This window comes from Paenibacillus sp. FSL M8-0228, from assembly GCF_038007385.1.
Classification (GTDB): Bacteria; Bacillota; Bacilli; order Paenibacillales; family Paenibacillaceae; genus Paenibacillus; species Paenibacillus polymyxa_D.
Window position 1 is genome coordinate 1,106,402 of record NZ_JBBOXA010000001.1, and the last position, 43,599, is coordinate 1,150,000.

Here is a 43,599-nt window from a genome sequence, read left to right on the forward strand (position 1 = left end):
TCATCGTTAGGAATATTGGCCTTCATGTCCATATGATCCATATATACAAGGGCATGATTATGTGTGAGGGCCAGATCGGTCATCGTTTGCAAGGCTTCTCTGTTCAACGGATTGGTAGCGACCACTTCCCCGCGGAGCACGACATATTGCCCATTAAAGCTGACGTAGGAGTCAATTTCCAACTGCTCGCGGATATCTTTGAACATAAAAGGTGCACGGCCTGTTGCAATGGCCACCTCATGTCCCAGCTCTTTCAAAGCAAAGACGGCCTTTTCTGCCGTTAACGGCATTTTCTTGTCATCGTCCAGCAATGTACCGTCGATATCGAAAAAGATAATTTTTTTGTCTGACATGTCCTTACACCTGACTTTCAATAATGTATTTGTCGAAATGAACTCATATGGATTCATTATATCAAAGGAACTGCTTCTGAATACACAAATACGTATAAATCCTCATGAATGTCCGACCTCTATAGCTTACAATATGAAATAAGGCTTACTGTAAAATATAATTTCTATCTCCTATTTTCATAGATGGGATGTGATCACCATGACAAAAATCCAAGTCACACCGGAGCAGCTGGACAGCGTGGCCTCCCAATTTGCCAATGCCCACGGCACACTGTATAACCAGTTAAATGGCCTGGATAGCACAATGAACCACCTTCACAGCCAGTGGGATGGTATGGAGAGGAATTGTTTTTATAATGACTATCGAACGGCTAAATATACACTATCTTCTATATTAAATAAGGTTCAATCCATTGAAATTGAGCTGAAAAGCATCGCTTCGAAATTTAGAAATGCGGATGGTGAAAGCACACGTGGCTTCTGGACAGCCCTAGCAGCGGCAATGAGCGCTAGCGCAGCGCTGGCAGGCAGTGGAGAGGCTGGAGATCATGGTGGTGAAATTGCGAAGCACCCCAAAAACATAGACGAATGGGAGCAGGCAGACGCGGTTAAATATCATCAATATGAGGAACTACTGAAAAACGCCGAGGCCATCGGCGACAAGCAGGTTATGCAGAAAATTCACGACCAGATGAATGTCCTGCAGCTGCAATATGAGGACTCCGTTACCCGTACAGATTACAATACAGGAGAGACCTCCAAGATCACATCCGATTCCCTTGTCGCCGTCACTGAACTGACAGGTAAAGACGGAAGCAAAACGGATATATCTATAGATAAAAAAGGGAATGTTGTGAGTTATGAGCAAAATACGGATAAATACGATTACTGGGTCCAAAAGCATACCCAATCAGCCGGAGAGCATGCTCTAGGTAAAACGGCCCAGACCGTCACCGGATATGGAATAGGTCTTATTTTGTCGCGCGGGGCTGGTGTTAGTGGGGGAAGTTCGGGCATCGGTACTGGCGCAGCCTCCGGCTGGGGGGAACACGTCGTCGGCATTGGTGGCGGCATGCTCAGTGACAAAGTACTTTTCTCTGTACCCGATGAGGGCGAAACCCGTACCATGATCTACCGAACGAATAAAGAAACTGGACATATTGAGAACATGATCATCGTCACCAAAGGTGAGAATGAAATGGAGTATCGCTATTGGGAAGATTATAACTAGATCTTGAGCAGTGAACGATAATAACGTGTTTAGGAGTACCCATAAAATCTACAGTCTTTTTTTCTAGAACAGGTGAGCGGCAGGTGGAAACTGTAAACTCACTAGCTGGAGAGGTCTGTGGATTTTTTTTGTTTACCATTTTTTTCTGAATTCCGATATATTAAATAGATAGAATACATATCCAAGGTAATTTAATTGAATATTCGAAAAAGATTAAAGTACTAGTTTTAGAGGGAGAAATAGTAAATGAAAAAACCATCCATTAGTAGTCGTGTTGTTTTGAGAGGGTAGGGAGAGGAGTTACGATATGCAACAATCAGAGACATTACTGTACACGTACAGGCTAACATTGAAAGATATCATGTTATTTAATTTTTGTTTGAAGTATCAGAAGTCTACTGGGCTTAAGTTGATGGCATCAATCCAGTTTCTGTTGGTCATTATGGCTACATACAAGCTTATAGTAGATAATGAAGTAGATCCTAATACGATAGCGATGTTCTTCTTTCCATTCTTAGTTTTTGTAATTATTCCTTTCTTTACTATTAAAGAAGTGAAAGCTAACTACCTAAATCACCCACAATGGCCTATTGAAAAAGATTATGAGTTTTCAAAGGAGGGTCTTCATTTTACGTACTCTGCGGGTTACAACTGGGATGAAGTAAAGGGGGTCATTAATACGCTGACTGCCTTTTATATATTGCTGCCTAATCATAAATTTATATTGGTCCCCAAGCGGATTTTTTCTAGTAGGCTGGAGCGCCGACAATTCAAAGAACTGTTGATAACCCAGATCGGATCAGAGAGATGGGATTATAAATTTATAGACAAAATGAGCAAATTAAATAGAAAATAATTATATTTATGGTAAATAAAATTAAAGGCTAATACATTTGTTAAAAGGAGGAACTCATATGTATCTTCTATTTTGTAGTGATCCTCTAAATTCTAAAATTGTAGATATGGATTACCGTGAAGAGTGCGAGGTTGCACAGAGTCTTGGTTTTGATATAGGGTTGGTCAATTTTGATAATCTGATCGAGGATGAACGGGAAGGATCAGAGTCTAACCCATATATTGTTTCTAAGAATATGCGAGAGTATGTTGCTAAACAGGGAAGCGAGTACGTGAACGCGCTATACCGTGGATGGATGTTAAGGCCCAAAGTATATGGTGCTTGGACTGCAGCCTTGGAGGCCGATCGAATCAGGATGCTGACAAGTGCTAAGAGTTATAGGAACTGTCACTATTTTCCCGATTCATACTCGTTAATTCAAAATTTTACGCCTCGGAGTGTATGGCTGGAGCGGGACCAATTGGATGCGGAGCATATTCTAGAGGCGGTCATACCTTTTGGAACGACAGCAATAATGGTCAAGGACTTCGTTAAATCACGGAAACATGATTGGCTGGACGCCTGTTATATCCCGGATGCGTCAGATCAGGTGCATGTGGAACGGGTGATTCGTCGTTTTGTTGAACTTCAGGGGACAGAATTGAATGGAGGAGTTGTGTTAAGGGAGTTCGTACCTTTAGAATTTCTTACCCTTCACCCCAAAAGTGGCATGCCCTTGTCTAAAGAATATCGTCTATTCTTCATGTTCGGAGAGCCTGTTTTTACAGTTAATTACTGGGATGAGGCTGCATATGAGACCGTTCCTACAGATCTGGATGAATTTATTCAGATTGCACGTCAAATCCAAAGTCCATTTTTCACAATGGATATTGCTCGTACACAAGCAGGACAATGGATTATTATAGAATTGGGAGATGGGCAAGTTTCGGGACTGCCTGAGAACACGGATCTTGAAGCGTTCTATACAAATTTAAAAAAAGTGGTGGTGAACCGTGGATTATGGTAAAAGGCACAGTGCTTCTGTTGAATTGGAAGGCTGTGCCTTTCTATCAATTTTGACATTTCACAGACTTGCAATTGGGGTAGCAAATGATGGATGATAGAAGAGGGCCTTTTATGTAGAAAATAGGGCTAAAGATAGAGAGGATACTAATAATAAATAGATCGGATTTACCGTATTTTTGTATATTATTGTAGAAAAAGATCGTAATTCAGGTTATAGTAAAGGAAGAAATTAACTAGGATACCTTTACCCAAATACGTAATTGTGGAGGGAAACATGAGTACATTTAAAAATTGGTTGAATACAACTAAAAAAGGACTTGGAGACCAAGTTAAGAAGTTTAAGAATAAAGATTTTATGGAAGCTGTTGTTGCAGGCTGTGCATTAGTAGCATTTGCTGACGGTACGATTAGTCCGGAAGAGAAAACAAAAATGGCCGGATACATAAATATCAGTGAAGAATTGAAAGTGTTTGATATGGGTGAGGTCATCAACCGTTTCAATCACTATGTAGCGAACTTTGAGTTTTCACCTGAAATCGGTAAACAGGAAGCACTGAAGGCGATTGGTAAATTGAAAGGTAAGCCAGAAGTAGGCCGACTCGTCGTTGGCGTATGTAGCGCTATTGGCGCAGCTGATGGTGACTTTGATGCCAATGAGCAGCGAATTGTGGCTGAGATTTGCGGCGCGCTTGGTTTGAATCCGTCTGAATTTAGTCTGTAAATTTTACGGAAGGGAGGTGTGTTAATCAGTGGCTGTAATTAATCTGGTCAAGGGCCAGAAAATTGATTTGACCAAGGGAAACACAGGACTGACCAAGGTTATAGCAGGATTGGGATGGGACCCTGTACAGTCCAAAGGATTTTTTGGCTTCAAGAAGCAACCCAATATTGATTGTGACGCTTCTGCCATTTTGCTGGATGCCAACGGAAAACTGACTCAGTCAGATAACGTAGTGTGTTTCCACAATAAAAAAAGTCCATGTGGCTCTGTCGTGCATTCCGGTGATAACCTGACCGGACAAGGTGACGGCGATGATGAACAAATTGAAATTGACCTGGCACGTATTCCTGCCAATGTCGACAAAGTGCTTGTTGTTGTGAATATATATGATTGCGTTAACCGGAAACAGGACTTCGGCATGATCGAGAAAGCGTATATCCGCATTCTGGACGGTGCTAATTCCAAGGAACTGGTGACGTTTAATTTATCTGATAATTATGAAGGGCTGACCGCACTGGTCTGTGGAGAACTCTATCGTCATAACAACGAATGGAAGTTTGCTGCAATCGGTGAAGGAACCCATGCCGTACATATTGATGTGCTGGCTCAGCGTTATATGTAATTTTAGGTTGCTCATACAAAACTTAATGTGAAAAGGGGTTCTTACTCATGGCAATTAACTTATCCAAAGGTCAAAAAATCGATTTGACGAAAACAAATCCAGGTTTGTCCAAAATCACAGTGGGTCTCGGTTGGGACACAAATAAATACGATGGCGGTAAAGATTTTGATCTGGACGTATCCGTATTTTTGGCTAATGCGGAAGGTAAAGTAGAATCCGATAAGAACTTTGTCTTTTTTAATAACCCACAAAATGAGAACGGCTCTGTCGTTCATACAGGGGATAACCGCACAGGTGATGGCGACGGAGATGACGAGCAAATTAAAATTGATCTGGGTAGCGTGCCAGCTAACGTTGAAAAGATCGCTTTTACGATTACAATCTATGAAGCACAAGAACGCAGCCAAAACTTTGGACAAGTGTCCCGTGCTTACGCTCGTATCGTAAACGAAGCAAACAATGAAGAATTGGTCCGCTTTGATCTGGGAGAAGATTTCTCAATCGAAACAGGCGTTGTTGTAGGCGAACTGTATCGTCATAGCGGTGAATGGAAGTTCAATGCCATTGGTAGCGGCTATCAAGATGGTCTTGCAGGATTGACGCGCGATTACGGTTTGGCATAAAAAATCTATACAAAGAAAGCAGGTATGCGGAATGACCATTAGCCTTTCCAAAGGACAACGTATTGATCTGACCAAAACGAATCCTGGCTTGACTCGTGTCGTTGTAGGTCTTGGATGGGATACGAATAAATACAGTGGTGGCGCGGACTTTGACCTGGATGCTTCAGCTTTCCTACTTTATGAAGACGGCAAAGCCAAAGCTGCGGATGATTTTGTATTTTACAACAACCCGACAGGTGGAGCAGGATCGATTACCCATACAGGCGATAACCGTACAGGTGAGGGCGATGGGGATGACGAGCAAATCATCGTTGATTTCTCGAAGATTCCTGCGAACATCCACCGTATCGGGATCACGGTTACCATTTATGATTACGAGGCACGCGCGCAAAACTTTGGTCAAGTGTCCAATGCTTTTGTGCGTGTGGTAGATGCAGCAACGGATCGTGAAGTGCTGCGCTACGATTTGGGAGAAGATTTTTCCACCGAAACGGCCGTCGTATTCTGTGAATTTTACCGTCAGAATGCAGACTGGAAATTCCAGGCTATCGGTAGTGGCTTTGCTGGTGGATTGGGTGCGCTTGCTAAAAACTATGGCTTGGACGCTCAATAATATCCACTTGGGGTGGTGTCCATAGGGCGCTACCCTTTCTTTTTAAGCTATTACATTGAGCATTTTGCATAAATCCCAAGAGCATTTTCAAATCAGCAATATATAGATCGAAACGCTTTAGTTTGTCTATATATTGTTCTTATGTGCGTTGGGAATCGAATGATCCAAAATGCTACATTAGCGTACGCTGACACATGACAAACCGACAGAAAGGTGACACAATCATGGCTGTTATCGTAGTAAAGGGACAGAAGGCGGATTTGACGAAAACAAATCCGGGCCTGACCCATGTCAACGTAGGGATTGGCTGGGAGTCCCCAGCGTCTCTGGAGCTGGATACTTCGGCATTTTTGCTAGGTCCTGGAGGAAAAGTATCGGGTGATGAGGATTTAATTTTTTATAACAATCCGACCACGCCCTTTATCACCTATTCAGACGGACAACAGTCCGGTGACAAAAAGCAATTTGCCCTTGATCTGACGCGAATTCCTGCAAACATCGAGAAGATTGCGTTTACGCTGACGATTTATGATGCGGATCAGAAACGGCAAAATTTTGGACAGGTTCAAGGTGGGTTCATTCGTTTTGCTCATCCGGTTAGCGGAGAGGTTTTGCGGTTTAATTTGGACAGTGGATTTACAGTGGAAACGGCGATTGTCATTGGTGAACTGTATCGTCATAACGGGGAATGGAAATTCAACGCGATTGGCGCAGGTTTTTCCGGTGGATTGGATGCGTTGTGCGTTAATTTTGGGATTGAAGTGGAAAATAATCCGGCTCCTCCCACGCCAGTGCCTACACCTCCGTCTCCAGCGCCTCGACCAGCACCAGCGCCTCGACCAGCACCAACGCCGCCACCAGTACCACCTGCTCCGAAGCCAGAGCCATCTGCAACACCGGTGAATCTGAATCTGCGGAAAATTGAGCTGAAGAAGAAGGGCGACACCATTAATCTGAAAAAGGGCTCAGGCGGATTGGGTGAAATCCTGATCAATCTGAACTGGAATCAGGTGCAGCAAAGCAAGGGATTTTTTAATCGCGGCTCCAAGGGTGTCGATCTGGATCTGGGCTGCTTATATGAGATGAAGAATGGAGATAAAGGCGTTGTACAGGCGCTCGGGGAAGTTTTCGGTTCTCTAAATCGCTTTCCGTACATTGCTCTGGATGGCGACGACCGAACAGGCTCTGTGAAAACAGGGGAAAATCTTCGCATCAACGGTGCTAAAATTTCTGAAATTAAGCGAATTTTGGTGTTTACCTTCATCTATGAAGGAGTCACGAACTGGTCACAAGCGGACGGGGTAGTCACGCTGTACCAGAAGGATGGGCCGGACATTATCGTTCACATGAATGAACATGACAATCGCAAAGGGATGTGTGCAATTGCCATGATCCAAAATGTAAACGATGAAACGTTTAGCATTGAAAGACTCGTGCAGTTCTATGGCGGTCATCGTGAGTTGGATCGGGCCTATAACTGGGGCATGCGCTGGTCGCAGGGTAGCAAATAAATTGAATTATCGGAGGCACTCTTTTCATGTTGAATGATTTGTTTAAAAATATCAGCGAAAACTACGGCCATTTCTTTTCATGGAGTGATGTTGTAGGTACGCTTACTGATCCAGTGAGTTGGGGGATTATAGGAACTCTCATTTTGCTGGAAGGACTTTTATCGGCGGATAACGCCTTGGTTCTCGCAGTTATGGTTAAACACTTACCTAAGGAACAACAGAAGAGAGCCTTATTTTACGGGATTTTGGGTGCGTATATATTCAGGTTCCTGGCTATCGGCTTGGGTACATTCCTGATTAAGTTCACCCTGATTAAGGTACTGGGTGCAGCTTATCTGCTCTATATCGCTTATAAGGGCTTATTCAAGTCCGAAGGTGATGGAGAAGTGAAAAACAAACCTACTTCTTTTTGGAAAACGGTATTAATGGTCGAACTGATGGATATTGCCTTCAGTATTGATAGCGTCATTGCGGCTTTCGGTGTGAGCGAGAAAGTATGGGTTCTGTTCCTGGGTGGTATTCTCGGCGTTCTGATGATGCGTGGTGTTGCTCAAGTGTTCCTCAAGCTCATTGATAAATTTCCGGAACTGGAACAGACAGCCTTTATTATGATCGCCATTATCGGGGGTAAAATGCTGGCTGCTGCTTTTGGCTTTCATATGTCGCAGATTTTATTCTTCGGCATTTTGATTGCTGTCTTTGTAGGCACAATGGTTATCAGCTCGGCGAAAAGAAAGAAAAAGGCCGACAAAGAGGCTTAATGTACAAAGTATAGCGAAATCCCTCCTGAAACTAAGGGGGGATTTCTTTTATACCCGGAGCACAGGGCTTCAGTCAGGCAAGAAAGAGCAAGAGGAGGGGAAGAGCCCTGAAATATTTTAATGATTTAACCTCTGAGGAAGTAGAAGCGATCTTTTATACTCCACCGTTGGAGTTTCATAACCGTTCTCCCAAAAGTATATTGGCTTATGCGATAGGAGCGGCTTTGTACATGCCAGCGACCCGCTCGGAAGTAGCGGAAGAGATCAAAAATGGAAAACATGAAGGGTTAACAACGGTCATTTTGGATTTGGAGGATGCGATAGGGGATCAGCAGGTCGGGCAGGCGGAACAATCGCTGGCGCGGCAGCTGTTTCAACTATTGTCTTATGTACGGACGGGGATGATGAGTGAACAGCAATTACCTTTGTTATTTGTGCGTGTGCGCTCTGTGGAGCAGTTGGAACGACTACTGAACGGTTTGGGTGAATCTTTGTCGCTGCTCACGGGCTTTGTCTTACCCAAGTTCTCTTCTGATAATGGACGAGCGTATTTTGCACTCATTGCAGAATATAACCGGAGTATGCATACAGGGGCAGGAAACGAAAACAACATGCCTGTGCTGTACGGGCTACCGATTCTTGAAAGCTCCAAAATCATTTATCGGGAATCCCGCTGGAAAGAGCTGTTGTCGATTAAAGAAATCTTAGACGAGTACCAGGAATATGTGTTGAATGTACGCATTGGAGCAACCGATTTTTCCAGTCTATATGGCTTGAGACGCAGCCCGGATATTACGATTTATGAAATTGCCGTCATTCGGGATTGCATCGCAGATATTATTAACTTGTTTGGACGCGTGGGCTCAAATTACGTCATTTCCGGTCCTGTATGGGAATATTTCTCTCACCGAGAACGTGTCTTTAAACCTCAATTAAGAGTATCTCCTTTCGAAGATGCACTTGGGAAGCCGGGCCGACACTTGCGGATGGACTTCATCTCAGATGCCGTAGACGGACTGATCCGAGAAGTCATGATGGACAAAGAGAATGGGATTATCGGCAAAACGATTATTCATCCCTCCCATATTAAGCCGGTACAGGCCATGTATGCGGTGACACATGAAGAGTATATGGATGCACTTGAAATTGTTGAGCGTAACGATGGTAGTCTGGGGGTATTCAAAAGTACCTATGCCAACAAAATGAATGAAATTAAGCCGCATTTGAATTGGGCTCATCGAATTATCAATAGATCAAAAGTATACGGGGTGTTACATGAACAACAACATTTTGTCAGTCTCTTACCCAACCACGAAAACACATCTGCTGCCAATCCTGGAGCAGTTCAGCGTTAAAATTACGGAGACTCATAATCCATTCCGTCTTCCTGTGGACAAGCTGTTTGCGATGGCGGCACGGGTCAATAAAAAGCGTTCGTTTTTATTTGTCAGCAAGGTGCTGGGCAAGCATATTCCGGTAAACCCATACACCTCTCTGCTCAGTGGTGCGGCGCTGGCGATCCTGCTATATAAGGAGCTTGTCCCACAAGCGGGACAACAGATGGATGAACTGATTGGAGAGGCCGTGAGAGGACTACTTAACCCGGACTATGCGAAAGAGGCCTACCGAAAGCTGATGGATGAGCGTTTAGCTTTTGCTTTTACGGAGCCGATCAAGTTTGTTGGTTTTGCCGAGACGGCTACAGCACTGGGACACAGTATGTATCGGTTGTTTGACGACGGGGCCTCGTATATTCATACGACGCGCGAGGATATCCCGGGCCTTCGGCCTATTATTCGGTTTGAAGAAGAGCATTCGCACGCTGTTGATCATCGTTGCTATGCACTGGATGAAGGTGCTTTTGCGGGTGATGGCCCGATTGTGCTGGTAGATGATGAAATTACGACGGGGAAAACAACGCTTAATATCATACGGGATATTCAGGAGCATTTTCCGCGTAAACAGTATGTGATTGCTTCGTTATTGGATTGGCGGACAGACAGCGACGAGCAGGCTTTCGCTGATCTGGAGGTAGAGCTAGGCATTACGATTACGCCTTTAAGCTTGCTCAAAGGAAAGATTGAGGTACAGGGAGTACCAATACTGGATCACGCAGAATATGCTGGACAGGCTGGGAACCCAGAACATGCAGCCACTAGCATGGCAGAGGTTAATAAAGATGCTTCTGGAATAATTGACCACCGTTTTGAACAGGAGGCTTCCGGTTTTGAGCGGGTAGTACACAGCTCCATGTCAACGGACGGGTACACCAATACAGCTCCTTATCTAAAATATACAGGCCGTTTTGGTCTACAATCCATTGACAATTCAGCGTTGGATGCAGAAATCACGCGTACAGCCGAACGACTGAAGCAACTTCGTTCTGGGCAACGCACGCTGGTTATGGGCACGGGAGAATTCATGTACATTCCAATGCGGATTGCAGCAGAGTTAGGCCCGGATGTGTATTTTCAATCGACGACACGCAGCCCGGTATATCCCCACCGAGAAGAAGGGTATGGAGTCGCTTGTGGTGTGACATATCCATCGCCTGAGGACAGTACGATACGCAATTTTATTTATAATGTAGACCCTGGTCAGTATGACGAAATATTCGTTTTGATGGAAAGGGAGTCGGACCTAGAGCGGATGAACCCCATGCTGGAGGCTTTGAACCGTCTGGGCTGCGATAAAGTGCATGTCGTTTATTTTAACGGTTTAACTAGACAGGAGAGTAAAGGAGCGCGGATATGAAGCAAGCACTCATGGAGCAAATACAACAGAAGAACATTCATCCGCCCAAACCTCTAGGCAGTTATCCTGCCTCGGATGTCACATTTTTATTGAAGGATTTGAGTAGGGTTACGTTGGAAAAAGGGACGGAGGATCGTGAAGAGGCGATTCAGTCGGGCGTCCATTATTCAGAAATGCTGCCAGTGGAATACGAGCCCACCGCAGAGTATATTGCATTGTTTCACGAAACGCTTGCCCAATCTGCCCAAAAGGTTGCATTAGCGGCAGCTTCTGTGGCTGAGATGATTGTGAGAAAAAGAGGCTTAAATACGGCGATTGTTTCTCTGGCTAGAGCAGGGACGCCCATTGGTATCCTGATCAAGCGTTATATTGACTGGAAGTATAGCGTATCCTTGCCGCATTACAGCATTTCTATTATTCGTGGCAAAGGCATTGACCGGAATGCGATATTATACATTTTACAGCAGCATGGGCTGGGGATTGAACTTCAGTTTGTCGATGGCTGGACGGGGAAAGGGGCAATTCGCCAGGTATTGATTGAGGCCTGCCGTGAGATGAATGCGGATTACGGGTTGCGCCTAAATGATGATCTGGCGGTGCTGGCCGATCCGGGCAGATGTTCAGAAACCTTTGGTACACGAGAAGATTATTTGATTCCAAGTGCTTGTCTGAATTCGACTGTATCAGGTTTAATGAGTCGGACGGTATTACGCGACGATCTCATAGGCCCTGACGATTTCCATGGGGCCAAATTTTATGAATCCTGGCGGTCAGTGGATCAGTCCAATACGTTTGTGGATACGGTATCCGGGTATTTTCAAGACGTGGCTGAAGCGGCCGTTGCATATGCTGAACTAATGACATTGAATCCGCCTGCGGTGACATGGCAGGGCTTACGGGATATTGAGGCGATTCAGCAGGCATTTGGCATTCGGGATATCAATCTGGTCAAGCCCGGAGTGGGGGAGACGACTCGTGTACTGCTGCGCAGAGTGCCGTGGAAAATTCTGATTGATCGCGAAGATAATCCGAATCTCCAGCATATTATGCTGCTGGCAAAGGATCGTGGAGTGCCCGTAGAGGTATTTGAAGGATTGACTTATTCCTGCTGCGGAATTATCAAGCCGCTCAAGGGGGGACAAGAATGATCTACGCAAGTGATCTGGATCAGACACTGATTTACTCCAAACGTTCGCTTGGCGTACCGCTGGAGTCCCCTGGTCTGTTGCCTGCGGAACAGATAAACGGGGCGACATCGGCTTTTATTTCTGAACAAGCCCTGCAATGGCTAAAGACACTGCCTGAAGATGTGATGTTTATGCCCGTGACGACTCGGACGATGGAACAGTATCGACGAATCACCGTGTTTCAGACGGAGTTGGTTCCCGCATATGCCGTGACGAGTAATGGTGGAAACATCATCGTTGGAGGCGAGGTGGATCGAGAGTGGAATCGACGTATTCATGAACAAGTGCGCCGTGATGGTGCTCACGCGGAAGAAGCACGTCAGGTGTTCGGGCAGGTGCTGCATGAAGATTGGGTGGTAAACGAACGCTTTTGCGACGAGTTATTCTATGCTTTCATGATTGAACGGGATCGTATGCCGCTGGAACAGGTGCTGGAGAAGGCGCGAATCATGCGTGAAATGGGCTGGGAGGTATCCATTCAAGGTCGTAAGGTGTATTTGGTACCTGCAGCCGTGAATAAACAGGCAGCCGTGGAGCATATCCGTAACCTCACGAATGGAGGGACCGTGGTTGCGTCCGGTGACTCTTTGCTAGACCGTTGTCTGCTGGACTATGCCGATTATGCGATTGCTCCGCGTCATGGTGAATTGTATCGGGAACAACTGCGGGATAAGCTGGAGGTCAATTATCGTTTTACAGAAGTGTCGGGGGTTTATGCAGCGAACGAAATCATGGCGTATGTTCATGAAATACACCGGAGTGTGTTCGCAGCTCAAACTTCATTTTCAGAATAGATAGGGGACGTGGCTCTGTGAAGAAGGTTAAAGTGTATTTTAACCGCTGGTTTTCAGTGGCGTATCATTATATGAATGCTATTCGTAACAATGAGGACGGTATTCCGTTCGAGATCTATGCGACGCACTCTGATCCGCAGCATATGGCGTTACAGGCCAGTGATGTAGCTGAAGTAGAGCCTCGCACCAGTGGTGTGGAGTACGCACGGTTTTGCGCTGATTTTTGCAGGCGGCACGGAATTGATGTCTTTATCCCACGGTGGAATATGCTCGATATTAGCAAGCATCTTTATTTGTTCGATGATATTGGGACAAAAGTGATGGTATGCCAAGATACCGAACTGCTGGAGCAACTGATGGAAAAGGATCTGTTTTATGAATCCATCCGTCAAAAGGACATTGTCACGATTCCCGATTATGCCATTGCCAGCAATGCTGAGCAGTTTAAACAGGCTTATGAGTCGTTAATAGCACTTGGGCATAAGGTATGCTTCAAGCCATGTAATGCGGAAGGCGGAATGGGCTTTCGTATCATCGACAATGAACGTAATCCGCTGGAGGAACTGTTCGGCCATGCGCTGAATCATATTTCATTCGAGGAAGCACACCGCGTATTGTCATCCACAGAATCATTTCCCAATCTGATGGTGATGGAGTTGCTGGAGGGATACGAATACAGTATTGACTGCCTGGCTGACCGGAACGGAAAGCTGCTAGCAGCAGTTCCGCGTAGGAAGGCAGGAGGACGATTACGGCTGCTGGAGCAGCATCCCGAGCTGTTGGAGGTGGCACAGAAGGTCGCTGAGGCGTATCATATTCCGTACAATTATAACATTCAGGTAAAATATAACGGCGAGCATGCCAAGCTGCTAGAGATCAATCCGCGGATGTCCGGAGGACTTCATGTATCATGTTTGTCAGGTATCAACTTTCCTTATCTAGCGGTGAAATCGGCTTTGGGTCATGAGATCGGTTCACTTCATCCGCAATACGACATTTTAGCCAGTCATATCGAGCAGCCAATCACCATACGTAAATCCGTACATTGACACACACAAATATTGTTTTCTACAATATGGTAAGGGTTTACGTCAGGAGGTACAAGCTATGACGTCAAAAATGTGGGGTGCCACGATTGCTGTGGTTAGCTACCTGATTGCGCTTTTACTAAGTTTTTGGTTGCCACTGTTTGTGTGTTTGGCGATTCCGATCCTTGGTTTGGGAGGATACAGCGCCATCATGGCTGTTCGCCATCCTCGCCCCAATCTGACCGGTTCCGTGATTCCGGTGGTGCAGGAGCAGGTCGGTGAGACACAGCAGCATGAAAAGGAAGCTGCCGTTCGACCGCAGTCTATGACAGGACAAGTACGTCAACCAGATCAGGTGAGCAGTGAATTTGCTCAGGTGATGGAGTATTTGGAGGTACTGGAGGATATGGTGATCTCCGAGGGGCAGAAGGATGCGCTTGATAACGAGATTGTCGAGAAGGCGCTGGCTCTATTTGCACGTTTGCAGCGGGTCATTCCGCTTTTGCATGAACTGAACAACAGCGAAGTGAATCATACGGTTCGGAGATTGATTTTGAAGGATTTGAATGGGCTAATTAATCCGTTTCTTCGGCTCAGCGGCGATGCGAAGCGTACCAACCGGAGGACGTTGTTAAACGGATTACGGGATGTGGATAGTAAAATATCAGTAATTGTATCCACGGTGGAGCATAAGGATCTGATGGAATTACAGAGCAAAGCGGAGCTTATTCACCAGCGTTATAGCAGTTCCGAATTGTAGGCGATTTGTAAGAAAATAAAAAAGTAGCAAATTAGCTGCTCTGAAAAACAACGATTATACTTGGGAACAGTTGTTTTTTAGAATAGGAGGTAGCGTATGGCGACCCCATGGGCTGAGTTGAAAAAAGAAGATGAACAGAAGGTGACTGAGGAGGCTTCACAGCTGATTCAGAAGGTATCACAAAGCGATGTCATGAGCTTGGATACCTTAATGGATGATATCGGTAAGTTGGGGGTTAAAACGCAGGAACGTGCGGGGCAGACCCTTAAAATGCTGGATCGTCCGGTAAACGACCTCATGTCCGGTGATCGGGCTGAGGTATCCAATATGATCTTAAAGCTGCGTGATGAATGTGAAACGCTCCAGCAGAGCAAAAATGTGAGTTTTTTTGGCAAGCTTCTGCGTAAAAGCCCGTTAAAAAACTACATTTACAAGTATCAGTCGGTGAAGACGAACATCGAGAAAATCATTACTGCCTTGAGAGATGGTAAGGATAATCTGGAAGAAAACATCGTCAGCATGAGACAGTTGAAGAAAGCCTCCATTGAAGAAATCTACAATTTACAGACGAAGATCGCCTTTGGTAATCGCCTGAAAGAACTGTTTGAGACCGAGATTGCCAAGCCGGAAAATGAAAACCGCAAGCCTCATCTGGAGCGGGGATTGCGCAAGGTGGTTACTCGTACGCAGTCTATGACCGAAATGATTTTGTTATACAATCAGGCGATTGCGGCAACGGATATTATTAATGATAACAATGATAAACTGATTGATTCTGTAAATAATGCGATTGATAAAACATCGAATCTGATCACTGTATCGGCTATGATCGCGATGGCGCTGGCGGATCAGGACAAAATCATTTCAGCCGTCGATGCGACCAACCGTACCATTGAAGATCAATTCAAGGAAAATGCGAAGCTTCTCAAAACGACGACCGAGAGAACGACAGATCTGCTTAGCAAGCCTTCTATGTCACTGGAGGCTGTGAATCAGGCGATTGGTGATTTGGTATCTGCTTTGGATCTGTCTGAAAAATCAAACCGTCGGATTATTGAAAGCTGCCATGATTATACAAGTAAAATGACAGCAATCAATGCCAACCTTAGCCAACGTTTGGGGATCGAAGGGAAAGAACCTTCCAAACCGCTGAAGGATAGTAATTCTTCTGAGGGTCTTAGCTCGTTTTTGAACTGATGACAATGTAGAATAATAGACCAATCTATGAAAAAGACGCCGGGATGACTCCGAAGGGCGTCTTTTTTTGGTTTGCCAGCAGCTAATAAAGGACATGATGAACATACATAGCATTCTCGTGCATAAACTCTTAAAAAGCGAATGACAAAAGGAGAGAGCGAGCGTATGATGTCTTTTATTTTGGGCTGTGTCATTGTCTATTTACTTGTGGCTGCCAGTAGCGAAAAAGCAGATTCAATTGTGGAGTTAAATGATTCTGTGAAATAAAATTTTTTATTGAAAATCATGCATTTTCTGATAGGATAGAGTTAAATATTGGAATCCAAAAGGAGAATGCATGCTGGAATTTTCATTTGAAATCATCGACGAATCGAAAATTAACATTGTATATCAGTATGGAAGCAGCAGCTTCAATTTTAATTTATTTTTTAACTACGGTGTGTGGACGCTGCATCCTTTTGACGGGATTCTACTGCAGAACAAGGAAATGTGCCGTCTGATCGTTACGGATCTGTTTAAGAACAAAGATTTTCATGTCATGCTGGCACGCGAAAATATTTTATTATCAACCCTGCGTACCTCTATTGATCTCAATCCCGAAACTCGGGGAGATCGATATCAGGAACAGGAATTTGATGAACTGTCTGATTTTGCCGAGACACACAGCTTTGAAGAGGTACTGCAAATCGAGCAGGATTCCGTCCGCGAACGTATGGACTTTTTCCAAAACATCATTCAAAAAATGTATATGGAAGGATTCGGCCCCGAAGACAATGATTTTAACAAGGTACAAGCTATTCTTCGAATCTATAAGGCTGCACATGACCAACTCGGAGAATTAAGCGACTTTCCCCTGAGAGGCGACGAACGACGCAGATGGTAGAGTAGACGTACTAGACGTACAAACGCAAACATCATAGAGGAGCGTGGGGAACATGAGCAGTATTTCTTTACTTAAAAAGAATGCGCAACTGGTACTGACTAAAAAGAATCTAACGAATGTGACTGCGAGAGTTGGATTGGTGCTCGATATTTCAGGATCTATGAGAAGTTTGTACAAAAATGGTACCGTTCAAAAGGTGTTGGAACGAATTGTTGCAGTAGCGAGTGCTTTGGATGATGATGGTGTACTGGACGTATGGGTGTATGATCACCGTTTTTCACGGTTGCCTTCCGTTACCGAAAATGATGTTGACAACTATGTTGAAAGACATATTCTGTCCAATGATTATTTGCCCAAGTTCGGTCGTAATGATGAGCCGCCTGTGATGCGCGATGTCATCGCCAAATACACCAAGGAAGAACCCTCTTCTGATCCGGCCTTTGTTATTTTTATTAATGATGGCGGTGTGAAGCGTGGAAAAGGAGACAACATCGACAACGCGGTCATTGATTCGTCAGGAGAGCCGATTTTCTGGCAATTTATAGGTGTGGGTGAGTCCGATTTTGGTGTATTAAAGAAGCTCGACAACATACAAGGCCGTGTGGTAGATAACGCTAATTTTTTTCAAATACAAGATATCGAATCTATGGAAGATAATGAATTGTACGAACTATTGCTTAACGAGTTCCCGTCATGGCTGCAAGAAGCGAAGGAAAAGCATATTTATTAAGGATACTAAGTGTTGTACTAGTACTATGAGCCCTTTTCAAAGCTTAATATATAAAAAAAATGCAAAAAGAGAGAGTTCCGCTAGCAAACGCTTTGCGAAACTCTCTTTTTCTTTACACACCTCTAAAACGTATAGAATCTCCACGGAGGTTGCCAGCGGAGCGGGCAGAATTGTTCTGAAGAAGCGAAGCGTTCGCCTTTATCCCCGGATTTTACCCTTACAGGTTCTATTCAATAGAAATCCGGGGATAACAGCGATCGGAAGAACAATCTGCACGCGCAGCGCTCACCAACCGCAAGAAAGCTTCTCATACCACCCTAACTTATCCCCATTAGTATCATCGAGCAAAGGATAAGCCCTGCTCCGCACCCCGAAGTATATACCTTGAGGTGGCGGAACATGGATGTTTTCCAGGCTGACAAAGATTCATCGGAACGCAAACGCTCATTTTCCTCTCGTAATGCCTTGGATTGACGAATGAATAACTGTCCGATGTCGGCAAATCCCCGCAGGAAGAGGGTTAGAAAACCGCTTTGCAGAACGTGGAAGATTGCACCGATCACCAAGCCCAGCAACCCCAACAGGAATAACAGATTTGCAGTAGCCATGTGTTCACGACCATTCAAGAGATGGGGGGTGGCGTACAGAAACCCTAAGGTACTGACAATCAGGGCGATGATCCCAAAACGTAAAATCATTATTTTTCGACCCGTTTCGCAAAGCGCAGGTCTGGGTTCGAACGAGCATCAAATACGATACCTTGAATCTTAGGGCTGATTAATGCAGTGTCCGCAGAGAACTGGATCGGAATAATCGGCAGATCTTCCATCAATACGTCTTCTGCCTGATGGAGCTGTTCAAAGCGTTTTGCCGGATCAAGCTCAAAGGTTGAGGATTCAATCAGTTTGTCATACTCCGGGTTGCTCCAGTTGGTAAAGTTGTTCGAGTTTTTGGAAGTATAATGCCCCAATACGCCGAGCGGATCCAGGAAGTTTCCTTCCCAGCCCATACGGGCGATCTGGAAGTTCTTCTGTTTAAAGGTATCAATGTACGTTTTCCATTCCTGATTCTCCAGCGTCACTTCAACACCCAGGTTTGTTTTCAGCATTTCCTGAATCGCTTCAGCTACTTTTTTATGCTTGTCCGAAGTGTTGTATTTGAAGGTGACTGGTGGCAGCTTGGTCAAACCTTCTTCTTTCAGACCTTCGGCCAGCAATTGTTTCGCTTTTGCAGCGTCAAACTCATAGTATTTTTTCGGTGCTTCATCACGGAAGTCCTTGCCGGATGGTGTTGTTGTTCCGTATGGAACATAACCGTAAGCCGGAGTTTCGCCACCTTTGGTTACGCTGGTAGCCAGTGCTTCGCGGTCAATAGCATAGGCAATGGCTTGTCTGATTTTTTTATTGTCAAACGGCTTTTGTTTTACGTTAAAAGAATAGGTGTACACACTGAAAGACGGATGCGACAGGAATTCCTTGTTGCTCTTTTCCTGATCCAATGTATCTACGGGAAGGCTCAAAATCAGGTCCAGATCGCCCGTTTTGTACATTTGATAATACGTTGTGGAGTCTTGCACCATTTTAAAATTAATCGTTGCCATTGTAATGGCATCTTTGTTCCAGAATTGATCGTTTTTCGTCAGCGTAATTTGTTCGTTATGTTTCCATTCCTTGGCTACATACGCACCGTTGCCGACAATTGTGCCCGCTTCTGCTGCCCATTTGTCATTTTTCTCAACAACTGATTGGTTTACTGGCAGATAAGCATGACCCACGGCGATCGTGGGGAAGAAGCTCAGCGGTGATTTCAGCTCAACTACAAGAGTTTTATCATCTTTGGCAGTAACACCCACGTCTTCAATTTTACCTTTGCCTGTGTTGTACGCTTCGGCACCTTTGATGTAGTAGAGGGCAGAAGGATCGTAGGCAGCTGTTTTTGGATTTAGTACCCGTTTCCAGGAGTACTCAAAATCCTTAGCTGTCAGTGGGTCACCATTCGACCATTTTGCACCGTCACGAATAGTAAAAGTGTAGGTTTTGCCGTCAGGAGATACGTCTACTTTGCTAGCAGCGCCTTCTACGATTTTACCGGCCTTATCGTATGTATACAGCCCTTCGTACAAGTTATCAATTACAAAATAGGACGTTGTATCTGATGCGAAAGCAGGGTCTAGCGTATAAGGTTCTCCACCTGCCAGATTGGCAGTAATTTCTTGCGGGATATCTGCTTGAGGCGCAGCGGACGGGTCGTTGCTTGCTGTTTTGTCTGTAGTACCAGAGCATCCAGCCAAAGCCGTTACGGCCAAAAGTAAGATGATCGTCATCCAATGCATTTTTTTCATCGTGGTTTTCCTCCATTATTGTGGTTAGTTATGCAAAAAATAAAGTACACCGTACCGGGGTTTATTCATCCTCCTTTCCCGCAGGTATGCCGCGTGTGCGCACTTCGATAAAGGAACTGCCGTTCTTCCTGCGGTTAGGCGAGAAGCTGCGGATCATGGTGACATCCCTCCTTGTCCAATTGGGATCTTTCTGTTGTTAATGCTGTGAACGCGGGTCAAGTGCATCCTGAAGCCCATCTCCAAGCGTATTGAACGCTAGCATGGTGAGCGATATCATCAGCCCGGGGAAAAATAGGCGCCACCATTGACCGCTTAAAATAACGCCAAGTGAATCGTTAGCCATCGTCCCCCAGCTGGCCGAAGGAGACTGAATCCCCAAACCGAGAAAGCTCAGGAACGATTCGGCAAAAATAGCCGACGGAATAGTGAACGTTAAATTCACGATAATGATTGCCGCTGCGTTTGGTAGCAAATGTCTGAAGATAATACGCGAATGAGATGTCCCCAAGCTACGGGCTGCCAACACATATTCCTGCTGCTTCAGCTGTAAGATTTGCCCACGTACTACACGTGCCATACCGACCCAGCCAGTAATAGATAATGCAATAATCATCGTGAGCAGACCGGGCTTCATAATGACGAGCAGCAGAATGATGACTAGCAGATAAGGAATACTATACAAAATTTCAATAATACGCATGAGAATGCTGTCGATCCGGTCGCCCGTTTTACCCTGCCCAGCACAATAGCCAGCAACACAGCCGACGAGAATGCCAAGTACCAAATCAATGGCGGCAGCGGCAAAGCCGATCATGAGTGAAATTCTAGCCCCGGCCCATGTCCGTGCCCATACGTCCCTCCCCAGATCATCCGTGCCAAACCAATGCTCTTTGGAAGGAGAGAGATTCGTCTTCAAAAGAGATTGATCACTCGGTGCATAAGAAACCATGGAAGGTCCAACAATCGCCAGCACAATAATCATGATTAGTAGGGAAAGCCCCAAAAGAGCAAGCTTGTTGTTGAAAAGTCTGCGTAGCCGATCCCGCCAGAGTGATTCTTTGGGTCTGGTCAACGTGGCGGTGGGGATCTGGCTGCGGTCTACAAGACTGAACAGACTGTCCTTTTCGACAGTAGGTGCTGCTTTCATGTTAATCTCCTTTACTGACTAATTTGATTCGTGGATCGACAAGGCGATAGGAAATATCAATTAAAAATAAAGTAACGACTAGAATGGAACTGTAGAAAATGGTCGTCCCCATAATCACTGGATAATCCCGGTTAAAGATACTATCTACGAAGTATTTACCGATGCCGGGAATGGCGAATATTTTTTCAACGACAAAGGTACCTGTAATGACGGAAGCGAATAGCGGTCCGATAAAAGAAAGCACCGGAACCAACGCGTTGCGTAATCCGTGACGCAGAACTACTGCCCAAGAAGACAACCCTTTCGCTTTGGCAGTGCGTATGTACTCCTCATGCATGACTTCCAGCATACTCGTCCGCATAAAGCGGGCGATAACGGCAAGAGGTGAAACAGCGAGAGCCAGCGATGGGAGCACCGTATGCTGCCAGGTTCCCCATGAGGCGACCGGAAGAAGGTGCCATTGAACGGCAACATACTTGATTAGCAACGGTGCCAATATGAAGCTGGGTACGGAAATACCAACAATGGCGATAAACATCGAGATATAATCCAGTGGTCGATTATGGTGTAGAGCAGCCAGTGTTCCAAGCGAAATTCCGGCAATAATCGCGACCACGATGGATTGAATACCGAGCAATGCAGAAGGTGGAAAACCTCGGGCGATGAGCATATTGACGTCCGTCGTTTTCGATTGAATAGACGGGCCCATATCCAGCACTAGCAGATTTTTGAGATACAGCACATACTGCACAGCGAGCGGCTTGTCCAGATTGTACCTGGCACGCATGTTTTGCAATACCGCTTCCGGAATGGTTTTGGAATCGTTCGAGAATGGGTCACCCGGAATGATGTGCATGATGATAAACGTTAAAGTGACGATAATCCACAGTGTAATGAACATCGTAAAAAGACGCTTTAAAATGTACATGGGGCTTAATTTCTCCTGTCTATCAAGCTGATTTACATACTATTGCTGCTAAAAATTTAATATAAGTAAAAGTATATAAGAATACTAGGAAATAATAAGACGGTTTAGGTGACATGTCAAGGTAAGGTTTTACATTATAGAACACAGGTCAAATTTTCGTCACAGGTTTTCCATTTATATAAGGCTAAGATTCCGCTCATTCCTCTCGACGAGTATCCTGCGGTGTGTTATGATGATACTCTGATAACGTGTTAACGAACTAAAGCGTTTGCCACCTGTTCTTGGATACGGGGGTCACCATTGTTGGAGGGGAATAAGATGAGAAAAGCAGCCATGTTTACGATGTTAATTGGATTGATGATGATCGTGTTGGCCGGATGTTCCGGCGGTAAGGACGACAGTAAATTGATTATTGGCATTGATGATAAATTCGCCCCGATGGGCTTTAGAGATGAAAATAATGAGCTGACCGGCTTTGATATTGATTATGCGAAAGCGGCCGGGGAACAAATGGGTAAACAGGTGAAATTTCAGCCGATTGACTGGTCTGCCAAAGAATCCGAGCTGAACAGCGGACGTATTGATCTCATTTGGAATGGATACACCATTACGGATGAACGTAAGGAAAAAGTGCTGTTCACGAAGCCATATCTGAAAAACAGTCAGGTCATTGTCATACCAGCTACTTCCAGTCTTTCCAAGCTGGCTGATCTGGCGGGCAAAACGGTGGGACTCCAGACGCTGTCTTCAGCAGCCGATGCATTGGATGCGAATCCGATCAAAAGTAAATTGAAGTCAGTGTCTGAGTACCCGGATAACGTTCTTGCTTTGACAGATCTGAAAACCGGTCGCCTGGATGCGGTTGTCATTGATGAAGTCGTTGCCAAGTATTATATGTCGAAGGAACAAGGGACGTATAAGCTGCTTGATGAATCATTGGCCCCTGAGGAATACGGCATCGGTGTGAAAAAAGGGAATGAAGAGCTGTTGACGCAGCTGCAATCCGCTTTGGATGAGCTGCACAAGAACGGAAAAGCTGCTGAAATTTCGAAAAAGTGGTTTGGTGAAGATAAAGTATTAAATTAATACGTAGTGTATTGAACTAAGGTTTAGGAGTCGAAGGTCATGAGTATGGAATATATTTTACGAATTATGAAGCCTATGCTTGAAGGGGCACAGATGACGGTTATTTTATTTTTCATCACGCTCATCTTGTCTATTCCATTGGGTTTTGTCGTTACGTTGCTGGCCAAAAGCCGGATTAAGCCAATCGCTTGGCTGATGCACACGTACATTTATGTTATACGCGGCACGCCGCTTTTGCTGCAATTATTGTTCTTTTGTTTTGGTCTGCCGATGTTGCCTGTCATTGGGGAGTATCTGGTAATGGATCGAACAACGGCTGCCGTGCTGGCATTTGTATTGAATTATGCGGCTTATTTTGCAGAAATTTTTAGAGGCGGAATGTTGTCGATTGATAAAGGGCAATACGAGGCTTCGCAAGTGCTGGGCTTGAGCAAGTCGCAGACGCTGATAAGAGTCATTGTGCCGCAAATGGTACGGATCGCTTTGCCTGCGGTAACCAATGAGGCGACAACATTAGTAAAAGATACGGCACTACTGTATGCAGTAGCGGTACCGGAACTGCTGCATTTTGCCAATACGGCTGTAAACCGCGATTTTTCGATTGTACCTTATGTTGTAGCAGCGGTTATTTATTTGTTGTTAGCTTTGGTGCTGACGCTATTCTTCAGGGCGCTGGAAAAACGTTTTAAATTCGAGTAAAAGGAATGTCGGGATATGAATACTAATGCAATAGAAGTTATCGATTTGAAAAAATCGTTCGGCAAGCTCGACGTTCTGAAAAGAGTGAGCTTTAACGTTAAAGCGGGCGAGGTTGTAGCTGTCATCGGTCCTTCAGGTTCAGGGAAAAGTACCATGCTCCGTAGTTTGGTACACCTGGAAGATGTGACAGGCGGGACGATCCGCATTCATGATAAAGCACTGGTGGAAAATGGTCAGTACGCTCCGGCAGGTGACATTAAGGGCATTACTACCGGTATGGGCATGGTCTTTCAGCATTTTAATCTGTTCCCTCACTTGACGGTGCAGGATAATCTGGAGCTGGCTCCGAAGCTGGTGAAAAAGGTGAGTAAGGCTGAACTGCGCCGCCAAAGCGCTGAGTTGCTGGCTAAAGTCGGTTTGGCAGATAAAGCAGATGCGTATCCATCCCGACTGTCGGGAGGGCAGAAGCAGCGCGTGGCGATCGCCCGGGCAATGATGATGAATCCAGATATTTTGCTGTTCGACGAGCCGACCTCGGCCCTTGATCCCGAGCTGACAGGCGAGGTGCTGCGGGTCATCAAAAAGCTGGCTGAGGAGAATATGACGATGGTCATCGTGACCCACGAGATGAATTTTGCGCGAGATGTGGCGGATCGCGTCATTTTTATGGATAATGGCGAAATTGCAGAATCCGGTACACCGGAGCAGATTTTTGGCAATCCGCAGTTGGAGCGGACGAAGGTGTTTTTGAATCGGGTGGAAGCTTAGCCCAAGATGCATATCATCTTTGCATACTTGTGTATATGTGTTTTATATCTCCCAAAAGCGACTTTAAAGAAGTATTCTGATGTAAGCTGAAGCAGGCTATTTGAGCTCTGTTAAGCGAACGAAGAATGCTTTTTTTTTTTTTTTTTGAAATGGTTCTTATTCCAGTAAATGTGATCTATTTCATATGATTGTGTAAGAAATGGGGTTTAACATGTAAAACATGCTACCACGATTTAAACAAATTCTGTTACTAGCTCCACAATTTAAAAGTGGAAGGTTGGGATTTGAATGATTGATCGTTTTCACATTTATTGTCACATTCCGTTTTGCAAGAAGCGCTGTCCATACTGCTACTTTACAGCCAAATTTTCGGAAGAGGAGATGATTAACCTCGATGTAATGGATGAGTATGTTAAAGCCTTGAAAGTGGACATTGAATGCACTGAATTTCCAAAATCAGCAATCACCTCGATAGTTTTTGGTGGAGGAACCCCATCCCTCCTAAATGAAAGTCAGCTAGACACTATTATAAATTCCATTCGAAATAGGATTACCCCAGAACAATTTACCCACATGAAATTTATGGCGTATGAAGTTTCCCCAGATACCGCATCCAAAGAAACCTTGTCTATTTTCAGGAGAAAAGGATTTAATCGTGTAAGTATCGGTGCCCAGTCTTTTAATAATGAAGAGCTCAAATTGCTGGGACGGCCCTATTCACGAGAAAAAATTATAAAGGCTGCAAGCCTGATCCGAGAAATTGATTACGACATGTTAAATATTGATCTGCTAATCGGAATCCCGGGGCAGACGCAGAGCACGGTCATGGAAAGCATAAGGGATACAGTGAATATACGACCGGAACATATTTCGGTTAGTCTTTTCTACTCCTCTTATCCAGGGGGAAAGGAATTTGTCGAGCGATGCGAGAAAAGAGGAAAACATATTTTAGCATTGTCCGATAAAATCTCAGTTTATGAAGAAGTGTGCGGATTTTTACAACAAAACGGATATATAAGAGTAGATAATACTGTTTTTTCTTTACCAGATTATATATTTCCTTATGAAAAAGATGCTATAAGTGAAACAGAGCCGGTGTTGGCTTTTGGACCCGGATCTGCGGGATATTGGGATAATAATCGTGTACGCTTCACACCTCCTTATATTAAAAATTATATAGAACTTCCACATTCAGTCGAAGAAGAAATTACAGTCGATAATTATGCGTTTACGATTGTATGGGGGCATTTGAATGCCTATGGAAAAATCGAGGAACGAACGTTAGAGCAGTATCTAGGAGTTAATTTTGAAAAAGTAATGGAAATGGAGAAAGATGTTAATATTCTTTTGTCCGTTTTAATTCAAGAAAATCTGGTGGAACAACAAGACTCGGCTTACATATTAAAACCAGAAAGTCTAAATCGCGCGATTGTACTAATGCATTATATAAGGGATGGCTGGGGATACAAGCTCATGACTGCCCCGGATGAAATTAAAAACTAAGAGTAAAGTGAAGGTGAATACAATGAATCAAGAAGAATATTCAAAATGGATTAAAAACGTTTCTATTGCCTATCTGGCAACGTATGATTCATTCAATAATCAACCTCATGTAAGACCTGTAGATGCGGGGACTGTTCACAACGGATATATATATTTCTCTACCTTCAGCAATACAGATAAGGTTGAACAAATCCGGACGTGTGAGAATGTGGAGCTTACTTATTTTGGAGACGGGGCTCAGCTCAGAATGGCAGGTAAGGCCAAACGGGTGAGTGAAAAGAAGGAAGAAGATCTATTTTTGGAAAACAACCCTATGATAAAAGAAACCTTTAGCAATGAGAAAAGAAATCAGTTTGTATTGTTTCAAGTCACACCCCATGCAGTAAGATTTATGGGCGAGGAAGATCATCAATACTCTCCTGTAGATTGGAAGCAGACGGACCGGATAGGCATGTGACTCATGGAGACAGACGAACTGATTTTTGATTTTCTAGGTCCGGATACGATTGAAATGCAAAAGTTTATTGGTGATGTCTGGCCTGAGAAGATACATGCAAGGGTTTTGGACCTGGCTTCAGGGAGTGGTGAACACTTATTTGGTTTTATAAACAAGTCTATTGAATCTGTAACTGTAGTTGATCGTTCGCCGGAATCGTTGCAATTGTTGCTCAACAAGCATAACGATCATGGAAATATGATTAATACGGTATGCTCTGACTTAAATGATTGGTCTTGCCCTCAAAAATTTGACATCGTACACATTGGGGATAATTCTATCCAAATGTTCCCTGCGTATAAAAACCAATTTGATATTTTTAGAGTAATTGCTTCAAGTTTATCAGCCGAAGGGGTTGGAATGGTTAATGTTACGCCAGTGACGGAACATCAAATCATGGAATATGGCGGGGCACCTAAAGTGATTAAATCACTGACTATCGACGGGGAAGCATTTGAAGTATATGGAGAAGTCAAAATCGATGTTTTTAATCAGATCTTAATGATGTATTTCACAGTTTATAAAAATGAAAATGAAACCAGCCGTTGTACCTGTCGATGTCGGATGTTATTGAAACATGAAATAGAGGAGATGGCAAAGGCTGCTGGACTAAAAATAGTGCAAGTTAAACAACAGAAACTTAAACGGGGAAACGATTCTTACTATTACCTATTGCAACTCAATCAATAGAGCAAATGGGAGAATAAGGGTATGTCCAAAACCGTTTCATTGAATCCAACGGCGTTAATGAACAGGGCTTTTTTACGACAACTTAGACAGCTTGAAAAAAATATTTTGGTTACTAAAAATAATTTATCCGGAATTATGGGTTTTGAAACCGAATACCTTCTTTTTGATTTTGAGTTTAATTTGGTAGATGAAAAGGTCCGGAATCGTGTAATTGAAAATGCAACATTTATAAAACGGGAAATAGGTGCCAGCCAAATTGAATTGGTATCCCGTCCTTTCACACTTGCAGAGGGACTTGAAAATCTTATAAATGAAATGCAGGAAATGGAGCAAGAGGCGGCAGCCATAGCACATGCCCAAAATAATAGACTGGCGCGTCTTGGTACCTATCCTGGTTCATTTACTGACTTGGAAATTACAGATGACCGGGAAAATTATCAAATGATACTCGACCAGTTTAAAAGTTCAAGAAAACATCACCTTGAGCTTCATTTGGGAGAAGTTGATCTATCAAGTCGTGTTCATGAGCTAATTAGCGGGTGTCAGTCGACACAAATGAATGTACAGGTTAACTATAATCAGGCTGCTATTGATCTTTTGAACAAGACGATTGAGATCTCACCTCTCTTTATTGCCATTGGGGCCAATTCTCCGATTTTGGACAGGCGATTAACCGGATTGCTCGAAACTCGTAACCTGATTTGGGAGATTGGTTATGATTTGCGGACCTATTCTGAATTTTTGGCAGCTCTGTCTACTCGCGTTTCATTTCCTCATCAATATTATGCAAATTTCCATAATTATTGGGCAACTTTGTATCAACAAAAACATATGAAATCCGATCCACGGTATGCATTTAGCCTCAATCAAAAAATGAATTGGAAAATTGCGAGATTAAAACTGGTAGGTGGCAGCGGTAAGCCCACAGCATGCTTGCTTGAAACGCGATTTATACCGATCCAGCCAACACTTCGGGAAGATATTGCGTTGCATCTCGGAGTCTATGCGCTTTTGGATTTAAGCCTAAGCAAAGGCGGAGAAAGACTTCTTCCCGTTACTTTTGTGAAGGAAAACTTCAGGAGGGCTTCATGCTACGGAATTGACTGTGAGCTTTACTATTTTACATCCGACGGTAAAAGAATCACTGAGTATGCAGCCACGGAATTAATAAATAGAGCTGGCGAGCGTATTTGTGATTATTGGAAAAGAAAATCTTCTTCAACTGCAACACTTGTGGAGGAGGTACTAAGCAAGCGACTTAGAGTAGGCCCTCCAGCCTTATCACTAATAAACAATATCAGGGGGAACTCGAAAAATACACTTCTTGGAACGCAAGAAATAAAGCGAATAGTGTCGCAAAATTGTATTCCTGTCAATGAGGGATCGTAAGGAGGACTTTGGTATGTCTGCTAATAGTTCAAGGGCTATATTTTTACTGGAGCCTTGTTTTTTTGGAGAAAAATATATTGAATTTGCCGCTGAACTTGAGTTGATTGTAATTGTTATTCGAAGAGAAGGCGGCCCCAAGGTGGAGAAGGCGCATCTGGTACATTTTGAAATCATCAGTGACATTACAGATGCCGAGTCTACTTACTTGAAAATGGAGTATTTTTTCAGTCAGCATCCGGATATATCCCGCAACTCGGGTATTGTACCTGGTCACGACTATGCAGTACCGGTCGCCGCGATTATCTCCCAAAAGTTTGGCTGGAATTCCATTCGCCCAGATGTAGCCCATAATGCCCGCAGCAAAGAGTGTATGAGAAACGGGCTAAAAGGTTCTCAGTATGTATCCAATCCAGATTACCATTTGTATCACAGCGTATCCGAACTAAAGGAGCAGTTGGACCAGATCCAATTCCCCGCTATTGTTAAACCCGTTGATATGACAAGTAGTATGTTAGTCAAATGTGTGCAAACATCTGAACAATTAATTAGGCAGGCCGAAAAGATTATTCAGAATGAGGATAACTTCGGTTATCCATCGAATCTTTCATTTCTAGTAGAAGAATATATCAGAGGCCAGGAATATAGCTTCGAGGCTTTTATGTTTAAAGGTGCTTGTAAATTTGCCCATATTACTGAAAAAATGAAAACTCCCCTTCCTTATTTTGTTGAGCTACAGCATACCCTTCCAGCATCTATGGAATCTTCAAAATACACTCAATTATTAAACAGCTTCATAAATCTTATGGCTGAGCTTGGAATTACAGAAGGACCCTGTCATTTGGAATTTGTGCTGTCCGGGGGACATATTTATATTATCGAATATTCTACTCGTCTTGCAGGGGACCGTATAACTGATTTGTATAGCTTGAGTTACGGAGTAAATCTGCATAAGGCTTCGATTTTGTGCGCTTTGGGAGAAAGACCGGATGAGTACCTGCATGAAACCCGAAACGATATTTCAAGAATCCGTTATTTCTATCAAAAAAGTGGAAAAATCAAACAAATATCAGGGGTGGAAGAAGCCAGACGTTTGCCGGGTGTCATAGAGATGGTTATAGAAAAGAAGGAGGGAGATACAGTACCGGATGAGATGACTAGCAGTATGGACAGATATGGTTTTTTTGTTCTTAAAGCTGATACTTATGATGAATTAGAGAAAGTGAGCCACCAAGTTGAAGATACGATCCAATTTGTGATGGAAAGAGAGACTACTTATGAAAAGCAAAAAGGATGAAAATCAATTCGAAATTTTGCTGATTAATCCACCCTTATGGTACTACCAGTCTGTGCCACCCGATATTACGGCTGCGGCTGCTTTATTACATCACCAAGGAGTGGGTACCAAAATCCGTGATTTAAATTTGGAATCATTTCATTACTTTTTTCGGGGACGTTCGGACATCATCACTCATCTTACGGACACTGAACTGTTTTATAATTTTGAACATTTAGAAGAAACCTGCCAAAAAATCGCTGAGATTTATGATCGTATTAGTGAACAGATTTCACCCGCGGTGCTGCGATGGAATTTATATGATCCGGGAGTGGATCTACGTAATATTGATGAGGTACTAAGGATTGCCGAACAGAAGGAACACAATCCATATTTTGATTTTTTCAAAGAAATTTTACCGGATCTTGTCCCTGAAGGCGTCAAGGTGGTTGCTATTTCAATTTTTCATCCAGATCAGGTTATTCCCTTATTTTCGTTGACTTCATTGTTAAAAGAATATAACTCTAATCTACACATTCATCTGTTCGGCAATCTGGAGGATCAGATTAATACAAAAATATTAGTGCGAAATCTTCCAGATAAGGAGTATCATTTGTTGTTTTCTCATGTGGATTCGTTTGGCTTGGGAAATGAGCATTATCGATTGAGCGAACTGGTTAGAGCTGTTGAGGATTCATCTAAGTTGGAAGAACTATCTTGGTTACTTACTCAAAAAGAACTTCAACCTTATATTGAAGAAACTAATAAACACTATTACACCAATAAAATAACATTACCCGTTTTATCTTCTCTTCCTGCAAGTGGTCTAATGCCGGAAGAGGTTTTAAATGTAGCTGCGTCTGTAAGTTGTTACTGGAAGGGATGTACTTATTGTTCTATTAAAGAGCATGGTACTTATCAGAAAGAGAGTATTGAGAGTATCCTGCAATTAATGGAGAATTTTTCAAAACAACAGACATTTTCGGTATTACGATTCAGAGACTGCTGTATTTCACCCACAGATTTAGAGAAAATAGCAACTCAAATTGTAGAAAGGAAGCTTATATTATCCTGGGCCTGTCGTGCCAGACTGGAAAAGGGTTTTAATTCCCGATTGTTTGAACTGTTAAACCGTGCAGGATGCATCATGATCTCTTTTGGAGTAGAGACCTTTGAAACAAGGGTATCCAGACTGATGAACAAAGGAATAGATCTTGAATATGCGCCTGTGCTGATTAAGAGTTGCTATGAGGCTGGGATTGCGGTGAAATTAACAGCGATGATCGGGTTTCCAGGTGAAACCAGTGAAGAAGCTCTTGCTAATCAAGCACGGCTACGGGAACTGTTTCCCTATTGTATAGATATCCGATATAACCGTTTTATTCTATTTGAAAATTCTCCTATTGCTGCCGATCCTGCTATGTATTCCATTCAAAAAATACCTTTTAACAATCGCCAGCATTTACGATTTTATAGTGAGTTTAGCAGGGAAAGTGGGATGACACAGGTGCAAGCAGATATACAGGCTGCTGAGTTTGAACAGGAAATTAAACAAACTTATGCTTTTTTTCTGTCAGAAGAACATTTGCTTTTATATTTGAAAAAATGGGGACTTTCTTTTTGTATGAATCTTGTAAATGCCAGGTCTCTCTATCAATAAAACGAAAGGATTAGGGATGGATAAACATTATGTAATTTTCGCGAAATTCGAAAACTTTTCTCGTATTGTGAATGAAGGCTTGAGCTCTTTAAGGTATGAAAAAACGTTGATTACTAATAATCAACGTTTGATTGAGCGTTGTAGTGATCATTATCACCATTTCTTGTGTGTCGAAGATTTAACATCACCTCAAGTTGTTGAGTTTATACTAACACTGCATGATGAAAAGCCCGTGAACGGTATTTTTTCCGAGAGTGAGGATTTGGTGCAGTTTACCGCTTTGCTTAGAGAGCGATTGGGTCTTACGTGTGGAGTCATCGGGAGAGATGGTGATTTTTTTAGAGATAAGGTAAAAATGAAAAATCATCTTGCTCAAGAGAAAGTTATTCTTATTCCTGAATATCGAACCGTTCACCACTTTGCTGATGCAATCGACTTTTTATCTAAACATGCTCCCGAGGCCATTATTAAACCAATTGACGGAGCGGGGTCCCTTCATACGTTTCGGGTTCATTTGGATAACATCCACGAATATGAACAATTGCTTAACGACCATGCCGGAAAATTTGAGATTGAACAATATATTGATGGAAAAATGTTCCATATGGATAGCGTTGTATATAATAACCAAGTTGCATTCACTTCAGTTGCCTGCTATACGCATAGCACTTTGGAATGCAGGGAGGGGAAGCCACTGTGCGGGTATTTTTACCCTGACCATGAGATGCCCTTGGTCCAACAGCTTATCGCGGCAAATAACAAAGTATTGAGTGCAATGCCGATCACAAGTGGAGTAGCTCATACTGAACTATTAGTCACTAAGCAGCAGGAGATCTTATTTTGCGAAACAGCGGCACGAATTGCAGGCGGAGGAATTATTTTTGGTATAGAGGATACATGTGGAGTAAACCCGCTACTGGAGGGGGCTCGCGCTTTTGTCGGCGAACAGCCGCTTTTCAATCAATATTATCCACAGACGAATGGCGGGTATCTGCTGCTCTATAAGAAGAAAGGAAGGGTTAAACACGTCACCCCAAGCTCTGACTTTCTTCAGATACAAGGTGTGAAGCGGGCTGATATTTTACCACAAGTGGGTGACTGCTTGTCTTTTAGCGGCAGTTCCGGTGATGTGGCTGGAGTTGTGACTTGGTCAGTTGATTCTTTTGAGGAAAATGAGCGTATTCGTAATGAGATTGAGCATTTATGGGAACTTGAAATGGAAGTAAGCCTGTTTGATGAGGAAGGGGAAGCGTAGGTGGTTAAAAAGTTTGAAAGTCAGGTCAGATTATTTGGTTTATTGAGGTTTCTGAACACATTCTATGTATATAATTCCATTTTGGTTTTCTATTTTAGTAATATGATTAAGCTTAACTATACCCAAATTGGGATTGTAATGGCCAGTTACTATACGGCATCCATACTATTTGACATACCCACGGGAATGATCGGAGACCTGATTGGGAAGAAAAAGGCTATCCTTATCGGAGCGATTTTTCAATGTATTGGTATCTTTCTTATGGGATCATTACAAACTTATATGCTACTTATTATAGCTCATATCATTTTTGCATTGGGCTCATCCTTCATATCAGGTTCGGAACAAGGCTTGATTTATAAGCTTCATGAAAAGCATGACAAGCTTGATGTCTTGAACCGTAGCTACGGAAAAATTTTTTCAGCAAGTATTTTGTCTACGATTGCTGCTGCTCTTCTAAGCTCAGTAGTTATTCAATATAGCTATTCGGTTACTTTTTACATTTCGGCATTCTCTAATTTTTTAGCGGTGTTTTTTGTGTGTCTGGTTCATGAGGAGAGAGTTTATGAAGACAAAACAGGTAAAAAAGCGTTTCAACGAGTTCGCCCTCTACAAATAATGAAGGAATCCTTTCAGGAAATCAGAGTCAACAGGCAACTACTATTATTTTCTATTTACTATATATTCACAGCTATCATTCTAACCTCAGTATTCTTTCAATATCAACCCTATCTACAGCATTTAAAAATTTCACCGACTTTTTTTGGAGTTATTTATGCTCTTTTCGGCATTATTCCACTCATCTCTGCTCAGTTATCACATTTAATCAAAGGGAAGTATATATATATACTTAATCCTTTGATCCTTGCTGTTGTTTTTTTAGGGATGGCGTTAACCAAGTCCATTTGGCTTGGGATCGTATTGATTTGTTTGTTTCGGTTTAACTGGGGGATCATTATTCCAAAAATACAAAGTCACATTGATACCAGCATCACGAGCGAAACTAGCAGGGCGACAACCGTATCTACTGTGTACAGTGTACATAATCTTCTCCTATCTATGATGCTTATCATCAGTGGGCATCTTATTGAAAGCTACAGTATTGCTGTACTCCTGATTATCTATTCCTTGTTTAGCCTTTTATTTTGCTTGTATGTCTTCATTTTCCGTAGAAGCTACAACAACACAGAGGTACCCTCCAAAAGCACTTTAATGATGGATTCGAAGGAGTTGTAGTGGATGAATACCGAGGTCATCTTAATTCGCGTTTCCCCAAAAGCTGTTTTTAGCTATGATATCGAAAATGGTCATTTTCATAGGGAGAACCCCTACTCAGAAGTCACGGATTACAGTTATAGCTCGGAATTTAAACATCATAAAAGAGCAAATGACCTTTCTAATTTTGTGAAAATAGAGCGTGTTTATCAACTGGAAAACACGGACAAGGCTCAGGCCGAAATTGCCCAGCTTGCGCGCAGGTTACATCTGACTGATTTCAGTGTAATTGAAGGACCGCTGGAACGTCCTGAATTCGTTGCAGACTACAGACCTAGTAGCCCAACAGCTTACCTGGATTTTTTTCTACAAAAATGGCACAGGGGCTGTAGTCCCTTGTATTCGGAGGAGGAATTGCAAGAGGGAGAAAACCACATTAAAAACTTGCGTCATACCCATCCTTCTTATGGTGAATTAAATGAGTATGAGTATATTGCAAAAATGCTGAGTATGTTGGACTCGAATCAAACCCAATTGTTTCCCTGCGAAGCTGGGGTACATTCTTTTCAAGTAAATGGTGATGGAGCGCTTTTTCGCTGCAATAGATATGCTAAGGCGGGCTTGGAGAAATCAAGCGACGAGATAGGATGTATCGATTCTGTGGACGATTTGGCACCTTGTAAAAGTTGTTTTTCAAGATATATGTGCGGAGGACGTTGCAATTTATTGATTAATCAGCTTCAGAGCAATGCATGTGTCCTGTTTCGGGAGTTTACAATTGTTTTGTTGAAAGCGATCATTAGTCATCATCTGGCTGAAAAATCGGCTGGAATTCTGGTAAAGGAGTAGACATATGCGAATTTGTACAGGATTAGTGACCATTGATGATTTAGTGCCTTTTATTCAGGCCGGAGCCGAAGAATTTTATTGTGGCGTCATTGATGAACAATGGTTGGATCGGTATAACTATATCGTTGCCTTGAATCGCAGACCTTGGCCTGATGCGAACTTTTCCAGTTTTGCTGAACTTGCGGAGGTCGTGAATATAGCGCATGCTCATGGGTGCCAGGTATTTTTTACGATGAACGAACACTGCTATAACAACCAGCAGCTTGGTATCCTGGATTACTATTTGGAGCAAGCTGTTCGTTGTGAAGTGGATGCTATTATTTTTGCTGATTTGGGCTTGGCCGGTTATTTTGCGGATAAGAAAACGAATGTGGATGTGCATATCAGTACAGGCGGCACGATTTTTAACTGTTACACAGCAGAAATGTACACCAAAGAATTTCATGCGGATCGGCTTATTTTGCCCCGTTCCTTGTCCATGGCAGAAATGAAAATCATAATTGAAAGCTCACCAAATACAGAGTTTGAGGTTTTTATCAAAAATGAAGGCTGTACTTATATAGATGGCTTTTGTAATTTTGTGCATGGGACTCGATTTATGAATAACAATGATGGGGTCATTTTTAATCCTCCATGTGTTTTGAGATATCAGGTTATTGAGAGTATTACGCCCATACCGTATGATGTACCACTGCTGGAGAAAAAGCTAAACTGGATTTTAGACAATAAGGGTGACTGTGGTGTTTGCAGCTTATATTATCTGAACCAATTATCGGTTGATAGCTTGAAATTGGTCGGGAGAGCTTCAGACAGAAGTCAGGTTTTAAGTGATATCAGGATGATAAAATCAGCGATAGATTTATGCGGCGAGGTGGCAAACTTCGAAGAGTACCATCACATGATTTCTTCGCAAATATGTCAGAATAGCTGGAAAAACGATCAATTGATTACACATTGCTACTACCCGGAAATTCTGGACCATGTAAATGGCATTCATAATGTTCAGGGGAGTGTATAATATGGAAAAAGCGATGATGGTTGACGACCTGCGTAAATTAACGAATGTGGAGAACCAGTATCAGCGTCTGTATTATGGACAGGAGTTTTGCCCGCGTACTTTCTTAACAGTAAGGGAGCTAAAATCAGTTATCAGCTTTTGTGAGCAGCACGACATGAAGCTAACCTTGATTACTCCTTATATGACGGATGAAAGTATGAACACGATTGTGAACATCTTAAAGGAAGTAAGTGAAGCATCTATTTTTGATGAGTTGGTGGTTAATGATTTCGGAATGTTGTATTTTATTGAAAATCATTATCCCGGCCGCTTTAAACTTATTTTAGGTAGACTACTGAATAAAGCTAAAAAAAGTCCTTCTATTGCAAACTATTTTCCCAAGCTTGATGATGATTCGAAAAGTGCCTTACAGAATACTGCGGGAGGGTTTGTCCCCAATATTAGGTTCATGCGTAAATATAAAATTTCTGCTATTCAATATGATAATAGAATACAAGGTAATAAGCTGGATATCAAAGACAATCATGATCTGGTAAATAATAATGATATTGATGATGCTGATACTGATGTGCTCCCTTTTAGCAGGGAATTAGTATACCCTTACGTACACATTACAACTGCCCGAAGATGTTTTTCCAGCATCCTGTATAGCAAGTCATCTATGTCTGAGTGGAAAACGTCATCATTATGCAATAAGAGCTGCAAGACTTGTCAAACAGTCCTCTATAATGATGTGATGAAAAAAGATATTATATTAAAAGGAAACTCTCTTTATTACGAAAATGCCAAGCTTCCCGTCAATTTAGCGGAGTATTCACGAATTATAACTCAGGTACTATAAATACTAGATCGGAGTGGTTTGCCCGCTTTTATTTTGAAAGAGCAGGTGGTCTAACCTCGCTGCTCTTTTCTGAACTCATTCGTTAAATCTTCCTATCTATTACTGGTTCCTTCACACTCGTTTTGGTATAAACTCGTGTTCCCCGCTAAACACTTCAATCATCGTTAATGCCCCGTTCGATAGCCGTGGATGAACGCTGCTGCCGAGTGTAGGGAAGTTGATTCGCTTAGTAAATCAAGCATGACTTCAATTTGTTCAAAATCGACTGCTGGTAGTTTATTTTTTTAGCATCTCCATAAGATCACTAATTTTTTAATTCACTTTTTGAGACTCAGGGTCGGTTGACTTTATTCGTTCACTGGGACGCCATTTCCTCTCTATAAATTCTGTTTTGCTAAGTCTTTATCCTCACGTAAATCCATCACCCAAGCCAAAGTTCACTACATGTGGAAGCTACATATAAGGTGAGCATTGAATTTATTCTTGGTCAGACAGGTAATCCTAAACGTTAAAGGTAAAATGAATAATTCCAGAAATAAAGCTCCCGCGGTGATGGGACTGACCCGATTTTGAACCAATGGAAAATCCTCAACAACAAAAGACTACAAAGGTGTCGGAGTACAAGACTTGATTCCATTGCCGAAAGGGACAAGAACTTGGTATCGTTACTGATTAGGTGAATAGCTAAAAAGGAAAACATAAAAAATGGATTCGCATATTGCTCGAATTAATTAAAAGCAGCCAAGCCCTTCTTTCAACGTTACGGGACTCGGTATCTATTGTTACCCTCGACGGGTTCTAAAATTTCAAAGAAAGCTAAACATAATAGAGTTAAAGCTTTAATTTGCTAGGTTTATATGCAAACGCTATTATTCTATAATTTCACTCAGAAAGGAGGTTAAAGTAAAAAAATACGGAATATGGCACGGATAGGTGATATACTGCAAAGAGAATCAACCAACAAGCAAGTGTATGGGACAAATACAAAATTTTAGGAGGTAGAGTATGTTTAAGTTTAGTAAGAAAATGATGACGGTAGTTCTTGCAGCTTCCATGAGTTTTGGGTTGTTTGCAACAACCTCAAGTGCAGCGACAGACTATTGGCAAAATTGGACCGATGGCGGCGGGACGGTCAATGCTGTAAATGGATCAGGCGGTAATTACAGCGTAACATGGAAGGATACCGGGAATTTTGTTGTCGGCAAAGGCTGGACTACTGGATCGCCAAACAGAACGATTAACTACAATGCCGGTGTCTGGGCGCCGTCCGGTAATGGATATTTGGCTCTCTACGGGTGGACGAGAAACTCACTCATTGAATATTACGTCGTTGATAGCTGGGGGACTTATCGACCTACCGGAACGTATAAAGGTACGGTGACCAGTGATGGGGGCACATATGACATCTACACAACAATGCGATACGACGCACCTTCCATTGAAGGCCAAAAAACGACGTTTATTCAGTACTGGAGTGTTCGACAGTCGAAGAGACCGACCGGGGGCAACTCCACGATCACTTTCAGCAACCACGTGAAAGCGTGGGCGAGCAAAGGAATGAATCTGGGAAGTAACTGGTCTTACCAGGTGTTGGCGACAGAGGGGTATCAGAGTAGCGGGAGCTCTAACGTAACGGTGTGGTAACCACTTAACTGCAAGCTGTTCAACGAACAGGCGCGGTTGGGGCTGTCTCACGGGATAAACGGGTTCCGAAAGCTGTCTGATAGGATTTACACGAATTGGTCCATGGAGGAAACACTGATCTCTAAGCATTGTAGACAGGCCGATGGCCGTTCTCCTCCAGTCTATCCGTCAGTGCGGATGCGTTGCAGGCCGTTACCTGCTAGACGAACGGCCTTCGACGCTGCTGGAGGCGAATTGCGGGCCGTCATGGCCTATCATTTTCCCTATCAGCTTAAAGGGGATATATCAATGAGAAAGCTATTGATTTTCCTTTTAATAGCACCAATGGTTGTGATCAGCGCTTGTTCGCAAGATAAGCCTGAGAAAAGGGATAACCTTGTATTCGTGGAAGGTGGGACTTTTCAGAACAACAAGTACAACAACTCTGGAAAAAGCGTGGCCCTATCGAACTTTTATATCAACAAATATGAAGTAGTTCAAAAAGAGTGGGTTGAAGTCATGGGAAGTAATCCCTCGGTATTCATAGGCGACAGTTTGCCAGGAGAAATGGTGAGTTGGTATGACGTTGTGGAGTACTGTAATCAAAGAGGTATACGAGAGGGCTTAAAACCGTATTACAACATAGACAAGGATAATAAAAGACCCGAATAAATAAGGATGATAACGATAATATAAAATGGACAGTAACGATTAATGAGGGAGCTAACGGTTGCCGATTGCCTACAGAATTGGAGTGGGAATATGCTGCAGACGGAGGTCAGGCGAGCAAGGGCTACACATACAGCGGAAGCAATAATGCTGACGAGGTCGAATGGTATTGGAAAAACGCCGGAGACAAATACTTATCTGGAGACTGGAACTGGCCTATTATAGAGAGCAACAATAATAAAACAAAATCAATCGATACCCGGAAACCCAACGAGTTAGGAATTTACTACGATATGTCTGGCAACGTAAGAGAATGGTGTTGGGACTGGTATGGAGACTTGGATAGCGAAAGCGGTTTCTACCGAGTTGTGAAGGGTGGTGGACAGCGACCGTCTAGGACTTTATTTTTTGTCCTCGGCTGTCGCTGTTCAATTTATAGAGCCAGTCTAATACTTTATTTTCTGCTGACAAAGAGAGGGATTTAGAGGCTTAAAAAATATTTTGGGCATGTTGAGTAGAAGATGGTCCAGGATATGTCTCCGCCATGTTTGTTCATCACTTTTCGCATAATCCCAGCAGCTCTCGTCCTCTATACACAAGATGACGAGGCATTAATTAAGCGACGGGCAGTTATTCAAAGTGACTTCATAGTGGATATCTTTTTAATATAGACTGTATGTTCAGCCATGGCTAAAATGGTAATCAGGAAAATATTACCACATTGGGGAGAGGAACAAGGTGGAACTTTTTTACGAAATCGAGGGGAATGGAGTCCCTATAGTCATGATTCACTCGGGAGGTGTCGACTCAAGGGTATGGAGATATATGGTGCCTGGACTGGCAAAATCATTCAAGATCATTACCTTCGATGGTCGAGGAACCGGCCGCTCGCCTGCTATGCAAGAGCCGACTTCACTTGTGGAGGATTTGCGCAAACTTCTCGAACATCTCGGACTGGATCTTGTCACACTTGTTGGCCATTCCATCGGTGGGCAAGTCGCGACTGATTTTGCGTTATCATATCCTTCTATGGTTGAGCGGCTAGTGGTAATTGCCCCTTCATTAACGGGATTTGCATATTCGCAAGAATTTACCAATTATATGACATCGGTGAATGCGGTCGCTCCCGATATTTCAAAACTTGTAGAGTTGTCCTTAGCCGCACCGATCTATCGGGCTACGATGGCTAGCCACCATCGGAGTTTTTTGACTGAAATGCATAATCACTACATGACAAGGGTATTTACCGAGTGGAGAAGCTTTGAGGTCCTTTGGCCAGAGCCGCCTTCGATTGAACGTTTAGAAAAAGTTGCAGCGAGTACGTTATTTATACAAGGAACCATAGAATGGCCGGATATGTACAATATCGCCGAGCACTTCAAGCGTGTACCTGCAATTAGGTTTGCCGAAATCAAAGGGGCCGATCATATGCTTGTCCTTACTCATGCGGAGGAACTAGCTAATAGCATCCGACAGTTTTGTCACAGGTGAGAACCATACGTGAATAGATTGGGTATCTCTTGAATCAAAGTATTATAATGGATGATAAGAAGTTTTGAAACTTAAAGGGCAACCCGGAAGAAACATCTTGGTGCTTGGAAGCGGCGGATGAGTGGAAAGCGGATGTTTACAGATAACATCAACACGATGTCTCTCAAGCATGTCTATACCAAGACCTTATATTAGGGAGCAGTTGAATTGACGTACCTATCATCAAAAGAAGACTAACGCCTTCCACCAAAAATCAGAAAGTGTTTAATTGAACTGACGGGATACGTTAGCTCAATAAAACAGCGGCAGGCTCAGACTGATAAAACAAAGTCCGAGCCTGCCGCTGCTTTATATTGGAGCCAGTTTTATAATTATAATCCGGAGCCCTGACGGTAAACTATACCAGCTACCCTGCATTCCACAGACGGTTCTTACGAGCTGTTATTCTGAAAATAAAGCATCCGTTGCAACCGGTTGAAGGATAGGCAGTGGCTGAAGGGCGGTGGTCCGGTCGAGATGAACAAACGCATCATAACGATCCGCCATGCTGGAAGGCACGTAATTGCCGAATCGTTCATGAGCAGGCTCATATACCACACCGATGGCTCGGTGGCCAATGACCGTATGCAGTATGGAAGATGCATCGGAGAGCATTACCATGCCATTCCGGCCGTCTCCCGCCCGGTGCATGCAATACTCCCAGCTTCCTGGCTGTCCGGGCGGCACGGTCATTTTCTCAACCGGAGTTCCCCAAGCTCTTCCCGCCAGTACCTCGCCCTGATAGGTTCCGAAGCCAACGGCAAACACACGATGTTCCGGATCTTCCCGCAGTAGCTGACCCACATTGACCATGCCGTCAGCCATCATATCCGTTGCCCGGGCATCACCGATATGCGTATTATGCTCCCAGACAATGGCTTTTGCCGAGGCGCCGTAATAGGACATGATTCGCTTCAGCGATTCAACCATATGTCTGTCCCGTATATTCCAGGACTGCGGACCGCCCCGGACCATCGTACGATAATAGGCCTCCGAACTGGAAGTGACGAGCATGTTCACCTCCGCATTCAGTTCTTCCTCACTTCCCGGATACGCCATGCGCCTGCTCTGAATCTGCTTTAGTAGCTCAACCACTTCTTTCTCACAGCTCTCCGAGAGCAATCCTGCCGCAATGCCATAAGTTTGATGGTCCCTGCTATATGGATCAAAACAAGCATATGTCCTGCGGGCCTGTTCCAAGTGGGGAGACTTGGTCTCCTCCAAATAAGCGATGATTGCCTCCATCGATTCCCATAACGAGTACATATCGATGCCATAAAATCCAACCTTGGGACAATCACTTCCGCCCCCTTGATTCATCTCATTGTACTCCTTCAGCCACTCCGCGAAATCACGAATATCCGTATTCGCCCACATCCAGGTCGGCCAGCGGGTAAAATCACCCAGTGCATCGGCTGCCGAAGAATCGGACCCCTCCATCCCTTTAACATACCGGTTTAACCGATAAGCAGAGGGCCAGTCTCCTTCCACGCCGATAATGTTAAATCCCTTGCTTGTAATTAGCTTCTTCGAAAGTTCGGCCCGAACTTGGTAAAAATCAGACGTCCCATGGCTCGCCTCGCCAAGCAGCACAATATCTGCATCTCCGATGGCCTTAACCATGCTGTCCAGATTCTCCATTCCGTCCAATGGGATAAATAAGGCATTCAGCTCTTTTAAATATGCGTTCTGCTCTGATAGATTATCATTAGAATTCATGAATTTGTTCCCTCCTTTAGACGGTATGAGTGGATTATTTCCGAATTGTCCATTCATTAACCCAAAACAGGCCTCCCTTAGTGATAAGCCAGGGTAAGTCTGGTGGGGGCAAAATTTGAATTGATTAAGATGTGCACAAAAAAGGAGGAGAAATATAATGTCCGCTGAACGTTTTCATATTCACATAGTAGATGAAGTCCTTGCTGATTTAAAGAGAAGACCGCTGGCCGGATCAATTGGAAAACTCAGCTTGGAGTGATTGTGGAGGTGACCTCCGTCAAAGATTTAGCGAAGATGAACTCATTACATATCATGGTTTATTGGCTTACTAACACAATCGGGTCGTCAACGCGGATGTATTACGAAAAAGTGTTTATGATGGAGCGGATACCTTAGAATAATTATTTAAGAGCGAAAAGGCCTTTTGAGTATGTACGAACATCCAATTGATTCAGCGTTTGGTTGATGAAAAAGCTATGGATAACCCTTTATTCGAATGCTTTAAATAATTTTAAAATGCGCACTAAAACGTTACTAGATATATTAGTTCAATAAATCTGCCTTAAATGATGTGGGTTAGTATCCATTATTAGAGGCGGATTCACGAAATTTAATATAAGGCTCCTTAACGTTGTAAATCCGCATTTTGCTGGCGATACCCAAATAATGTGAAAATTTATACTTCATTATCGTTCCTATAAAGTATACTTTTAGGAACGATGTCATGAACCGCACCTCAGACAGGATAGCGTTCGCGCCTTGTGGACACTCCTGGCGGTTTGATCCACTAGAAGATGTTTTTAAAGGTATACCTTTACAGACGGTAGAGAACGGAAAAATATTTGAAAATAAAGTATCAGACTTACTGATGGCTCATTAAGCTAACGGGTAGTTTAGTTTAACGAGCGCTGTTTTAGTCATTTACAACAAATGGAAAATATGTTCTAATGATAGTGGTGTTAATTTTCTAACTGTGTAGGGTTTTTAGCGTGACGCAAAACGGGATTGTGTTGGTTGTGAGTGTCTCGATACTACATGAAGATAAGCTGCTTATGATCAGAGAAAACAAAGCATCTGTTAAGAATACATGGAACTTCCCGTCAGGGAGAATCGAATATGGTGAAGATATTCTTGAGGCAACACGTAGAGAAGCAAAAGAAGAAACTGGCTACGACGTTAAAATTACAGCCACTACAGGTATTTATAATTTCATGAGTAGTACAAATCATCAGGTTCTTTTATTTCATTTTACTGGTGAAATCATCGGTGGT

At 43.3% G+C, this 43,599-nt stretch carries 42 protein-coding genes and 1 pseudogene (2 of these 43 only partly in view); 36 read left to right on the forward strand and 7 right to left on the reverse strand.

Features of this window, described 5'->3' with window-relative positions:
- Positions 1–353: the 5' end (the start) of a Cof-type HAD-IIB family hydrolase gene (locus MKY98_RS05015; RefSeq protein ID WP_029517570.1), read on the reverse strand. The gene continues 430 nt to the left of window position 1, outside the view; 353 of the gene's 783 nt are visible here — the first part of the coding sequence; it begins with the start codon at positions 351–353; its stop codon lies beyond the left edge, outside the window.
- Between the two features lie 199 nt (positions 354–552).
- On the opposite strand from MKY98_RS05015, the gene MKY98_RS05020 reads away from it, so the two are divergent.
- From MKY98_RS05020 to MKY98_RS05105, 18 genes are all read left to right on the forward strand, one after another.
- Positions 553–1,584, forward strand: coding sequence for a WXG100 family type VII secretion target (locus MKY98_RS05020; protein WP_069012930.1), 1,032 nt, complete (start codon positions 553–555; stop codon positions 1,582–1,584).
- A 307-nt stretch (positions 1,585–1,891) separates the two neighbouring features.
- Complete coding sequence (locus tag MKY98_RS05025; RefSeq protein ID WP_069012931.1) at positions 1,892–2,440, forward strand: YcxB family protein; 549 nt, start codon at positions 1,892–1,894, stop codon at positions 2,438–2,440.
- Between the two features lie 58 nt (positions 2,441–2,498).
- Positions 2,499–3,446: an ATP-grasp domain-containing protein gene (locus MKY98_RS05030; protein WP_069012932.1), complete on the forward strand. Its 948-nt coding sequence runs from the start codon at positions 2,499–2,501 to the stop codon at positions 3,444–3,446.
- A 273-nt stretch (positions 3,447–3,719) separates the two neighbouring features.
- Positions 3,720–4,166, forward strand: coding sequence for a tellurite resistance TerB family protein (locus MKY98_RS05035; protein ID WP_013369616.1), 447 nt, complete (start codon positions 3,720–3,722; stop codon positions 4,164–4,166).
- 28 nt (positions 4,167–4,194) lie between these two features.
- Positions 4,195–4,788 carry a TerD family protein gene (locus MKY98_RS05040; protein WP_069012933.1) on the forward strand — a complete coding sequence of 198 codons (594 nt, stop codon included), beginning with the start codon at positions 4,195–4,197 and terminating at the stop codon, positions 4,786–4,788.
- Positions 4,789–4,835: 47 nt separating this feature from the next.
- Positions 4,836–5,411 carry a TerD family protein gene (locus MKY98_RS05045; RefSeq protein ID WP_013308970.1) on the forward strand — a complete coding sequence of 192 codons (576 nt, stop codon included), beginning with the start codon at positions 4,836–4,838 and terminating at the stop codon, positions 5,409–5,411.
- Positions 5,412–5,442: 31 nt separating this feature from the next.
- Positions 5,443–6,024, forward strand: a complete 582-nt coding sequence (locus tag MKY98_RS05050) for a TerD family protein (RefSeq protein ID WP_069012934.1) — start codon at positions 5,443–5,445, stop codon at positions 6,022–6,024.
- Positions 6,025–6,248: 224 nt separating this feature from the next.
- Positions 6,249–7,535, forward strand: coding sequence for a TerD family protein (locus MKY98_RS05055; protein WP_208332449.1), 1,287 nt, complete (start codon positions 6,249–6,251; stop codon positions 7,533–7,535).
- 26 nt (positions 7,536–7,561) lie between these two features.
- Positions 7,562–8,296 carry a TerC family protein gene (locus tag MKY98_RS05060; RefSeq protein WP_029517565.1) on the forward strand — a complete coding sequence of 245 codons (735 nt, stop codon included), beginning with the start codon at positions 7,562–7,564 and terminating at the stop codon, positions 8,294–8,296.
- A gap of 167 nt (positions 8,297–8,463) precedes the next feature.
- Positions 8,464–9,651 (forward strand): HpcH/HpaI aldolase/citrate lyase family protein, encoded by a 1,188-nt coding sequence (locus MKY98_RS05065; protein WP_069012936.1) that lies wholly within the window; start codon positions 8,464–8,466, stop codon positions 9,649–9,651.
- Positions 9,652–9,703: 52 nt separating this feature from the next.
- The gene (locus MKY98_RS05070; RefSeq protein ID WP_069012943.1) at positions 9,704–11,050 is read left to right on the forward strand and encodes a phosphoribosyltransferase family protein; all 1,347 of its coding nucleotides are present in this window, start codon (positions 9,704–9,706) and stop codon (positions 11,048–11,050) included.
- Entirely contained in the window at positions 11,047–12,198 is a 1,152-nt protein-coding gene (locus MKY98_RS05075) for a cysteine protease StiP family protein (protein ID WP_029517562.1), read from the forward strand. The genes MKY98_RS05070 and MKY98_RS05075 overlap by 4 nt, the downstream gene beginning before the upstream one ends.
- Complete coding sequence (locus MKY98_RS05080; protein ID WP_029517561.1) at positions 12,195–13,031, forward strand: HAD family hydrolase; 837 nt, start codon at positions 12,195–12,197, stop codon at positions 13,029–13,031. The genes MKY98_RS05075 and MKY98_RS05080 overlap by 4 nt, the downstream gene beginning before the upstream one ends.
- Positions 13,032–13,048: 17 nt before the next feature.
- Positions 13,049–14,080, forward strand: a complete 1,032-nt coding sequence (locus MKY98_RS05085) for an ATP-grasp domain-containing protein (RefSeq protein WP_069012937.1) — start codon at positions 13,049–13,051, stop codon at positions 14,078–14,080.
- A gap of 58 nt (positions 14,081–14,138) precedes the next feature.
- Positions 14,139–14,819 (forward strand): hypothetical protein, encoded by a 681-nt coding sequence (locus MKY98_RS05090; RefSeq protein WP_039272509.1) that lies wholly within the window; start codon positions 14,139–14,141, stop codon positions 14,817–14,819.
- Positions 14,820–14,915: 96 nt separating this feature from the next.
- Entirely contained in the window at positions 14,916–16,016 is a 1,101-nt protein-coding gene (locus MKY98_RS05095; protein WP_039272510.1) for a toxic anion resistance protein, read from the forward strand.
- 337 nt (positions 16,017–16,353) lie between these two features.
- On the forward strand, positions 16,354–16,899 hold the full coding sequence (locus tag MKY98_RS05100) for a hypothetical protein (RefSeq protein ID WP_029517557.1): 546 nt from the start codon (positions 16,354–16,356) through the stop codon (positions 16,897–16,899).
- Between the two features lie 52 nt (positions 16,900–16,951).
- Positions 16,952–17,629 carry a vWA domain-containing protein gene (locus MKY98_RS05105; protein WP_029517556.1) on the forward strand — a complete coding sequence of 226 codons (678 nt, stop codon included), beginning with the start codon at positions 16,952–16,954 and terminating at the stop codon, positions 17,627–17,629.
- A 317-nt stretch (positions 17,630–17,946) separates the two neighbouring features.
- On the opposite strand, the gene MKY98_RS05110 is transcribed toward MKY98_RS05105, so the two are convergent.
- From MKY98_RS05110 to MKY98_RS05125, 4 genes are all read right to left on the reverse strand, one after another.
- Complete coding sequence (locus MKY98_RS05110) at positions 17,947–18,327, reverse strand: DUF3899 domain-containing protein (protein WP_069012386.1); 381 nt, start codon at positions 18,325–18,327, stop codon at positions 17,947–17,949.
- Positions 18,327–19,970 (reverse strand): peptide ABC transporter substrate-binding protein, encoded by a 1,644-nt coding sequence (locus MKY98_RS05115; RefSeq protein ID WP_069012387.1) that lies wholly within the window; start codon positions 19,968–19,970, stop codon positions 18,327–18,329. Before MKY98_RS05115 ends, MKY98_RS05110 begins: the two co-directional genes overlap by 1 nt.
- A 196-nt stretch (positions 19,971–20,166) precedes the next feature.
- Positions 20,167–21,117, reverse strand: a complete 951-nt coding sequence (locus tag MKY98_RS05120) for an ABC transporter permease (protein WP_029517553.1) — start codon at positions 21,115–21,117, stop codon at positions 20,167–20,169.
- A 1-nt stretch (position 21,118) separates the two neighbouring features.
- Positions 21,119–22,045, reverse strand: a complete 927-nt coding sequence (locus MKY98_RS05125) for an ABC transporter permease (RefSeq protein ID WP_029517552.1) — start codon at positions 22,043–22,045, stop codon at positions 21,119–21,121.
- A gap of 318 nt (positions 22,046–22,363) precedes the next feature.
- Here MKY98_RS05125 and MKY98_RS05130 point away from each other — a divergent pair, with 318 nt between their 5' ends.
- The 14 genes from MKY98_RS05130 to MKY98_RS05195 all read left to right on the forward strand — a co-directional run bounded on the left by MKY98_RS05130 (position 22,364) and on the right by MKY98_RS05195 (position 36,787).
- On the forward strand, positions 22,364–23,131 hold the full coding sequence (locus tag MKY98_RS05130) for an amino acid ABC transporter substrate-binding protein (protein ID WP_029517551.1): 768 nt from the start codon (positions 22,364–22,366) through the stop codon (positions 23,129–23,131).
- 39 nt (positions 23,132–23,170) lie between these two features.
- Positions 23,171–23,830, forward strand: coding sequence for an amino acid ABC transporter permease (locus tag MKY98_RS05135; protein WP_029517550.1), 660 nt, complete (start codon positions 23,171–23,173; stop codon positions 23,828–23,830).
- 15 nt (positions 23,831–23,845) lie between these two features.
- Entirely contained in the window at positions 23,846–24,598 is a 753-nt protein-coding gene (locus tag MKY98_RS05140) for an amino acid ABC transporter ATP-binding protein (protein ID WP_029517549.1), read from the forward strand.
- A 288-nt stretch (positions 24,599–24,886) separates the two neighbouring features.
- The gene (locus MKY98_RS05145) at positions 24,887–26,101 is read left to right on the forward strand and encodes a radical SAM protein (protein ID WP_029517548.1); all 1,215 of its coding nucleotides are present in this window, start codon (positions 24,887–24,889) and stop codon (positions 26,099–26,101) included.
- A gap of 22 nt (positions 26,102–26,123) precedes the next feature.
- The gene (locus MKY98_RS05150; protein WP_029517547.1) at positions 26,124–26,558 is read left to right on the forward strand and encodes a pyridoxamine 5'-phosphate oxidase family protein; all 435 of its coding nucleotides are present in this window, start codon (positions 26,124–26,126) and stop codon (positions 26,556–26,558) included.
- Between the two features lie 3 nt (positions 26,559–26,561).
- Positions 26,562–27,287: a class I SAM-dependent methyltransferase gene (locus MKY98_RS05155; protein WP_029517546.1), complete on the forward strand. Its 726-nt coding sequence runs from the start codon at positions 26,562–26,564 to the stop codon at positions 27,285–27,287.
- Positions 27,288–27,308: 21 nt separating this feature from the next.
- Complete coding sequence (locus MKY98_RS05160) at positions 27,309–28,676, forward strand: glutamate-cysteine ligase family protein (protein WP_069012388.1); 1,368 nt, start codon at positions 27,309–27,311, stop codon at positions 28,674–28,676.
- Between the two features lie 13 nt (positions 28,677–28,689).
- The gene (locus MKY98_RS05165; RefSeq protein WP_069012389.1) at positions 28,690–29,970 is read left to right on the forward strand and encodes an ATP-grasp domain-containing protein; all 1,281 of its coding nucleotides are present in this window, start codon (positions 28,690–28,692) and stop codon (positions 29,968–29,970) included.
- Positions 29,951–31,609 (forward strand): B12-binding domain-containing radical SAM protein, encoded by a 1,659-nt coding sequence (locus tag MKY98_RS05170; protein WP_069012390.1) that lies wholly within the window; start codon positions 29,951–29,953, stop codon positions 31,607–31,609. Before MKY98_RS05165 ends, MKY98_RS05170 begins: the two co-directional genes overlap by 20 nt.
- 16 nt (positions 31,610–31,625) lie before the next feature.
- The gene (locus MKY98_RS05175; protein WP_141695515.1) at positions 31,626–32,864 is read left to right on the forward strand and encodes an ATP-grasp domain-containing protein; all 1,239 of its coding nucleotides are present in this window, start codon (positions 31,626–31,628) and stop codon (positions 32,862–32,864) included.
- Positions 32,865–34,100 (forward strand): MFS transporter, encoded by a 1,236-nt coding sequence (locus MKY98_RS05180; protein WP_029517541.1) that lies wholly within the window; start codon positions 32,865–32,867, stop codon positions 34,098–34,100.
- A gap of 3 nt (positions 34,101–34,103) precedes the next feature.
- A complete protein-coding gene (locus MKY98_RS05185) occupies positions 34,104–34,928 on the forward strand; it encodes a hypothetical protein (RefSeq protein WP_029517540.1) in 825 nt (274 codons plus the stop codon).
- Between the two features lie 4 nt (positions 34,929–34,932).
- On the forward strand, positions 34,933–35,946 hold the full coding sequence (locus MKY98_RS05190; RefSeq protein WP_029517539.1) for a peptidase U32 family protein: 1,014 nt from the start codon (positions 34,933–34,935) through the stop codon (positions 35,944–35,946).
- A gap of 1 nt (position 35,947) precedes the next feature.
- Positions 35,948–36,787, forward strand: coding sequence for a hypothetical protein (locus MKY98_RS05195; RefSeq protein WP_029517538.1), 840 nt, complete (start codon positions 35,948–35,950; stop codon positions 36,785–36,787).
- Positions 36,788–36,951: 164 nt separating this feature from the next.
- Here the strand turns inward: MKY98_RS05195 and MKY98_RS05200 are convergent, their stop codons facing one another.
- A complete protein-coding gene (locus MKY98_RS05200; protein WP_340887063.1) occupies positions 36,952–37,029 on the reverse strand; it encodes a hypothetical protein in 78 nt (25 codons plus the stop codon).
- A 763-nt stretch (positions 37,030–37,792) separates the two neighbouring features.
- Between MKY98_RS05200 and MKY98_RS05205 the strand changes: the two genes are divergently transcribed.
- From MKY98_RS05205 to MKY98_RS05215, 3 genes and pseudogenes are all read left to right on the forward strand, one after another.
- Positions 37,793–38,431 carry a glycoside hydrolase family 11 protein gene (locus MKY98_RS05205; RefSeq protein ID WP_025720875.1) on the forward strand — a complete coding sequence of 213 codons (639 nt, stop codon included), beginning with the start codon at positions 37,793–37,795 and terminating at the stop codon, positions 38,429–38,431.
- Between the two features lie 288 nt (positions 38,432–38,719).
- Positions 38,720–39,462: pseudogene (locus tag MKY98_RS05210) on the forward strand (formylglycine-generating enzyme family protein); the annotation flags it as partial.
- Between the two features lie 355 nt (positions 39,463–39,817).
- A complete protein-coding gene (locus MKY98_RS05215; protein WP_069012391.1) occupies positions 39,818–40,570 on the forward strand; it encodes an alpha/beta fold hydrolase in 753 nt (250 codons plus the stop codon).
- Positions 40,571–41,011: 441 nt separating this feature from the next.
- Here the strand turns inward: MKY98_RS05215 and MKY98_RS05220 are convergent, their stop codons facing one another.
- Positions 41,012–42,328, reverse strand: a complete 1,317-nt coding sequence (locus MKY98_RS05220; protein ID WP_069012392.1) for an erythromycin esterase family protein — start codon at positions 42,326–42,328, stop codon at positions 41,012–41,014.
- 989 nt (positions 42,329–43,317) lie between these two features.
- On the opposite strand from MKY98_RS05220, the gene MKY98_RS05225 reads away from it, so the two are divergent.
- Positions 43,318–43,599, forward strand: the 5' portion of a protein-coding gene (locus MKY98_RS05225; RefSeq protein ID WP_029517535.1) for an NUDIX hydrolase. 186 nt of this gene lie beyond the right edge of the window; only the first 282 of its 468 coding nucleotides appear in the window; it begins with the start codon at positions 43,318–43,320; its stop codon lies off the right edge, out of view.

Excerpts from the sequence above, each read along its gene's own strand:
- MKY98_RS05080 (WP_029517561.1), top strand. The coding sequence starts at position 12,195 with ATGATCTACGCAAGTGATCTGGATCAGACACTGATTTACTCCAAACGT.
- MKY98_RS05175 (WP_141695515.1), top strand. The coding sequence starts at position 31,626 with ATGGATAAACATTATGTAATTTTCGCGAAATTCGAAAACTTTTCTCGT.
- MKY98_RS05030 (WP_069012932.1), top strand. The coding sequence starts at position 2,499 with ATGTATCTTCTATTTTGTAGTGATCCTCTAAATTCTAAAATTGTAGAT.
- MKY98_RS05140 (WP_029517549.1), top strand. The coding sequence starts at position 23,846 with ATGAATACTAATGCAATAGAAGTTATCGATTTGAAAAAATCGTTCGGC.
- MKY98_RS05190 (WP_029517539.1), top strand. The coding sequence starts at position 34,933 with ATGCGAATTTGTACAGGATTAGTGACCATTGATGATTTAGTGCCTTTT.
- MKY98_RS05135 (WP_029517550.1), top strand. The coding sequence starts at position 23,171 with ATGAGTATGGAATATATTTTACGAATTATGAAGCCTATGCTTGAAGGG.
- MKY98_RS05060 (WP_029517565.1), top strand. The coding sequence starts at position 7,562 with ATGTTGAATGATTTGTTTAAAAATATCAGCGAAAACTACGGCCATTTC.
- MKY98_RS05095 (WP_039272510.1), top strand. The coding sequence starts at position 14,916 with ATGGCGACCCCATGGGCTGAGTTGAAAAAAGAAGATGAACAGAAGGTG.
- MKY98_RS05070 (WP_069012943.1), top strand. The coding sequence starts at position 9,704 with ATGGCGGCACGGGTCAATAAAAAGCGTTCGTTTTTATTTGTCAGCAAG.
- MKY98_RS05195 (WP_029517538.1), top strand. The coding sequence starts at position 35,948 with ATGGAAAAAGCGATGATGGTTGACGACCTGCGTAAATTAACGAATGTG.
- MKY98_RS05220 (WP_069012392.1), bottom strand. The coding sequence starts at position 42,328 with ATGAATTCTAATGATAATCTATCAGAGCAGAACGCATATTTAAAAGAG.
- MKY98_RS05050 (WP_069012934.1), top strand. The coding sequence starts at position 5,443 with ATGACCATTAGCCTTTCCAAAGGACAACGTATTGATCTGACCAAAACG.
- MKY98_RS05075 (WP_029517562.1), top strand. The coding sequence starts at position 11,047 with ATGAAGCAAGCACTCATGGAGCAAATACAACAGAAGAACATTCATCCG.
- MKY98_RS05125 (WP_029517552.1), bottom strand. The coding sequence starts at position 22,045 with ATGTACATTTTAAAGCGTCTTTTTACGATGTTCATTACACTGTGGATT.
- MKY98_RS05105 (WP_029517556.1), top strand. The coding sequence starts at position 16,952 with ATGAGCAGTATTTCTTTACTTAAAAAGAATGCGCAACTGGTACTGACT.
- MKY98_RS05090 (WP_039272509.1), top strand. The coding sequence starts at position 14,139 with ATGACGTCAAAAATGTGGGGTGCCACGATTGCTGTGGTTAGCTACCTG.
- MKY98_RS05130 (WP_029517551.1), top strand. The coding sequence starts at position 22,364 with ATGAGAAAAGCAGCCATGTTTACGATGTTAATTGGATTGATGATGATC.
- MKY98_RS05205 (WP_025720875.1), top strand. The coding sequence starts at position 37,793 with ATGTTTAAGTTTAGTAAGAAAATGATGACGGTAGTTCTTGCAGCTTCC.
- MKY98_RS05170 (WP_069012390.1), top strand. The coding sequence starts at position 29,951 with ATGAAAAGCAAAAAGGATGAAAATCAATTCGAAATTTTGCTGATTAAT.
- MKY98_RS05160 (WP_069012388.1), top strand. The coding sequence starts at position 27,309 with ATGTCCAAAACCGTTTCATTGAATCCAACGGCGTTAATGAACAGGGCT.
- MKY98_RS05155 (WP_029517546.1), top strand. The coding sequence starts at position 26,562 with ATGGAGACAGACGAACTGATTTTTGATTTTCTAGGTCCGGATACGATT.
- MKY98_RS05165 (WP_069012389.1), top strand. The coding sequence starts at position 28,690 with ATGTCTGCTAATAGTTCAAGGGCTATATTTTTACTGGAGCCTTGTTTT.
- MKY98_RS05150 (WP_029517547.1), top strand. The coding sequence starts at position 26,124 with ATGAATCAAGAAGAATATTCAAAATGGATTAAAAACGTTTCTATTGCC.
- MKY98_RS05025 (WP_069012931.1), top strand. The coding sequence starts at position 1,892 with ATGCAACAATCAGAGACATTACTGTACACGTACAGGCTAACATTGAAA.
- MKY98_RS05120 (WP_029517553.1), bottom strand. The coding sequence starts at position 21,117 with ATGAAAGCAGCACCTACTGTCGAAAAGGACAGTCTGTTCAGTCTTGTA.
- MKY98_RS05145 (WP_029517548.1), top strand. The coding sequence starts at position 24,887 with ATGATTGATCGTTTTCACATTTATTGTCACATTCCGTTTTGCAAGAAG.
- MKY98_RS05115 (WP_069012387.1), bottom strand. The coding sequence starts at position 19,970 with ATGAAAAAAATGCATTGGATGACGATCATCTTACTTTTGGCCGTAACG.
- MKY98_RS05110 (WP_069012386.1), bottom strand. The coding sequence starts at position 18,327 with ATGATTTTACGTTTTGGGATCATCGCCCTGATTGTCAGTACCTTAGGG.
- MKY98_RS05020 (WP_069012930.1), top strand. The coding sequence starts at position 553 with ATGACAAAAATCCAAGTCACACCGGAGCAGCTGGACAGCGTGGCCTCC.
- MKY98_RS05200 (WP_340887063.1), bottom strand. The coding sequence starts at position 37,029 with ATGCTTGATTTACTAAGCGAATCAACTTCCCTACACTCGGCAGCAGCG.
- MKY98_RS05055 (WP_208332449.1), top strand. The coding sequence starts at position 6,249 with ATGGCTGTTATCGTAGTAAAGGGACAGAAGGCGGATTTGACGAAAACA.
- MKY98_RS05045 (WP_013308970.1), top strand. The coding sequence starts at position 4,836 with ATGGCAATTAACTTATCCAAAGGTCAAAAAATCGATTTGACGAAAACA.
- MKY98_RS05035 (WP_013369616.1), top strand. The coding sequence starts at position 3,720 with ATGAGTACATTTAAAAATTGGTTGAATACAACTAAAAAAGGACTTGGA.
- MKY98_RS05100 (WP_029517557.1), top strand. The coding sequence starts at position 16,354 with ATGCTGGAATTTTCATTTGAAATCATCGACGAATCGAAAATTAACATT.
- MKY98_RS05185 (WP_029517540.1), top strand. The coding sequence starts at position 34,104 with ATGAATACCGAGGTCATCTTAATTCGCGTTTCCCCAAAAGCTGTTTTT.